This window comes from Tianweitania aestuarii (assembly GCF_018457165.1).
Classification (GTDB): Bacteria; Pseudomonadota; Alphaproteobacteria; order Rhizobiales; family Rhizobiaceae; genus Tianweitania; species Tianweitania aestuarii.
The window spans coordinates 453,799-511,001 of record NZ_JAFMNX010000001.1; the positions used below are offsets into that span (position 1 = coordinate 453,799).

At 61.4% G+C, this 57,203-nt stretch carries 52 protein-coding genes and 1 tRNA gene (1 of these 53 running past the window's edge); 26 read left to right on the top strand and 27 right to left on the bottom strand.

The genetic code is table 11. The features are described from left to right. Positions 1-84: 84 nt before the first annotated feature. The 5 genes from fumC to JYU29_RS02175 all read right to left on the bottom strand — a co-directional run bounded on the left by fumC (position 85) and on the right by JYU29_RS02175 (position 6,082). The gene (fumC, locus tag JYU29_RS02155) at positions 85-1,476 is read right to left on the bottom strand and encodes a class II fumarate hydratase (RefSeq protein ID WP_213983124.1); all 1,392 of its coding nucleotides are present in this window, start codon (positions 1,474-1,476) and stop codon (positions 85-87) included. A 179-nt stretch (positions 1,477-1,655) separates the two neighbouring features. Beyond that, entirely contained in the window at positions 1,656-1,841 is a 186-nt protein-coding gene (locus JYU29_RS02160; protein WP_213983125.1) for a CsbD family protein, read from the bottom strand. Positions 1,842-1,986: 145 nt separating this feature from the next. Then, the gene (groL, locus tag JYU29_RS02165; RefSeq protein ID WP_213983126.1) at positions 1,987-3,630 is read right to left on the bottom strand and encodes a chaperonin GroEL; all 1,644 of its coding nucleotides are present in this window, start codon (positions 3,628-3,630) and stop codon (positions 1,987-1,989) included. A gap of 65 nt (positions 3,631-3,695) precedes the next feature. Beyond that, on the bottom strand, positions 3,696-3,989 hold the full coding sequence (gene groES, locus JYU29_RS02170; RefSeq protein WP_213983127.1) for a co-chaperone GroES: 294 nt from the start codon (positions 3,987-3,989) through the stop codon (positions 3,696-3,698). A 263-nt stretch (positions 3,990-4,252) separates the two neighbouring features. Continuing rightward, entirely contained in the window at positions 4,253-6,082 is a 1,830-nt protein-coding gene (locus tag JYU29_RS02175; protein ID WP_250157147.1) for a pilus assembly protein TadG-related protein, read from the bottom strand. 184 nt (positions 6,083-6,266) lie between these two features. Here JYU29_RS02175 and JYU29_RS02180 point away from each other — a divergent pair, with 184 nt between their 5' ends. From JYU29_RS02180 to JYU29_RS02190, 3 genes are all read left to right on the top strand, one after another. Next, the gene (locus tag JYU29_RS02180) at positions 6,267-7,127 is read left to right on the top strand and encodes a TIGR01459 family HAD-type hydrolase (RefSeq protein ID WP_213983128.1); all 861 of its coding nucleotides are present in this window, start codon (positions 6,267-6,269) and stop codon (positions 7,125-7,127) included. An 18-nt stretch (positions 7,128-7,145) separates the two neighbouring features. Beyond that, complete coding sequence (locus JYU29_RS02185; protein ID WP_213983129.1) at positions 7,146-8,129, top strand: bifunctional riboflavin kinase/FAD synthetase; 984 nt, start codon at positions 7,146-7,148, stop codon at positions 8,127-8,129. 73 nt (positions 8,130-8,202) lie between these two features. After that, entirely contained in the window at positions 8,203-9,030 is an 828-nt protein-coding gene (locus JYU29_RS02190; RefSeq protein WP_250157148.1) for a MipA/OmpV family protein, read from the top strand. Positions 9,031-9,045: 15 nt separating this feature from the next. Here the strand turns inward: JYU29_RS02190 and JYU29_RS02195 are convergent, their stop codons facing one another. Beyond that, the gene (locus JYU29_RS02195; protein WP_213983130.1) at positions 9,046-9,645 is read right to left on the bottom strand and encodes an HdeD family acid-resistance protein; all 600 of its coding nucleotides are present in this window, start codon (positions 9,643-9,645) and stop codon (positions 9,046-9,048) included. 313 nt (positions 9,646-9,958) lie between these two features. Here JYU29_RS02195 and ileS point away from each other — a divergent pair, with 313 nt between their 5' ends. Both ileS and JYU29_RS02205 read left to right on the top strand, forming a co-directional pair. Further along, the gene (ileS, locus tag JYU29_RS02200) at positions 9,959-13,003 is read left to right on the top strand and encodes an isoleucine--tRNA ligase (RefSeq protein ID WP_213983131.1); all 3,045 of its coding nucleotides are present in this window, start codon (positions 9,959-9,961) and stop codon (positions 13,001-13,003) included. A gap of 209 nt (positions 13,004-13,212) precedes the next feature. After that, positions 13,213-13,893, top strand: coding sequence for a hypothetical protein (locus JYU29_RS02205; RefSeq protein WP_213983132.1), 681 nt, complete (start codon positions 13,213-13,215; stop codon positions 13,891-13,893). On the opposite strand, the gene JYU29_RS02210 is transcribed toward JYU29_RS02205, so the two are convergent. Next, positions 13,890-14,342, bottom strand: coding sequence for a nucleoside deaminase (locus tag JYU29_RS02210; protein ID WP_431192833.1), 453 nt, complete (start codon positions 14,340-14,342; stop codon positions 13,890-13,892). The genes JYU29_RS02205 and JYU29_RS02210 overlap by 4 nt on opposite strands. 75 nt (positions 14,343-14,417) lie before the next feature. Between JYU29_RS02210 and JYU29_RS02215 the strand changes: the two genes are divergently transcribed. The 11 genes from JYU29_RS02215 (at position 14,418) to lpxK (ending at position 26,535) form a co-directional block, all read left to right on the top strand. Then, the gene (locus JYU29_RS02215) at positions 14,418-16,412 is read left to right on the top strand and encodes a pseudouridine synthase (protein WP_213983133.1); all 1,995 of its coding nucleotides are present in this window, start codon (positions 14,418-14,420) and stop codon (positions 16,410-16,412) included. Then, positions 16,393-16,947, top strand: a complete 555-nt coding sequence (gene rsmD / locus JYU29_RS02220; protein WP_213983134.1) for a 16S rRNA (guanine(966)-N(2))-methyltransferase RsmD — start codon at positions 16,393-16,395, stop codon at positions 16,945-16,947. The genes JYU29_RS02215 and rsmD overlap by 20 nt, the downstream gene beginning before the upstream one ends. Before the next feature lie 208 nt (positions 16,948-17,155). Continuing rightward, on the top strand, positions 17,156-18,463 hold the full coding sequence (locus JYU29_RS02225) for a M16 family metallopeptidase (RefSeq protein WP_213984215.1): 1,308 nt from the start codon (positions 17,156-17,158) through the stop codon (positions 18,461-18,463). A 14-nt stretch (positions 18,464-18,477) separates the two neighbouring features. Continuing rightward, a complete protein-coding gene (locus JYU29_RS02230) occupies positions 18,478-19,926 on the top strand; it encodes a M16 family metallopeptidase (protein WP_213984216.1) in 1,449 nt (482 codons plus the stop codon). 1 nt (position 19,927) lies between these two features. Then, complete coding sequence (locus JYU29_RS02235; protein ID WP_213983135.1) at positions 19,928-20,815, top strand: patatin-like phospholipase family protein; 888 nt, start codon at positions 19,928-19,930, stop codon at positions 20,813-20,815. A 134-nt stretch (positions 20,816-20,949) separates the two neighbouring features. Then, positions 20,950-22,290, top strand: a complete 1,341-nt coding sequence (locus JYU29_RS02240; RefSeq protein ID WP_213983136.1) for a TldD/PmbA family protein — start codon at positions 20,950-20,952, stop codon at positions 22,288-22,290. After that, a complete protein-coding gene (locus tag JYU29_RS02245) occupies positions 22,277-23,077 on the top strand; it encodes a 3'(2'),5'-bisphosphate nucleotidase CysQ (protein WP_250157149.1) in 801 nt (266 codons plus the stop codon). The genes JYU29_RS02240 and JYU29_RS02245 overlap by 14 nt, the downstream gene beginning before the upstream one ends. A gap of 68 nt (positions 23,078-23,145) precedes the next feature. After that, positions 23,146-23,397, top strand: coding sequence for a DUF4170 domain-containing protein (locus tag JYU29_RS02250; protein WP_213983137.1), 252 nt, complete (start codon positions 23,146-23,148; stop codon positions 23,395-23,397). Positions 23,398-23,408: 11 nt separating this feature from the next. Then, positions 23,409-24,200 (top strand): lysophospholipid acyltransferase family protein, encoded by a 792-nt coding sequence (locus JYU29_RS02255; protein WP_347879835.1) that lies wholly within the window; start codon positions 23,409-23,411, stop codon positions 24,198-24,200. Next, positions 24,197-25,510: a lipid IV(A) 3-deoxy-D-manno-octulosonic acid transferase gene (waaA, locus tag JYU29_RS02260; RefSeq protein WP_213983138.1), complete on the top strand. Its 1,314-nt coding sequence runs from the start codon at positions 24,197-24,199 to the stop codon at positions 25,508-25,510. Before JYU29_RS02255 ends, waaA begins: the two co-directional genes overlap by 4 nt. Beyond that, positions 25,510-26,535, top strand: coding sequence for a tetraacyldisaccharide 4'-kinase (gene lpxK / locus JYU29_RS02265; RefSeq protein WP_213983139.1), 1,026 nt, complete (start codon positions 25,510-25,512; stop codon positions 26,533-26,535). Before waaA ends, lpxK begins: the two co-directional genes overlap by 1 nt. Here the strand turns inward: lpxK and JYU29_RS02270 are convergent. The 4 genes from JYU29_RS02270 to JYU29_RS02285 form a co-directional block, all read right to left on the bottom strand. Next, positions 26,532-26,765 carry a DUF2093 domain-containing protein gene (locus JYU29_RS02270; RefSeq protein ID WP_213984219.1) on the bottom strand — a complete coding sequence of 78 codons (234 nt, stop codon included), beginning with the start codon at positions 26,763-26,765 and terminating at the stop codon, positions 26,532-26,534. The genes lpxK and JYU29_RS02270 overlap by 4 nt on opposite strands. A gap of 9 nt (positions 26,766-26,774) precedes the next feature. Further along, positions 26,775-28,559, bottom strand: coding sequence for a DNA mismatch repair endonuclease MutL (gene mutL / locus JYU29_RS02275; protein ID WP_213983140.1), 1,785 nt, complete (start codon positions 28,557-28,559; stop codon positions 26,775-26,777). A gap of 57 nt (positions 28,560-28,616) precedes the next feature. Beyond that, positions 28,617-30,596: an EAL domain-containing protein gene (locus tag JYU29_RS02280; RefSeq protein WP_250157150.1), complete on the bottom strand. Its 1,980-nt coding sequence runs from the start codon at positions 30,594-30,596 to the stop codon at positions 28,617-28,619. Positions 30,597-30,842: 246 nt separating this feature from the next. Continuing rightward, the gene (locus tag JYU29_RS02285; RefSeq protein WP_213983142.1) at positions 30,843-31,178 is read right to left on the bottom strand and encodes a protein tyrosine phosphatase family protein; all 336 of its coding nucleotides are present in this window, start codon (positions 31,176-31,178) and stop codon (positions 30,843-30,845) included. Positions 31,179-31,353: 175 nt separating this feature from the next. Here JYU29_RS02285 and JYU29_RS02290 point away from each other — a divergent pair, with 175 nt between their 5' ends. Then, positions 31,354-32,388 carry a phosphotransferase family protein gene (locus tag JYU29_RS02290; RefSeq protein WP_213983143.1) on the top strand — a complete coding sequence of 345 codons (1,035 nt, stop codon included), beginning with the start codon at positions 31,354-31,356 and terminating at the stop codon, positions 32,386-32,388. 23 nt (positions 32,389-32,411) lie between these two features. Here the strand turns inward: JYU29_RS02290 and JYU29_RS02295 are convergent, their stop codons facing one another. Next, positions 32,412-32,966, bottom strand: coding sequence for a sugar transferase (locus tag JYU29_RS02295; RefSeq protein WP_213983144.1), 555 nt, complete (start codon positions 32,964-32,966; stop codon positions 32,412-32,414). 42 nt (positions 32,967-33,008) lie between these two features. Then, positions 33,009-33,962, bottom strand: coding sequence for an NAD-dependent epimerase/dehydratase family protein (locus tag JYU29_RS02300; protein ID WP_213983145.1), 954 nt, complete (start codon positions 33,960-33,962; stop codon positions 33,009-33,011). 105 nt (positions 33,963-34,067) lie between these two features. On the opposite strand from JYU29_RS02300, the gene JYU29_RS02305 reads away from it, so the two are divergent. Both JYU29_RS02305 and JYU29_RS02310 read left to right on the top strand, forming a co-directional pair. Beyond that, positions 34,068-36,035 (top strand): polysaccharide biosynthesis protein, encoded by a 1,968-nt coding sequence (locus JYU29_RS02305; RefSeq protein WP_250157151.1) that lies wholly within the window; start codon positions 34,068-34,070, stop codon positions 36,033-36,035. A 660-nt stretch (positions 36,036-36,695) separates the two neighbouring features. Beyond that, positions 36,696-36,769 (top strand) — tRNA-Gln (locus JYU29_RS02310). 884 nt (positions 36,770-37,653) lie between these two features. Here the strand turns inward: JYU29_RS02310 and JYU29_RS02315 are convergent. The 4 genes from JYU29_RS02315 to JYU29_RS02330 form a co-directional block, all read right to left on the bottom strand. Continuing rightward, a complete protein-coding gene (locus tag JYU29_RS02315; protein ID WP_213984221.1) occupies positions 37,654-38,244 on the bottom strand; it encodes an NADPH-dependent FMN reductase in 591 nt (196 codons plus the stop codon). A 33-nt stretch (positions 38,245-38,277) separates the two neighbouring features. Next, positions 38,278-40,038 (bottom strand): monovalent cation:proton antiporter-2 (CPA2) family protein, encoded by a 1,761-nt coding sequence (locus JYU29_RS02320; RefSeq protein WP_213983146.1) that lies wholly within the window; start codon positions 40,036-40,038, stop codon positions 38,278-38,280. Between the two features lie 62 nt (positions 40,039-40,100). Then, a complete protein-coding gene (locus JYU29_RS02325; protein ID WP_213983147.1) occupies positions 40,101-41,351 on the bottom strand; it encodes a DUF5996 family protein in 1,251 nt (416 codons plus the stop codon). Between the two features lie 84 nt (positions 41,352-41,435). Then, a complete protein-coding gene (locus tag JYU29_RS02330) occupies positions 41,436-42,371 on the bottom strand; it encodes a pirin family protein (protein WP_213984222.1) in 936 nt (311 codons plus the stop codon). 451 nt (positions 42,372-42,822) lie between these two features. On the opposite strand from JYU29_RS02330, the gene JYU29_RS02335 reads away from it, so the two are divergent. Both JYU29_RS02335 and JYU29_RS02340 read left to right on the top strand, forming a co-directional pair. Beyond that, the gene (locus JYU29_RS02335; RefSeq protein ID WP_213983148.1) at positions 42,823-43,395 is read left to right on the top strand and encodes a hypothetical protein; all 573 of its coding nucleotides are present in this window, start codon (positions 42,823-42,825) and stop codon (positions 43,393-43,395) included. A gap of 61 nt (positions 43,396-43,456) precedes the next feature. Then, positions 43,457-44,182 (top strand): CPBP family intramembrane glutamic endopeptidase, encoded by a 726-nt coding sequence (locus JYU29_RS02340; protein ID WP_213983149.1) that lies wholly within the window; start codon positions 43,457-43,459, stop codon positions 44,180-44,182. A 22-nt stretch (positions 44,183-44,204) separates the two neighbouring features. On the opposite strand, the gene JYU29_RS02345 is transcribed toward JYU29_RS02340, so the two are convergent. Continuing rightward, positions 44,205-44,873 (bottom strand): permease, encoded by a 669-nt coding sequence (locus JYU29_RS02345; RefSeq protein ID WP_213983150.1) that lies wholly within the window; start codon positions 44,871-44,873, stop codon positions 44,205-44,207. Between the two features lie 513 nt (positions 44,874-45,386). On the opposite strand from JYU29_RS02345, the gene JYU29_RS02350 reads away from it, so the two are divergent. From JYU29_RS02350 to trhA, 3 genes are all read left to right on the top strand, one after another. Beyond that, entirely contained in the window at positions 45,387-46,595 is a 1,209-nt protein-coding gene (locus tag JYU29_RS02350) for a BaiN/RdsA family NAD(P)/FAD-dependent oxidoreductase (protein WP_347879866.1), read from the top strand. 310 nt (positions 46,596-46,905) lie between these two features. Further along, positions 46,906-47,472, top strand: a complete 567-nt coding sequence (locus tag JYU29_RS02355; protein WP_213983151.1) for a 3'-5' exonuclease family protein — start codon at positions 46,906-46,908, stop codon at positions 47,470-47,472. Further along, on the top strand, positions 47,469-48,107 hold the full coding sequence (gene trhA / locus JYU29_RS02360; RefSeq protein WP_213983152.1) for a PAQR family membrane homeostasis protein TrhA: 639 nt from the start codon (positions 47,469-47,471) through the stop codon (positions 48,105-48,107). The genes JYU29_RS02355 and trhA overlap by 4 nt, the downstream gene beginning before the upstream one ends. A gap of 303 nt (positions 48,108-48,410) precedes the next feature. Here the strand turns inward: trhA and JYU29_RS02365 are convergent, their stop codons facing one another. Next, positions 48,411-49,244 (bottom strand): helix-turn-helix transcriptional regulator, encoded by an 834-nt coding sequence (locus JYU29_RS02365; RefSeq protein ID WP_213983153.1) that lies wholly within the window; start codon positions 49,242-49,244, stop codon positions 48,411-48,413. Positions 49,245-49,341: 97 nt separating this feature from the next. Between JYU29_RS02365 and JYU29_RS02370 the strand changes: the two genes are divergently transcribed. Further along, on the top strand, positions 49,342-50,241 hold the full coding sequence (locus JYU29_RS02370; RefSeq protein WP_213983154.1) for an SDR family oxidoreductase: 900 nt from the start codon (positions 49,342-49,344) through the stop codon (positions 50,239-50,241). A gap of 265 nt (positions 50,242-50,506) precedes the next feature. On the opposite strand, the gene JYU29_RS02375 is transcribed toward JYU29_RS02370, so the two are convergent. Next, a complete protein-coding gene (locus JYU29_RS02375) occupies positions 50,507-51,238 on the bottom strand; it encodes an SDR family NAD(P)-dependent oxidoreductase (RefSeq protein ID WP_213983155.1) in 732 nt (243 codons plus the stop codon). A gap of 82 nt (positions 51,239-51,320) precedes the next feature. Here JYU29_RS02375 and JYU29_RS02380 point away from each other — a divergent pair, with 82 nt between their 5' ends. Then, positions 51,321-51,713 carry a winged helix-turn-helix transcriptional regulator gene (locus JYU29_RS02380; protein WP_213983156.1) on the top strand — a complete coding sequence of 131 codons (393 nt, stop codon included), beginning with the start codon at positions 51,321-51,323 and terminating at the stop codon, positions 51,711-51,713. A 40-nt stretch (positions 51,714-51,753) separates the two neighbouring features. On the opposite strand, the gene phnN is transcribed toward JYU29_RS02380, so the two are convergent. The 7 genes from phnN to JYU29_RS02415 form a co-directional block, all read right to left on the bottom strand. Further along, the gene (phnN, locus tag JYU29_RS02385; protein ID WP_213983157.1) at positions 51,754-52,338 is read right to left on the bottom strand and encodes a phosphonate metabolism protein/1,5-bisphosphokinase (PRPP-forming) PhnN; all 585 of its coding nucleotides are present in this window, start codon (positions 52,336-52,338) and stop codon (positions 51,754-51,756) included. Further along, complete coding sequence (locus JYU29_RS02390) at positions 52,328-53,467, bottom strand: alpha-D-ribose 1-methylphosphonate 5-triphosphate diphosphatase (protein WP_213984224.1); 1,140 nt, start codon at positions 53,465-53,467, stop codon at positions 52,328-52,330. The genes phnN and JYU29_RS02390 overlap by 11 nt, the downstream gene beginning before the upstream one ends. A gap of 1 nt (position 53,468) precedes the next feature. Next, entirely contained in the window at positions 53,469-54,158 is a 690-nt protein-coding gene (locus tag JYU29_RS02395) for a DUF1045 domain-containing protein (RefSeq protein ID WP_213983158.1), read from the bottom strand. A 1-nt stretch (position 54,159) separates the two neighbouring features. Then, positions 54,160-55,014 carry a phosphonate ABC transporter, permease protein PhnE gene (phnE, locus tag JYU29_RS02400; protein ID WP_213983159.1) on the bottom strand — a complete coding sequence of 285 codons (855 nt, stop codon included), beginning with the start codon at positions 55,012-55,014 and terminating at the stop codon, positions 54,160-54,162. A 69-nt stretch (positions 55,015-55,083) separates the two neighbouring features. Then, positions 55,084-56,073: a phosphonate ABC transporter substrate-binding protein gene (gene phnD / locus JYU29_RS02405; protein ID WP_213983160.1), complete on the bottom strand. Its 990-nt coding sequence runs from the start codon at positions 56,071-56,073 to the stop codon at positions 55,084-55,086. Between the two features lie 25 nt (positions 56,074-56,098). Then, complete coding sequence (gene phnC / locus JYU29_RS02410) at positions 56,099-56,938, bottom strand: phosphonate ABC transporter ATP-binding protein (RefSeq protein ID WP_213983161.1); 840 nt, start codon at positions 56,936-56,938, stop codon at positions 56,099-56,101. 86 nt (positions 56,939-57,024) lie between these two features. Next, positions 57,025-57,203 carry the final stretch of a DapH/DapD/GlmU-related protein gene (locus JYU29_RS02415; RefSeq protein WP_213983162.1) on the bottom strand. 439 nt of this gene lie beyond the right edge of the window, so 179 of the gene's 618 nt are visible here — the last part of the coding sequence; its start codon lies off the right edge, out of view; the stop codon is at positions 57,025-57,027.

Below are 57,203 nucleotides of genomic sequence, written 5' to 3' on the forward strand. Positions count from 1 at the left end.
CCGGCGCGAGACAGCAATCCCACGACGCATTGTTCGATAAACGAGAACATGCGTCGCGGAACTGTTCACATTGGCGAGACTTGATCAGCCCGGCTGCGTCATCGCTTCCGGCTTCACCAGAGCATCATACTCTTCATCGGTGACTTCGCCGCTGCCAACTGCTTCTTCGCGCAGGGTGGTGCCGTTCTTGTGCGCGGTCTTGGCGATCTTGGCCGCCGCGTCATAGCCGATCTTCGGCGCCAGCGCGGTCACCAGCATCAGCGAGCGCTGCATGAGATCGTCGATGCGACGCTCATCGGCCTCGATGCCATCGACGCAGTTGTCGGCAAACGAGCGCATGGCATCGGCCAGGATGCGGATCGACTGCAGCACGTTGAGCGCGATCACCGGCTTGAAGACGTTGAGCTCGAAGTGACCCTGGCTGGCCGCGAAGGCAACGGCGGTCTGGTTGCCCATCACCTGCGCCGCCACCATCGTGAGCGCCTCGGCCTGGGTCGGGTTGACCTTGCCCGGCATGATCGAGGAGCCCGGCTCGTTTTCCGGCAGCTTCAATTCGCCGAGACCCGAACGCGGACCGGAGCCCAGGAAGCGGATGTCGTTGCCGATCTTGAACAGGTCGGCGGCGAGTGCGGTCAGCGAGCCGTGCAGATCCGTCAGGGCGCCATGAGAGGCCAGCGCCTCGAACTTATTGGCGGCGGTGCGGAAGGGCAGGGAAGTGATTTCCGACACGCGGTCGGCAAAGGCCGTGTCGAACCCGACAGGCGCGTTCAGACCGGTCCCGACGGCCGTTCCACCCTGCGCCAGAGCGTAAACGTCTTCCAGGCTGTCGGCAATGCGCTTTTCGCCGAGTTCCAGCGCAACGAGATAGCCGGAGAATTCCTGGCCGAGCGTCAGCGGTGTGGCGTCCTGCGTATGAGTGCGGCCGATCTTGACGATCTTCTCGAAGGCATCGACCTTCTTCTCGATGGCAGCCTGCAGATGCTCCAAGGCCGGCAGCAGGCGCTCATGCACTTCCAGAACGGCTGCGATATGCATGGCGGTCGGGAACGTGTCGTTCGACGACTGGCTCATATTGACGTGGTCGTTGGGATGAACCGGCTTCTTCGAGCCCATCGTGCCGCCGAGCATCTCGATGGCGCGGTTGGAAATGACCTCGTTGGCATTCATGTTCGACTGCGTGCCCGAACCGGTCTGCCAGACCACCAGCGGAAAATGATCGTCGAGCGCACCCGAAATCACCTCGTCGGCCGCGGCAGCGATCGTGCTGCCGACTTCCTTGTCGAGCTTGCCGAGATCCACATTTACTTCAGCCGCCGCGCGCTTCACCATACCGAGCGCGTGAACGAGCGGCAGCGGCATGCGCTCGCCGCCGATCTTAAAGTTCTCGAGGGAGCGCTGGGTCTGGGCACCCCAGTACTTGTCCGAAGGAACGTCGATGGGCCCGAATGTATCACTTTCGCGGCGAGTGTCGGCCATAGTCAGATCTCCTGTTCGCGCGTGTGGCTACCACAACAAACCGTGCGCTGCCATTGGCTGTGTGACGTCAAATCGATTGAGTAAAGAAGAAGCTGCGCAGGCATCCGATCGGGCCGCCTCAGCAACAAAAAAGCCGGCCACGTGAGTGACCGGCTTTTCTTAACTGGGTGAAGCAGGAATTACTTGTCCAGCTTGTCCGCGACGTCGCTCTTGGCGTCGCCGTAGCCCTTCTGGACCTTGCCTTCGGCCTTGTCCATCTTGCCTTCAGCCTGGAGATCGGCGTTGTTCGTGGCGCCACCAACGGCGTCCTTGACTGCGCCCTTGACCTGCTTGCCGAGACCTGCTGCCTGATCGCTATTAGCCATGATGTTTCTCCTTGTTGCGGATCGATGTCTTAGAAACGCGACCCCTGACAAAACGTTCCGCAAATCATTCAGCGCAAGACAGCCGAGGCAAAAGAAAAGGGCGGCATCGCTGCCGCCCTTTCTGACTGTCTGGAGGAGACTGGACTTAGAAGTCCATGCCACCCATGCCGCCCATGCCGCCGCCCGGCATTGCAGGCATTGCGGAGTCCTTCTTAGGGGTCTCGGCAATCATGGCTTCCGTGGTGATCAGCAGGCCGGCAACCGAAGCTGCGTCCTGGAGAGCGGTACGAACAACCTTGACCGGGTCAACGATGCCGAGCTGGATCAGATCGCCATACTCGTCGGTTGCAGCGTTGTAGCCGAAGGTCGGCGTGTTGTCGTCCATGATGCGGCCGGCAACGATCGATGCTTCTGCACCGGCATTCGACGCGATCTGGCGAACAGGAGCCTGAAGGGCACGACGCACGATGGCGATGCCAGCAGCCTGGTCGGCATTGATGCCGGTGACCGTGATCGACTTCGTTGCGCGCAGCAGAGCCGTGCCGCCGCCAGGAACGATGCCTTCTTCAACCGCAGCGCGGGTTGCGTTCAGGGCGTCGTCAACGCGGTCCTTCTTTTCCTTGACTTCGACTTCCGTCGCGCCGCCGACGCGGATAACCGCAACGCCGCCTGCGAGCTTTGCGAGACGCTCCTGGAGCTTCTCACGATCGTAGTCCGAAGAGGTTTCTTCGATCTGCTGCTTGATCTGGGCAACGCGGCCCTGGATCTCGGCCTTTTCACCGGCGCCATCAACGATGGTGGTGTTTTCCTTGGTGATCGACACCTTCTTGGCGCGGCCCAGCATGTCGAGGGTCACGTTTTCGAGCTTGATGCCGATGTCTTCGGAAATCACCTGGCCGCCCGTGAGGATGGCGATGTCTTCCAGCATGGCCTTGCGGCGATCGCCGAAGCCCGGTGCCTTGACGGCAGCGATCTTCAGGCCGCCACGCAGCTTGTTGACGACGAGCGTGGCCAGAGCCTCGCCTTCCACGTCTTCCGAGATGATGACCAGCGGCTTCGAGGACTGAACAACAGCCTCGAGAACCGGCAGCATTGCCTGGAGGTTGGAGAGCTTCTTCTCGTGAAGGAGAATGTAAGCGTCTTCCAGCTCGGCAACCATCTTGTCCGGGTTGGTGACGAAGTATGGGCTGAGATAGCCGCGGTCGAACTGCATGCCTTCAACGACTTCGAGTTCGGTCTCGGCGGTCTTGGCTTCTTCGACGGTGATGACACCCTCGTTGCCGACCTTCTGCATCGCTTCCGCGATCATCTGGCCGATTTCCTTCTCGCCGTTAGCCGAGATGGTGCCGACCTGAGCCACTTCTTCCGAAGTGTTGATCTTCTTGGCGACGCGGCCGAGTTCGGAAACGACTTCGGCAACAGCCATGTCGATGCCGCGCTTCAGGTCCATCGGGTTCATGCCGGCGGCAACGGCCTTGTGGCCTTCCTGAACGATCGACTGAGCGAGAACGGTTGCCGTGGTCGTGCCGTCACCGGCCTTGTCGTTGGTCTTCGAGGCCACTTCGCGCAGCATCTGTGCGCCCATGTTCTCGAACTTGTCTTCCAGCTCGATCTCCTTGGCGACGGAAACGCCGTCCTTGGTGATGCGCGGGGCGCCGAACGACTTGTCGATCACGACGTTGCGGCCCTTGGGGCCGAGCGTGACCTTCACTGCGTCTGCGAGAATGTTGACGCCGCGCAGCATACGCTCGCGGGCATCACGGGAGAATTTTACGTCTTTTGCAGCCATGTGCGTGCTCCTGGGCCTAGGGCCCGAATGTCAGGTTGCGAATAGGGAAGAGGTCGACGGCGTGATTAGCCGATGATGCCCATGATGTCGGATTCCTTCATGATCAGAAGGTCTTCGCCATTGAGCTTGACTTCGGTGCCGGACCACTTGCCGAACAGAACGCGGTCGCCTGCCTTTACGTCGAGGGCAACGACCTTGCCGCTCTCGTCACGGGCGCCGGAACCAACGGCGACGATCTCGCCTTCCTGCGGCTTTTCCTTGGCAGTGTCGGGGATGATGATGCCGCCGGCGGTCTTTGCCTCGGACTCGACCCGACGAACGACCACACGGTCATGAAGCGGGCGGAAATTGCTGGCCATATCCAATACTTCCTCGGTTGGATGATGTCTGATGGTTCTGATGAACCGGTTAGCACTCACATTGGGAGAGTGCTAACGAGACGCCGAGATAGTCGAAGACGTTTCTGGTGTCAAGGTCAGCTGCGGTTATCGAGCTTGGGAAAACACCCGCTTCGGACTGTCGAGCGGCAGGCCCGTAGCTGGGTTTTCTCACACGAATGCGCAAGGCCTGTGACGCGCCACACCCACATTCGTCCAATTTTAGTTAATGGCGGAAAGGGCGTTCAGCTAACGATGCGCAGGTTCGAAAGCTCGTCGGCGATGCGCTTGAAATCGTCGGCAAGCGTCGCGCCGGTGGAGTTCCAGAACAGCTTTTCCGGATTGCCCTGTGCATCCTTGCGGAAACGGGACTCCGACGAGCAGGCCTTCAAGGCGTCGACCTGGGCCTTTTCAGCACCACTCCTGGCATCGAGATCGAGCGCAACGGTCATGACGATGATGTTGGCGCGCTTGGCGTTGGCGCAAAGCGTGTCGAACTGCTGGTTCAGCGCCTTCGTGTAGTTGCTGTTCGAGAAGCTCGTTGAAACAGTCGTGTTCAAGAAGATGCGTGGCTTGCCGGTGTTGCTGTAGTTCTTGCCTGCATAACCGTAGCTGCCATAGGTGGATCGATTTCTCGCCAGATCGTCGCCGCTCGGCGTGAAATAGGTGTTGGCGCCATCCGTCAGAACGATCAACACCTTATCGTTGCCGCGTTCGGCCTCCGAGCGCCCTCCCGTGAAAGGCGCTTGAGACGACAACACACGCCAGCCCCAGGCCATGCCTTCCGGAGTATTCGTGTTGCCGTTCGCACGCATTGCGTCGATCGCGCTCTTCACTTCATCGATGCCGGCTGTCGTGCCGACATCCTTCAAAGGAAGAATTGGGGTTGTGGTGCAGCCATAGTTTGGGCCTGAACCGGCGGAAAATCCGTTGCCGTGGCTGACATTGATGAATTTGGTCAGGTCACGCTGCCTGTCGGGGGCGCTTCTGTCGTCTGGCGCATAATCGGGCCACCAACTGTTCGCCGCGCGGCCGATATCGGCTTCATCGGGCGCGAACATCGGCACGAACAAGGTCGCCGGGTTGTTCTGTGAAGCAGCCGCATCGGTGACATTATAGGGGTAAGGCCGCGTTTCCACGCATCCGCCCCAAGTTGCAACGGGCGCGGTCGTGTTGCCTTGACCGGTATAGCGCCTGACATAATCAAACAGCGTGAAGCGCGTAAGATACGCATTCTCGAGACCGACCTCGGCCCAGTACCTCCCGCGGGCGCGCTTGGCGCCATTGACGTCCTCGACATACATGTTCGGGCTGCTGGCTCTTGTGCCGAAACTCGACCAGTCGAAGTTTTCGTGGTGAATGGGCGAAAGCCCGTTTCGGTCCATCCAGCTTTCATAACGATTGTCTGGTCCCACATTCACGGATGCGGAAAAGGGCACCAGACCGATCTGAACCGGCTTGTCGACCTGTTTCATCTTGCCGCTTTCGGCGGCCATCGTGTCGACGAGTTCTTTGGCGGCGTCCTTGAGAATATCCAGGCGCTGTCGGCCCGAGCCTCGCCCTCTGTCACCCATCGACCCGGAATTGTCGAGCACGAGCGCCACTTCGATCGTGTTCTTCAGCTTCACCTCGGTTGCTGCCGCGAAAGAAAGCGGGGTTCTCTGCTTTCCCATCAGCGACTGGAAGGTTCCGAAGAACACCGGATCATAGCTGAGATCGGCCGACATCTTGAGCGTACCGCCGCCGCCCTGGCCTGGAAGATCGACCTTCAGGGTTGCGCGGTTTGGGTTGATGTTGCCGAGATTGGCGTCGAAGAACTGCCGTGCATATTTCCGCACTTCAAGTTCCGATGCGCCCTCGAGAAGACGCCGCGCCGTTGCAATCCCTGATGCATCCAGCGCATTCAGCGTCATCTGCCGCTCGCGGCTCATTTCGCTGTAGTCCACGGCAAGCGCCACCGCGCCGAACAGCGGCACGGCCGCGATCACCGTCATCAGCGCGTAATTGCCGCTGGTGTCCTTGAGGAAGGCGCGGATCAGGGAGAAAAGGGATTGTCTCGTCATGGCGCGCGGCATGGCACGACAGCTCCTAAGATGCTGTTCGAGCGATCGTTCGCTTTTTAAGTGTTTTGCTCGAAGTGCGCCTGAGCTGCGCCTGAAGTGAAGGGCGAGCAACCGTTCCCGCGCGAACAGGGTGACAGCCGTCGGAGCTTGCGTTAAGCGAACCGCGCGCCATTCACCCATGTTTTTAGGACGGTTCATGTTATCAGCGCCGAAGATGATCGCCTCGCTCGATCAGGTCTCGGGACCCTATGCCGCAATCCTGTGCGATGTGTGGGGCGTGCTTCACAACGGCGTCGACAGCTTCAAGCCGGCCGTGGAAGCGCTGACGGCGGCGCGCGCCCGTGGGCTGGCGGTGGTGCTCATCACCAATGCCCCGCGCCCCTTCGGCGATGTGGAAGCCCAGATCCGCGGGCTTGGCGTCACGGCCGAAGCCTATGATCGCATCGTCACATCGGGCGACGTTACGCGCGAGCTGATCCGCAACGGTCCACGCCGCATCTATCATATCGGCACCGAGCGCGAGATGACGCTCTATGAAGGGCTCGACGTCGAGCTCGTCGAGGAATGGGAAGCGTCGGGCATCTGCTGCACCGGTCTGTTCGACGATCATACCGAAGCGCCCGACGACTACGCCGAACAGCTTCGCCGCTTACGCTCGCGCGATCTGCCGATGATCTGCGCCAATCCCGATATCGTGGTGGAACGGGGCCATGAGCTGGCTTGGTGCGCCGGCGCTTTGGCGCGCGATTACGGCTTGCTCGGCGGCCGCACGATGATTGCCGGCAAGCCGCATCGTCCGATCTATCAGGCGGCCTTCGCCGCTGCATCGCAGGTTCTCGGCCGTGAGATCGGTGCTGACGATTGTCTGGCGATCGGCGATGGCATGCTGACGGACGTGAAAGGCGCGGTCGATAACGGTGTCGATGTGCTCTATGTCTCGGCCGGTATCCACGCCCGCGAATACGGACCATCGCATGCGCCGGACATCGAACTGCTCGGCAGCTTCCTGGCCAAGCACAGTGCCGATCCGGTCGGCGTGATCCCGATGCTGCGATAACCCCGATGCTGCGCTAAGATGACCATTCTCCGCATTGCTTCACCGTCCGATCTGCCGGCGCATCTGCGCGGCGGCGTGGTTGCCATCGGCAACTTCGACGGTGTGCATCGCGGTCATTGCAGCGTGCTTGAACGGGCCCTCGAAATCGCTAGGGAAGCCGGCGTTCCGGCCTTGGTTCTCACCTTCGAACCGCATCCACGCTCCGTTTTTCGCCCGGAAAACCCGGTGTTCCGGTTGACCTCGGCGCCGATCCGCGCCCGGCTTCTGGATGCGCTCGGCTTCGATGGCGTGATCGAACAGCCGTTTAACCGCGACTTCGCCTCGACCTCGGCGGAAGACTTCGTGCAGGCGATCCTGCGCGACGCCCTCGACATCCGCCACGTCGTCACCGGCGTCGACTTCCATTTCGGTAAGGAGCGCCGGGGCGGTCCGGCCTTTCTCATGGCGGAAGGCGAGCGGCTCGGCTTCGGCGTCACCCTTGTGGATGCTTATCGCGACGAAAATGCCGAGGTGATTTCGTCGAGCCGTATCCGCTCGCTTCTCCAGGCCGGCGATGTCGCGCAAGCCGCCGGTCTCTTGGGCTACCGTTATACGGTTGAAGCGGAAGTGAGCCACGGGAAGAAGCTTGGTCGCACGCTCGGCTATCCCACGGCAAACATGCGCCTGCCGGCCGAAACCGATCTCGCACTCGGCATCTACGCCGTGCGCTATCGTCGCCCCGATGGAAGCCTGCATGATGGCGTTGCTTCCTTCGGCCGTCGTCCGACCGTGGACGCGGATGGGGCGCCGCTGCTCGAAACCTTTCTGTTCGACTTCAACGGCAATCTTTATGGCGAAGTCTCCTCCGTCTCATTCTTTGGCTTCCTGCGCGGCGAAGAGAAGTTCGACGATCTCGACGCTCTCGTGGTGCAGATGAAGCAGGACGAGGCGCAGGCGCGAGCGTTGCTTTCGCGCATCACTCCGCTGAGTGATTTGGATCGCGCCTTGTCATTCAGCGTGTAATTAGGCAGATCGAAACCAACGCTGCAGCAGATCCTCGAACGTGGACAAGGTTGCAGGCTGCAAGGAGTAGGTCATGCGTTACGGTTTGATGGGTTCGACGGCTGCGATTCTGTTGGCGGTCACCGCCTATGCTCAGGCTGCCGACCAGCTGGAAGCTCCGGTTGAAACCTCTACCAGCTTCTTTGGCGGCGAGTGGAGCCTGACGATCGGCGCGGCCGCTCTCGTCATGCCTGAATTCGAAGGCTCGAAGGACTACCGCTTCTTTGCGCAGCCGCTGATCTCCTTCGGCCGCAAGGGCACCGAACAGCGCTTCAGCTCGCGCAACGACAACATTTCCATCGCTTTCATCGACACCGGCAATTTCCGCGCCGGCCCGACCGGCAAGCTGGTGTTCGGTCGTGACAGCAACGATTACGACGACATCGAAGGTCTGAGCGATGTCGACTTCGGCGTGGAAGTGGGTGGCTTTGCCGAGTTCTACCCGACCGAATGGATCCGTTTCCGCGGCGAAGTGCGCCAGGCCATCGGCGCGCATGAAGGTCTGGTTGCCGACGGTGCAGTCGATGCCTTCGCTTACCTGACGCCGGCCCTACGCATTTCCGGTGGCCCGCGCATCACCTATGGCAACGACAAGTATTTCGATGCCTATTACGGCGTCGACTTCTCCGAAGCGGCTGTGACCGGCCTGTCGCCTTATTCGCCGGACGAGGGCATCGCGTCCTATGGCGTCGGCGGTGCGTTGACCTGGAAGGCCACCGACCGGATCGACACCAGCCTGTTCGGCGAATATCGCCGTTTGGCTGGTCCGGCCGAAGATTCCTCCATCGTTCAGGAGCGCGGCGACAAGAACCAGTTCACGGTTGGCGTGTCGGCAACCTACCGCTTCGACTTCGCTCTCTAAGCCGCTCGTTCCCCGTTAAATCCGGGGAACACCACGTTTCAGGGCAAGGCCAAGCGCAATCGCGGCCCAGCCCTGGAACACGAGATCGATTGCCAGGAACATGCCGAGCACCCAAAGGCTGTTCACCGGCCAGCCGAGCGCGATCACCACGCCGGCGAGAAGCGTCAGCAGGCCCGAAAGCACCATCCAGCCCCAGTTGTGGGATGGCCGCGATTGAAAGCCGACGCCGATCCGCGCCACGCCACTTGCAACAAGGGCGGCTGCGAGGAACAAGGTGAGAAAGGCCGAGGCCATGACGGGGTTGATCAGCGCCGCCAGACCGGCCAGCGCGTAGATCACGCCACCTAAGACCCACCAGAAGAAGCTCGACCAGCTTTTCACCGAAAACGCCTGCGCGATCTGAATGGCCGCGGCAATCAGCATGAGCAGGCCGACCGTGTAAACGGACGCCACCGTTGCCACCAGCGTGTTCAGGAACGCCATGGTGCCGAGCAGGATCAGCGCGATGCCGAGTGCAACGAACCAACCCCAGCGATGCCGCAGCTCGGCAACCGACAAGCGCGCGCGCTGATCAAGGTTGTTGCTTGTTGTGTTCGGCGTAAAGTTGGTCGGCATAAACGATATCCCCGCTAAAGCGGCTCAATCCGCTGCCCGGAAATTGGTTCCGCGCGGCAAGGGACGAGGCAAGTCCCTGCAGGCGCGTGAAACTTCGCGCTTTATTCCGGCTGCAGCCTTGGCTAAGAACGCCCTCATGCCAGCGCATCTGCCCCTGATCGCTCCTGCGATACGAATTATTGGCCCGGCCTTCCGGGCGGCCTGAGGCCACCGGAAGCTCCGGGATATCTGCGCGGCTTGGCTGCGCCCTTTCTGTTAGCCTGATCCTTCGACGCCGGCCTTTCCGTGCCGCCCTTCAGATGGCCTTGTTCTTATGTCCGACACGCCCCAGACGCTCGATTACTCCAAGACCCTTTATCTGCCGCAGACCGATTTCCCCATGCGCGCCGGCCTGCCGGACAAGGAGCCGCAGATCGTCCAGCGCTGGCAGGACATGGACCTCTACGCCAAGCTGCGCGAAAGCGGTGCCGGACGTCCGAAATACGTGCTGCATGATGGTCCGCCCTATGCCAACGGCAACATCCATATCGGTCATGCGCTGAACAAGATCCTGAAGGACGTCATCACGCGCTCCTTCCAGATGCGCGGCTACGATTCCAATTATGTTCCGGGCTGGGACTGCCACGGCCTGCCGATCGAATGGAAGATCGAGGAGCAGTATCGCGCCAAGGGTCTCGACAAGGATCAGGTCGAAATCAACGAGTTCCGCAAGGAGTGCCGCGACTTCGCCGCCAGCTGGATCGGCGTTCAGGGTGCGGAGTTCCAGCGCCTGGGCGTCGTTGGCGACTTCAAAAACCCCTACACCACGATGAACTTCCACGCCGAAGCGCGCATCGCCGGCGAGCTTCTGAAGTTCGCGATGTCCGACCAGCTGTATCGCGGCTCCAAGCCGGTGATGTGGTCGGTCGTGGAACGCACCGCACTCGCGGAAGCCGAGGTCGAATACCACGACTACGAGAGCGACACGATCTGGGTGAAGTTCCCGATCGCAACCGAGTCCAGGGCTCACGATCAGGCCATCGCAGAGATCAAGCAGGATCTTGCGCGGCGTGACGGCGAGGATTTCGGCGTCGAACAGCTGGAAGGCTTCGTTGCCGAACAGAGCCTTGCCGATGCCGCAGTGGTTATCTGGACAACGACGCCATGGACCATCCCCGGCAACCGCGCGGTCGCCTATTCCGACCGGGTCGAGTACGGCCTTTACGAAGTTGCTGCGGTCGAGAACGATTTCGGGCCGCGCGTTGGCGAAAAGCTGGTCTTCGCCAAGAAGCTCGCTGAGGATTCGGCTACCAAGGCCAAGCTGACGCTGAATCTCGTGCGCGACATCGCAGCCTCAGAATTGGCGGGCATGCAGCTTTCGCATCCCCTGAAGGGGTTCGGCGGCGGTTATGCGTTCACCGTCCCAATGGTGGCCGGCGACCACGTTACCGATGATGCCGGCACCGGCTTCGTTCACACCGCGCCGAGCCACGGCCGCGAAGACTTTGACGCCTGGATGGACGCAGCCCCGTCGCTGCGCCAGCGCGGCATCGACACAACCATCCCTTTTACCGTGGATGATGCCGGCTATTTCACCAAGGACGCGCCGGGCTTCGGACCGGATCGCGAAGGCGGTCCTGCGCGCGTCATCGACGACAACGGCAAGAAGGGCGACGCCAACAAGGCGGTCATCGAAGCGCTGATCGCGGCCGATGCGCTGTTTGCGCGCGGCCGTCTCAAGCATTCTTATCCGCATTCCTGGCGCTCCAAGAAGCCGGTGATCTTCCGCAACACGCCGCAATGGTTCGCCCATATGGACAAGGAACTGAACGGCTACGGTTTGTCCGACGGTGTGCAGCCGCAGGGAACCGATACGCTGCGGTCCCGCGCGCTCGCTGCCATCGATGCGACCCGCTTCGTGCCGGAGCAGGGGCAAACGCGCCTGCGCGCCATGATCGCCGATCGCCCGGACTGGGTTCTGTCGCGCCAGCGCGCCTGGGGCGTGCCGATCTGCGTGTTCGTGGATGAAGACGGCAACGTTCTCAAGGACGAGGGCGTCAATGCCCGCATCCTCGAAGCCTTCGAAGCCGAAGGTGCTGATGCCTGGTTTGCGCAAGGTGCGCGCGAGCGCTTCCTCGGAGCGCGCGCCGGCGAGCCGTGGAAAATGGTCCGCGACATTCTGGATGTCTGGTTCGACTCGGGCTCTACCCACACCTTCACGCTGGAAGATCGTCCCGACCTGAAATGGCCGGCCGACGTTTATCTCGAAGGCTCGGACCAGCATCGTGGGTGGTTCCATTCCTCGCTTCTGGAAAGCTGCGGCACGCGCGGCCGTGCGCCCTACAACGCCGTCGTCACCCATGGCTTCACCATGGACGAAGACGGTCGCAAGATGTCGAAGTCGCTCGGCAACACGGTTGTGCCGCAGGATGTCATGAAGCAGTCCGGCGCCGATATTCTGCGCCTGTGGGTCATGACCACCGATTACTGGGAAGACCAGCGCCTCGGCAAGAACGTGCTGCAAACCAACATCGACGCCTATCGCAAGATGCGCAACACCATCCGCTGGATGCTGGGCACGCTCGCGCATGACAATGGCGAAGATGTTGCTCTGGCCGACATGCCCGAACTTGAGCGGCTCATGCTGCACCGGCTGTCGGAACTCGATGAACTCGTGCGCAAGGGCTATGACGACTTCGAGTTCAAGCGCATCACGCGTGCGCTGATCGACTTCATGGTGGTGGAGCTTTCGGCTTTCTACTTCGACATCCGCAAGGACGCGCTGTACTGCGACGCGCCATCGAGCATGCGCCGCAAGGCCTCGCTCGTTGTTGTACGCCACCTCTTCAACTGCGTCGTGAAGTGGCTTGCGCCCATGCTGCCCTTCACCACAGAAGAAGCCTGGCGCGACCGCAACCCGGATGCCGTATCGGTTCATCTCGAGCAGTTCCCGGAGGTGCCGGCTGAGTGGCGCGACGATGCCCTTGCTGCCAAGTGGCGCAAGGTTCGTCAGGTCCGCAAGGTCGTGACGGCCGCCCTCGAAATCGAGCGCGCCAAGAAGGCGATCGGCTCGTCGCTCGAAGCGGCACCCTTCGTCCACATCACGGATGCGGAACTGGCAAAGGCCGTGGCCGATGTTGATCTCTCTGAGATCGCCATCACGTCAGGCCTCACCGTCTCGACGCAAGCAGCACCCGAGGGTGCCTATACGCTCGATGAAGTGGCCGGTGTTGCCGTGGTTCCGGCACTTGCGGACGGCACCAAATGCGCGCGCTCCTGGCGCTACACGGATGATGTCGGCAGCGATCCGGCCTATCCGGACGTGTCGGCGCGCGATGCGGCTGCCTTGCACGAGTTGAAGGCGCTCGGCCGTATCTGACCTATCTCACGGATACGTGGCGGTGAAGCAACGCGCATTGCGTTGCTCTCCGTCGCGCTTTCCTTTATGGCAACCATGCCTTGTTGTCGCCGGATTCCGCCGCGATGCAGGGCGATCCGCGGCTTGGGGAGCCGTGTCCGGTCCATGCCGGAAGAACTGCGTCTTCGATGCGGTTCGGTTTGATTGGTGATGAAGGGCGAAGCGACGATATGACAGGCTTCTCGGCAAGGCGTGCTGCAATTGTTGCGCCGGTTCTTTTCGCCAGCGCTTTGGCCGCCGGCTGCATGTCCTCGCCAACCTATGGCACGGACAAGACGGCCAACGAGCAGTTGGTCGACGACGTGTCGGGCATGTTTGCGCTCGGTCTCGGCGAAAAGCGCGAAAAGATCGACTACAAGCCGCGTCCCGATCTCGTACGGCCGACCAGCAATACCCTTCCTGCTCCGCAGCAAAGCGTTGCTTCCGCCGAAAACGGCGCTTGGCCGGAATCGCCCGAACAGCGCCGCGCGCGCATTCGCGCCGATGCTACGGCCAATCAGAACAACCCGAACTACCGTCCCGAAGTGGTGCCGGATGTCGATCCGAGCGCACGCGCACGCCAGCCGGTGCAGGTGAATGCCCGCTTGGCCGAGCGTCCGATGAACGGTCTGGAGCCCGGCGCGCGCAGCCAGCGAGATGAAGTCCGTCGCCGCGTGGCCGAACAGCGTCAGGGTAGCCCCACGAGCCGCAAATATCTCAGCGAGCCGCCGATCACCTATCGCCAGCCGGCCGCAAGCGCTGAAACCAACGATATCGGTGAAGACGAGGCCGTGAAGGAGCGTCGCGCCAAGGCTGCTGCACGGTCGGCGCCGGGTAGCGGTGGCGCGAAAAGCTGGATCCCCTGGCTTTAAACGTCGCGCTTCCCGCCAAAGAAGCGCCGCAGGAGATCTGCCGAGCGCGTTTCGCCTAGTCCCGAATAGGTATCCGGCACATGATGGCAGGTCGGCTGCGTGAAAAAGCGGCCGCCATGCTCCACTCCGCCGCCTTTGGGATCTGACGCCCCGTAATAAAGGCGCCGCAGCCGGGCAAAGGAAATGGCGCCCGCGCACATGGCGCAAGGCTCGAGCGTGACGTAAAGGTCGAGGCCTGTCAGTCGCTCCTGGCCAAGTTTTTCGCAGGCACCGCGGATCGCCACGATCTCGGCATGGGCGGTCGGATCGTTGCGCAAGCGCGTTTCGTTGCCGCCAACAGACACAACTGCGCCGTTTCGCACAAGAACGGCGCCAACGGGCACTTCGCCTCGGGCTGCCGCCAGTTCGGCCTGTTCAAAGGCGATGGACATGAAATCCGGCTGCGTCATCATCGTATCCGCGCTATAGAACTCGCCACGCATAGGCGAAGCGGGTATTTATCCGCCGAACACGACGAAGGCCACATGGACGACGACCGCAAAAAACCTTTCAAGCCCGGCAACAGCCGTCCGGGTGCCCGCGCTGACCGTGATGGTCCGCGCAACGACAAGCCCCGCTTCGACAAACCGCATGGCGACCGGCCGCGCGGTGATCGCCCAAGCGGCGACCGCCCGTTCGGCGAACGCAAATCCTTCGGCGAGCGCAAGTCGTTTGGCGACAAGCCGTCCTTCGGCGACAAGAAGTCGTTCGGTGATCGCAAGCCGCGCGAGGGGGACGCGCCGCCGCGTCGGCGTGTTGTTGAAGCGGAAGATCCGACCAATGGCGAGCGTATCGCCAAGCGTTTGGCGCGCGCCGGCATTTCGTCGCGTCGTGATGCCGAAGCGCTGATCGCCGACGGCCGCATTAAGGTCAACGGCGTGGTGCTGGACAGCCCGGCGCGCAATGTCACCGCCAATGATCGCATCGAACTCGACAACCGGCCGATCCCGGAAATCGAGCGCACGCGGCTGTTCCTGTTCCACAAGCCCGGCGGCGTCGTCACCACGAACAAGGATCCGGAAGGCCGTCGCACCGTGTTCGACGTTCTGCCTGCCGATCTGCCCCGCCTGATGACGGTCGGCCGCCTCGACATCAACACCGAAGGCCTCTTGCTCCTCACCAACGATGGCGGCCTGGCGCGCGTGCTCGAACTGCCGGCCACCGGCTGGCTGCGCCGCTACCGTGTGCGCGTTCACGGCACGGTGGACGAAGCCAGGCTTGCCGAGCTGAAGAACGGCATCGCGGTTGATGGCGTGTTTTATGGCTCGATCGAAGCAACGCTTGATCGCCAGCAGGGCACCAATGCCTGGCTGACGCTCGCCTTGCGCGAAGGCAAGAACCGCGAAGTCAAGAATGTGCTCGGCGCACTCGGCCTCGATGTGACCCGCCTGATCCGCATTTCTTATGGTCCGTTTCAGCTCGGCGAACTGCCGGAAGGCCAGGTGCAGGAACTGAAGGGCCGGTATCTCAGAGACCAGCTGGGCGAACGCCTGATGGCCGAATCCGGCGCAGTGTTCGATCTGCCTGATCGCGATGCGCCGGCACCGGCGCGTACGGAAGAACCGCAGCGCGAACGTCGCAGCGAAGTGACGCCCAACCGCAAGCGCGAGCGGGAAGACCACCGCACCGACATGCTCGACCGGCTGCAAACCAAGCCCGCCGGGCGCTTTGGCGACAAGCCCGCCGGTCGCTTTGGCGACAAACCAGCTGGTCGCTTCGGCGACAAGCCGGCGGGACGGTTCGGCGATAAGCCGGGCGGCTTCAAGCCGGGTGGTGCAGGGCCCCGCGGCAAGCGCGAAGAAGAACGCGCTCCACCGCCGCCGCGCCGCAATGCCAATGTCTGGATGGCGCCGGGCGCGCGTCCAAGAAGCGACAAGAAGGTTGAAGCGGAAGCGGCAGAACGTGCAGCCCGTGAGGAAGCGCGCGCACCGCGCTCGCGCCCATCATCGGACCGGCCTTTCCGCGACAATGCCGGTGGCGGCGACAACCGCGGCTTCCGTCCGCGCGGCGAGAGGCAAGAGGGTGGTGAGCGCACGTTCCGCGCCCGTCCGGCGGAAGGTCGTCCTTTCGTGAAGCGTGACCGGCCGGAAGGTGGTGACCGCCGTGAAACCAAGGGCGGCGAAGAGCGCAGCTTCAAGCCGCGCGGCGATCGTCCGGACAATGGCGGCAAGTCATACCGGCCGCGCTCCGCCGAAGGAGCGCTTTACGCCAAGCGCGAACGGCCGGAAGGTCGCAGCGACGACCGGGCTCAGCGTCCTGCAGGCGACAAGCCTTTCGCAAAGAAGCCGTTCGGCGACAAGCGTCCGTTCAACAAGGATCGTCCATCGGGCGGTGACAGGCCGGAAGGTCGCTCGTTCAAGCCACGAAGCGAGAACGGTCCTCGCACCGGTGGCGAGAACCGCGGCAATGACGGTCCGAAACGTGGTGGACCCGGCGGCGGCCCGAGGAGCGGCGGAAGAAATGCGGATCGTCGGCGGTGAGCTGCGCGGGCGCGCGCTTGCCACGCCCCGCACGCACTCCATTCGCCCCACGACGGACCGCACCCGCGAAGCGGTCTTCAACGTGCTTGCGCATCGCTTTCCCGATGCGCTCGAGAACCGGCGCGTGCTCGACCTGTTTGCAGGAACGGGCGCGCTCGGGCTTGAAGCGGTGTCGCGCGGCGCTGCAAGCGCGGTCTTCATCGAGGAAGGCGCGGAAGGGCGCGGTCTGATCCGCGAGAATGTGGAAGCCTTTGGTTTGCAGGGGCGCACAAGGATCTTTCGCCGCGACGCAACCTCGCTTGGTCCCATCGGCACCTTGCAGCCGTTCGGCCTTGTTTTCGCCGATCCGCCTTACAACAAGCAGCTCGGCGAAGCAGCACTCCTTTCGGCTTTGAAGGGCGGCTGGCTTGAGCCCGATGTTTTGTGCGTGGTGGAAGAAAGTGCGGCAGCACCGTTCGATCTGCCTCAAGGCTTCGTGACCGAAGACGAGCGAAGCTACGGCGAAACGATCATCCGTTTCATTCGCCGCGCCTGACTTTGGCCGCTTTCGCCTGACGTGTAGCGTGCTTGGAATTCTTCAGCGAACCCTTTACCGGGATTCGCGCAGTCTGCATTCGGAAGCGAGGGGCGGCATGGCGTTGCGCAAACTGGCATCGAACTGGGGCGGGGCGCTTGTGCTCGGCCTGTGTGTGGCGGGACCTGTTCCTGCGGCTTTGGCGCAGGAAAAGCCGGCTGCAACAGCCATGGAAAACGCAGCCACTGCGGCGGCTGAAAACAAGGTTGAGACCTTCACGCTGGCGAACGGCCTTCAGGTTGTGGTGATCCCCGATCGTCGCGCGCCGGTTGTCTCTCACATGCTGTGGTACAAGATCGGCAGCGCCGATGAAGCGCCCGGCAAGTCCGGCATCGCCCACTTCTTCGAGCATCTGATGTTCAAGGGTACGTCGAACCATCCGGCCGGCGAGTTCTCAGCGGCGGTGGCCGCGATCGGCGGCTCGGAAAACGCCTTCACCTCTTATGACTACACCGCATATTTCCAGCAGGTGTCGCCGGACGCTCTCGAAACGATGATGAGCTTCGAGGCCGATCGCATGCGCAACCTCGTTCTGACGGATGACGTGATCGGGCCGGAGCGCAATGTCGTTCTGGAAGAGCGTCGTTTGCGCATCGAAGGCGATCCAAGCGCGCTGCTTCAGGAAGAAATGTCGGCAACGCTCTACCAGAACCATCCCTACCGCATCCCCGTGATCGGCTGGATGCAGGAAATGGAAGAGCTCAACCGCGCCGACGCGATCGACTTCTACAACCGCTATTATGCGCCCAACAACGCCGTGCTGGTCGTAGCCGGCGATGTGGATGTCGAAGGCGTGAAGGCTCTGGCCGAAAAGACCTATGGCAAGGTCGAGCGCGGTCCGGATTTGCCGCCGCGTATCCGTCCGCAGGAACCGGAACAGAACACGGCGCGCACCGTCACGATGTCCGATCCGCGCGTGACGATCCCGAGCTATCAGAAATCCTGGGTCGTGCCATCTTATGGCAGCGCCAGGAAGGAGCCAGGACAGGCCGAAGCGCTTGATCTTCTCGCCGAGGTGCTCGGCGGCGGCGCGCGCAGCCGGCTTTATCAGGCGCTTGTCGTGAAGGAGAAGCTAGCGGCTTCCGTCGGCTCCTATTACCAGGGCACGGCGCTCGATGCGTCGAGCTTCACCGTTTACGGCTCGCCGATCGGCGACACCAAGCTCGAGACACTGGAAAAGGCCGTCGACGATGAGATCGCCCGTCTCGTGAAGGACGGCATCGGCGATCAGGAACTGGAGCGGGCCAAGAACCGCCTCGTGCGCGGCCTGATCTTTGCGCGTGACAACCAGTCCGGAATGGCGCGGATCTATGGTTCGGCGCTGACCACCGGCAGCGAGATCAAGGACATTCAGGAATGGCCTGATCGCATCAAGGCGCTGACCGCGGCTGATGTTCAGCGCGCTGCAGAGGAGTTCCTCAACCAGAAGCGTGCTGTCAGCAGCTACCTGCTGCCTGCCGGGGAGGAGAAGTCGTGAACCGCTTTCGTGAAATGATGGTTTTTCCCACCATGGCCCGTTTGAAGCTCGCTTTCGTCACCACCGTACTGGCTTTCCTGCTCTTGGCGATGCAGCCGCTGATGGCGCATGCCGCGGTGAAGATCCAGAAGGTGACAAGCCAATCCGGTGTGACCGCCTGGCTGGTGGAAGACTATTCTGTGCCGATCGTGTCCATGCGCTTTGCCTTCAAGGGCGGTTCCGTGCAGGACCCCGTCGGCAAGGAAGGCCTGGCAACTCTGATGTCCGGCCTGTTCGACGAAGGCGCGGGCGATCTCGATCGCGACGCCTATCAGGACCGCCTGGACGATTCCGGCGCCGAGATCAGCTTCTCCTCGACCAGCGATGAGATCTACGGCTCGTTCCGCGCGATCCAGGAAGATCTGGACGAAGGCGTGGATCTGCTCGCGCTCGCCGTGCAGAAGCCGCGCTTCGATCCCGAGCCGGTTGAACGCATCCGCTCGCAGCTGCTGGCCGGCATCACCGCGCGTTCTCGTGATCCGCAAGAACAGGCCAAGATCGCCTGGAGCCGCGCCGTGTATGGTTCGCACCCCTATGCTCGCCAGGAAGATGGCGGTACGCAGAGCCTGACGGGTCTGACGCGCGACGACCTCGTCGCCATGCACAAGGCGCAGTTTGCGCGCGACAATCTCGTTGTCAGCGTTGTCGGCGCCATTGATGCGGAAAAGGTCAAGCAGGTTCTCGACGAAGTCTTCGGCCCGCTGCCCGAACATGCCAAGCTCCGCGACATTCCGCAGGCCGACATGAAGCTCGGGCAGGACATCAAGATCGACTACGACCTGCCGCAAACCAGCATCCAGCTGGCTTATCCCGGCGTCGACCGCAAGGATCCCGGCTTCTTCGCAGCCTATCTCATGAACGAAGTTCTGGGCGGCGGCACCTTTTCGTCGCGCTTGTTCGAGGAAGTGCGCGAAAAGCGCGGTCTGGCCTATGGCGTCGGTTCGTCCTTGTCGACGCGCCGTTATTCGTCGGCACTCGCCATCGGCACCGCGACCCGTTCGGATCGTGCCGATGAGACGCTCGACCTCATCCGCCAGGAAGTGAAGCGGATGGCGGACGAAGGTCCGACGCAGGAAGAACTGGACAAGGCCAAGCGCTACACGATCGGCGCTTATGCCATCAACAATCTCGACAGCTCTGGCTCGATCGCAGCGACGCTGACTCAGATCCAGCTGGAAGATCTCGGCATCGATTACATCGAGCGCCGCGAAGGGCTGATCGAGGCTGTGACGCTGGACGATGTGAAGGCGCAGGCAAAGCGCTTGCTTGAAGCCCAGCCTGCGATCATGATCGTTGGACCGGCCAAGGCAGATAAAGCCGCAACGCCGCTAGCTACGCCCTCAACGGCACCTGCGCCGGCTCCCGCTGGCGAGCTGCCGGAGACGCCGGCCGGCAATGAAGGAAAGACCCAGACCGGAGGGTGAAATGGCCTTCGATGATGTGGTGGACGTCAGCCAAAGCCAGATAAGGCCGCTGCCGTCGCGAACCGAACCCAGCTTCGCCGTCGCCTTCGGCGGAGGCGGCGCGCGCGGCCTTGCCCACATCCACGTCATCGAAGCCCTGGACGAACTCGGCATCCGCCCTGTCGCGATTGCCGGCTCGTCCATCGGCGCCATCATGGGCGCCGCCATGTCGTCCGGATTGAGCGGCCACGACATCCATGACTTCGCCCGCGCAGTTCTGTGCAAGCGCGCAGAACTGACGCGGCGCATGTGGAGCGCGCGTCCAGGCACCATCGGCGATCTGATGTCGTCGGGTCTGCGGGTCAGCCAGTTCAACATCCAACGCCTTTTGAGCGCTTTTCTGCCCGAAGGACTGCCCGTCACATTCGAGGATCTGCAGATCCCCTTGAAGGTGACCGCAACCGATTTCTTCAAGCAGGAGCAAGTGGTTATCGAAGAAGGCGACCTGCATTCGGCCTTATGCGCGTCGGCCGCGATCCCCGCGATCTTCAGTCCCGTTCAACGCGACGGCCGAACCTTGATCGATGGCGGGATCTATAATCCCGTGCCCTTCGATTTGGTGGAAGGCCTCGCTGATGTGGTGATCGCCATCGACGTGATCGGTGACCCGATGGAGGACAGGGGGCGGACCTTGAAGTCGATGGACATGCTGCTTGGCGCCAACCAGATCATGATGCAGGCCATCAACCAGTTGAAGATGAAGCAAAACCCGCCGGCGATCTATTTGCGGCCCGGCACGCGCTATCGGGCGCTCGACTTCCTCAAGATCGATCGAGTCCTGGCCGAAACGGTGTCGGTCAAGGATGAACTCAAGCGTGCCGTCGAGACTGCAGTCAAAGCCGCCGCTTGACCTGCATTTAAAACACTCGCGCCATTGCGAAGGCCCGGGGCGGGCAATAGATGGTTGAGTGAGCCGGTTTCGCTCTGCCATATCGCGTTTTTACCCCGCTTTCGCGCCGCTATTTGCCCGTTTAGGAACACAGAATGCCCGAAACATCCGCCGAAAAGCTCGTCGATCAGGTCGCGGCGTTGGTGGAAGCAGCCAAGCGCGCGGGTGCCGATGCTGCCGATGCGGTTGCCGTTCGCGGACGCTCCGTCGGTGTTTCCGTTCGCTTAGGCAAGGTCGAGAACACGGAAGCTTCTGAGAGCGACGACATCTCGCTGCGGGTCTTTGTCGGGCAGCGTGTCGCGAATATTTCCGCCAATGCCGGCGCCGACATTGCAGCTTTGGCAGAGCGCGCCGTGGCGATGGCCAAGGTTTCGCCGGAAGATCCCTTCCAGTCACTGGCCGATCCATCGCTTCTGGCGGATGGTGTCGATGATCTCGATCTTTTCGACCCGACCGAGCTGTCCGGCGACCAGCTGCGCCAGGCAGCGCTTGAGGCTGAGGAAGCAGCACTCGGCGTTGCAGGCGTCACGAACTCGGCCGGCAGCGGTGCTGGCTTCGGGTATGGTGGGCTGGTTCTGGCGACCTCGCATGGCTTTACCGGCCATTATGTCGGCTCGCGCTTTTCCCGTTCGGTCAGCGTGATTGCGGGCGAGGGCACCGGCATGGAGCGCGATTATGATTTCTCGTCGCGCATTCATTTCAACGAGCTGGACGATGCCGCCACCATCGGCCGTCGCGCCGGCGAGCGCGCGGTTCGGCGCTTGAAGCCGCGCAAGGCGAAGACCGGGCCGGTGACGGTGGTGTTCGATCCGCGTGTTTCGCGCGGCATCGCGGGTCATCTGGCAGGCGCGATCAACGGTGCTTCGGTGGCGCGAAAGACGAGCTTCCTGCGCGATTCCATGGGCAAGCAGGTGGCATCCGCGGCAATCACCGTCACGGACGATCCGACGCGCAAGCGCGGTTCGGCATCGCGGCCGTTTGACGGAGAAGGTGTGCGCGGCCAGCCGCTGTTGATGGTGGACAAGGGCGTGCTGCAGCAATGGTTCCTGTCCACCTCCGCCGCAAGGGAGCTCGGCCTCGTTACCAACGGACGCGGTGCGCGTCACGGCACATCGGTCTCACCGAGCTCCACTAACCTCGCAATCGAGCCCGGAACGATTGCGCCGGAAGAGATGATCGCCGACCTGCCGAGCGGGTTCTACGTGACGGAAGTGTTCGGCCAGGGCGTCAACATGGTAACCGGCGAATACAGCCGTGGCGCGTCGGGCTTCTGGATCGAGAATGGTGAACTGGCCTATCCGGTTGCCGAAGTGACGATCGCTTCCAACTTGAAGGATATGTTCCTGCGCATGGTGCCGGCTTCCGATGTGGACCGCAACTTCGGCACCGCGGCGCCAACCTTGCTGATCGAGGGGATGACGCTTGCTGGAAGCTGACACGACCGCCACGGCCTTCGACGCCGATCTCAAGCTGATCCGCGATGCCGCGCGTGAAGCGGGCGAGATTGCGATGCGCTATTTCCAGAAGTCGCCGGAAGTCTGGTGGAAGGAAGGCCAGTCGCCGGTCAGCGAAGGCGATTACGCCGTCGACAAGTTTCTGCGCGAAACGCTCACGGCGGCGCGTCCTGATTACGGCTGGCTGTCGGAAGAAACGGCCGACAATCTCGAGCGGCTTTCGGCCAAGCGCACCTTCGTGGTGGACCCGATCGACGGCACGCGTGCGTATATCGAGGGCAAGCCGACCTGGTGCGTGTCGATCGGCGTGGTGGAAGATGGACGCTCGATCGCCGGCGTGCTCGATTGTCCGGTGAAGAACGAGGTCTTCGAGGCTGCACGCGGCGGCGGAGCGCGGCTGAACGGCCATGCCATCGCCGTCGCACCAACGCGCGCAGAGCCTGCAATCGGCGGGCCGAAGCCGATGATCCAGTCTCTCGATGAAGCCGATCGACGTGATTTTCGCCCGGTGAGCTATGTGCCTTCGCTGGCCTACCGTGTCGCGATGGTGGCGCGTGGCGAGATCGACGCGACGTTCGTGAAGCCCGATTCGCATGATTGGGATCTGGCTGGCGCCGACTGCATTCTGCATGAAGCGGGCGGAGCGATCGTGGATGCCACCGGTGAACCGCTGGTTTACGCAACGGCCAATTCCAAGCATGGCGCCCTTGCGGCCGGCAGTGGCCCTTTGCTTGCGAAGATGACGACCATCCTCACAAAATTCCGGTGACTTCACAGCCACCCCCCATGTAGAACCGCCTTCATTTCCACTACCCTGATTTTCTTTAGGAGAGCCGCATGACGGAACAAACGGAACCCAAGCAGCTCCTGCACCTCGTTTTCGGGGGCGAGCTGAGCTCCCTCAAGGGCGTCGATTTCCGCAACCTGGACGACCTCGACATTGTCGGCGTCTTTCCCGACTACAAGTCGGCCGAACGCGCCTGGCGCGCCAAGGCGCAAGAAACGGTCGACAACGCCCATATGCGCTATTTCATCGTGCATCTTCACCGCCTTCTCGAACCGGCAGCGCCTGCGGCACCGCAAGCGTGACGACAACGAACGTGAGCGCAAAGCGGAAGGTGCCACCGCGCCGCCGCCACTCGCCGCGCGCGATCAAGGAGCTGTGGCGGACGATCCGCCGCCCCCTCGCGAATTCGGCGGTGGTGAAGCATGCGCTCGCTTTTCTGGTTGAAGGCGGCCTGCGGTTCGTTGGCGGCACCAATCGTCTCGTGCCGGGATCGAGTGATCTTGCGACCTCGATGGCGCAGGACGGACCGGCCATCTATGCGGTGTGGCACGGCCAGCACCTGATGTATCCGACGCTGTACCCCAAGGAATATCCCATCGACGTCATGGTCTCACGCAGCAGCGATGCCGAGCTCAACGCGCTGGTGATGAAGCGCTTCGGCGTCGGGATCGTGCGCGGATCGGGCGGTCGCAGCGCCAAGAAGTCGGTTGAAAAAGGCGGTGCACGGGCGCTGCTCGCCCTCAAAAAGTCGCTGGATGAGGGGAGATCGGTGGCCATGGTCGCAGATATCCCCAATGGAACGCCGCGCGATGCCGGAATGGGCATCGTCATGCTCGCCCGCATTTCCGGCCGCCCGATCTTTCCCGCAGCTTACGCCAGCAGCCGCCGCAAGGTGGTGGAGCGCTCCTGGGACAAGATGACGATCAGCCTGCCTTTCGGCCGCAGCGCGATGGTGATCGGCGAGCCGATTTATGTTTCGCCGGACGCGACCGAAGCCGAGATGGACGTGCTGCGTCACGCGGTCACCAACGGTCTGGATGAAGTCACGGTGCGCGCCCATGCGCTGGCGGATGCCAAGCCTGGCCAAACCGGAGCCGCTCGATGAGCGAGCGCTGGGCACGCCGGCTTTTGTCGCTTTATGGGATCGCTGGCTCGGCGGCGTTTCCGTTTATCGGGCCTTATGTCGCTTATCGCGCCAGCCGCGGCAAGGAAGACCGCCAGCGCCGGCGCGAGCGCTATGGCGTTGCGGGCGAGGCACGGCCGAACGGTCCGGTGATCTGGGTTCATGCTGCGAGTGTGGGCGAAACGGGCGCAGTGATCCCGCTGATCGAACGCATTCTGGATGTCGGGATCCGGGTGGTGCTGACGACCGGAACCGTGACCTCGGCCAAGATCGTGGCCGAACGGCTCGGCAATCAGGTCATCCACCAATATGTGCCGCTCGATCTGAAGCCGGCGGTGGAACGTTTTCTCGATCACTGGCAGCCGGACCTCGCCATTATCGCCGAATCCGAGATCTGGCCGACAACAATCCTGGCGCTCGGCAAGCGGCGTGTGCCGCAGGTTCTGGTGAACGGACGCTTGTCGGACCGCTCCTTCAAGTCGTGGCAGAAGCGCCCGCATCTGGCCGAGGCGCTGTTTGAGAACCTTGCTTTCGTTGTGGCGCAGTCCGAACTCGACGGCGAGCGGTTCCGCGCGGTGGGGGCGCGGCCCGTCACCGTTTCGGGCAATCTCAAGCTCGATACCGATCCGCCGCCCTTTGATCCGCGCATGCACAAGCGTCTGGCCAGCCAGATCAACGACCGCGCCACCTGGGCGGCCGTCTCGACCCATCCAGGCGAAGAAGACATCATCGGCGAGGTTCATACCCAGCTGAAAAGCCGCCATGACGACGTTCTGACCATCATCGTGCCCCGCCATCCCGAGCGCGGCGATGCAGTGGCGGCCGATCTCGCCAAGCGGGGTCTTTCCGTTGCACGCCAGAGCCTCAACGAGCCGGTGCGCCCCGATGTCGACGTGCTGCTTGGCGACACGATCGGCGATATGGGGCTTTATCTGCGCCTTACCGAAATTGCCTTCATGGGGCGCTCGATGGTTGCGCAGGGCGGGCAGAACCCGATCGAGCCAGCCATGCTGGAAACGGCCGTTTTGTCTGGCGAAAACATCCAGAATTTCCGCGACACCTATACGCGGCTGATCGACAGCGGCGGTGCGCGGCTCGTGAAAGACAGCGATGCGCTGGCAACAGCCGTCGACTACCTGCTCGACAATGACGGTGCCCGCCACAAGATGGGCGCGGCGGCGTTTGCAACGGTCGAAGATATGCGCGGTGCGCTCGACCGCACCTTGCGCGCGCTCGATCCGTTTATTCATCCGCTGGTGGTGAAAGCGCGGCTCGAAGGCGGCTTTACCTGATGGGCAGCGAAGCCCCGCCATTCTGGTGGGAACAAGCGGACTGGCGGGCATGGAGCCTTTGGCCGGCTTCCGCGCTTTATGGCGCCGTGGCCAAACGGCAGATGCGTCGCGCGCCGCGCGTGAAGATCGCCGCACCGGTTCTGTGCATCGGCAATTACACGGTGGGCGGCGCGGGCAAGACGCCGGTGGCGATCGCGATGGCAAAGAGCTTCATGGCGCGCGGCTTTACGCCCGGCATTCTGTCGCGCGGCCATGGTGGCAGCTTCGGCAAGCCGCATCTGGTGGATCCGCATCACGACATTGCCCGCCATGTCGGCGACGAACCGCTGCTTTTGGCAGGAGCTGCACCGGTTGCCGTGTCAGCCGATCGGCAGGCAGGCGCGCGGCTGCTGCTTGATCAGGGCTGCGATGCGTTGATCATGGATGACGGCTTTCAAAGCGCGCGCATCCATATCGATTTCGCGCTTCTCGTGGTGGATGCCATCAGAGGCGTCGGCAACGGCCATGTCATTCCCGGCGGCCCTTTGCGTGCCGGTCTGGTGGAGCAGCTGCGCTTCACCGATGCCGTTTTGAAGATGGGTAAGGGCACGGCCGGTGACGCGGTGATCCGCAAGGCGGCACGCGCGGGGCGGCCGATGTTCGAAGCCCATACGCAGTTGGTTTCGGGCCAGGATTTCGCCGGCCGCCGCTTTCTGGCTTTTGCCGGCATCGGCAACAACGCCAAGTTCTTCGACACGGTGCGCGAAGCGGGTGGCGAGCTGGCGGGAACGCGCAGCTTCCCCGATCATCATGCTTACGCCGAAGACGAGCTTGCCGATCTCGAGCGCTCGGCCGCGGATCTCGATGCCACGTTGATCACGACGGCCAAGGATGCGGCGCGGCTGCGGGGCTGGTCACCGGCCACAACGCGCTTTCTGGAAGGCGTTGACGTGTTGGCCGTGGAAGCAGCTTTCGACAATCCAACAGCACCGCAGCGGATCGTCGATGCGACGATCAACGCCTATAAGCAGCGCCGCACGGCTTAGCCGCGCTTGCGCAGGTCCGGATTGTTTTCGATCTCGCGCTGAAGCGAAATCTCGCAATTGGCATAAGGCTCCTGACGATCGACGCTCCAATAGCGTAGCTCATCGAGCGGAATGGCTTCGTGGGTCACGGCGCAGCGCACGAAAGCGCCGGGGCTGGTCACCTGAAAGTCGCCATCGAGGTAGCGCACCTTGGCCTCACGGGCACCGGGCCCTTCAAAACGGTTCATCATCATCATGTCTCAGCGGCGTCCGAACAGCCGCTCTATATCGTGCAATTTCAGTTCAATATAGGTGGGGCGGCCATGATTGCAGGTGCCGGAGCCCGGCGTCGCTTCCATCTGGCGCAGCAGAGCGTTCATTTCTTCAGCCCTGAGACGCCGACCCGAACGCACCGAGCCATGACACGCCATGCGCGAGGCGATCGCGTGAAGGCGGCGGGTCAGCGCATCCGTGGTGTCGTTGTCGGCGATCTCGTCGGCAAGATCCCGGATGAGCGCCGGCACGTCCACTTCACCGAGCATGGACGGCGTTTCGCGCACCGCAACTGCGCCGGGGCCGAAGCGCTCGAGAACGAGTCCGAGACGGGCAAGCGTGTCGGCATGGGTTTGAAGGCGCGCCGCATCGTCTTCCGGCAAATCGACGATCTCGGGCAACAGCAGCATCTGGGTTGGGAGCGGACGATCATGCAGCGCGGTTTTCAGCGCTTCATAAACGAGACGCTCATGGGCGGCGTGCTGGTCCACGATGATGAGGGAATCGGCGGTCTGGGCGACGATATAGTTCTCATGCACCTGCGCGCGGGCAGCACCGAGCGTCTGCTGATCGGTCGCGACATCCAATGGTTCAGGAGTGGATGCCGGTTCGGCTGTCACGTAATCGCTGCGCGCGCTTTCGCGGAAGCCGAAATCGAGCGGACGCGACGGCGACGCGGCATAGGAGAAGGGGGCGGCTGGCTGGCTGGCTGGCTGCGGTGCCGACGGATTGCCGGGGCGAAACGCCTGCAGCATCGCATCCGCACCAGAGGTCGCCGCACGCACGCCGCTTAGCGCCAGGGTCTGGCGGATCGCGCCCACAAGGAGGCCGCGCACGAGGCCGGGATCGCGGAAACGGACATCGGCCTTGGCTGGATGAACATTAACGTCGACCTGGGTGGGATCGAGCATCAGAAACAGCGCGGTCACGGGATAGCGATCGCGCGACAGGACATCGGCATAGGCGCCGCGGATCGCACCGCCGAGCATCTTGTCGCGCACCGGGCGACCATTGACGTAGACATGCGCCTGAAGCGCGTTGGCGCGGCTGTAAGCGGGAATGGAGATGTGGCCGGCAAGCTGCACGCCTTCGCGGCCGGCCTCGATCGGCAGCGCGTTATCAGCAAATTCAGCGCCGAGCACATCGGCGATGCGCGCGAGCCGGGCATCGGGGCCAACATGGGCGGGCAGGTCGAGCGTAGTGCGATCACTGCCTGACAAGGTGAAGCGCACATGCGGGAAAGCAATTGCGATACGCTTCACGAGGTCGGTGATGGCAGCGGTTTCGGCCCGCTCGCTTTTCATGAATTTCAGCCGGGCAGGGGTGGCGAAAAACAGGTCGCGCACTTCGACCACTGTGCCTTGATTGCCGGCAGCCGGGCGAACGGGATGCAGCGCGCCGCCTTCGATGCGGATCTCGGCCGCTTCGCCATCGCGGGTACGCGAGCGGATCGACAAGCGCGACACCGAGCCGATGGATGGCAGGGCTTCTCCGCGGAAACCGAGCGAGCGAATGTCGAAGATGTCGTCGGAAAGCTTGGAGGTGCAATGACGGCCGATCGCCAGCGGCAGCTCGTCCGGGCTCATGCCGCAACCGTCGTCGGACACGCGCAGCATGGTGAGGCCACCGCCTGCGGTCGCTACCTCGATACGCGAAGCGCCGGCATCCAGCGCGTTCTCCACCAGCTCCTTGACCACGGAAGCGGGGCGCTCGATGACCTCGCCGGCGGCGATCTGGTTGATGACGCTGTCTGAAAGCTGGCGAATGGGCATCAAACAGCTATAGCCGGATTCGTGATCCCGGTCAGCCTGTGCGTGGCAATTGCTGTTTTAAGCCACAGCGCTCGATGGCGGCTGGCTGGCCGTCATGCGCGCTTGCTGTGTCAGCCACAAGGCTGTTTCCTGTCCAGGCATCGGGAAGGCGATGCCGTAGCCTTGGACGGCCGGGCAGCCGAGCTGTTTCAACGCTTCCAGTTGGATCTGCGTTTCCGCGCCTTCGGCCACGACCCCGATCCCCAGCGCCTGCGCCAGATCGATCACCGCGCGAACGATCTTGGCGTTGGATCGATGCTGATCGATGCCGGCCACGAAACGGCGGTCGATCTTCACGCGGTCGATCTGCTCCGGATCGATATGGCTGAGCGACGCATAGCCCGTGCCGAAATCATCGAGTTCGAGCTGGATGCCGGCAAGGCGCAGCCGGCGCAGTTTATGGGCGATGCCGGTTCTTTCGTCGTCGAGGATCACCGATTCCACGATTTCGAGCGAAAGACGGTTGATGGGCAGGCCGGCTTCTTCCAGGGCGCCGAACAGGAAGCGCTCGAAGTCCGGCTCACGCAGCTCTGCGCTCGACACGTTGACCGCCAGCCGCCCGAACGTGATGCCGGCTCGATGCCAGGTGCCCGCTTGTGCAATGGCCTTGCGGATCACGATCCGGCCGACATCGGCCATGGCTCCGCTTTTTTCGGCAACGGGCAGGAAAATGGCCGGCGAAATCGTGCCGCGGACGGGATGGCGCCACCGGGCAAGGGCTTCGACCCCGATCACCGTTCCGGTCAGAAGATCGACCTGCGGCTGAAAGAAAACCGAATAGGCTTCATCGGCAACCGCAATGCGGATGTCGCGCGCGAAAGCCTTGTGATGGTCGAGTTCTGCGCGAAGATCGCCGGAAAAGAAGGCCGAAGATCCGCCGCCGAGCCGTTTGGCCGAATAAAGGGCGAGATCGGCATGCACGATCAGGTCTTCCGACTGATTGGCATCATCAGGAAAGATGGCAATGCCCGCACTGGCACCGGGAAGAATGCTGGATCCGTTGAACATCAAGGGACGGTTGATGGCTTGAAGCAGCCTTGAGGCTGTCTCCTGCACTTCGCTGAAGCCGCTCGGTGAGCGGATAAGGACGATGAACTCGTCACCGCCCATGCGAACGCAGATCTCGTTGCGGTGACAGGCTCGACGCATCCGCTGCGCGGTGCGTCTCAGAACCATGTCGCCCGCAGCATGGCCGAGTGTGTCGTTGATCTGCTTGAAACGGTCCAGGTCGATCTGCAACACGGCAAGCCGCTCGCCGCGCGTGCGCAGTTCCGTCAGATAGTGATCGAAATTGGCCAGCAGGTAAGCTCGATTGTGAAGGCCGGTGAGCGCGTCGTGCTCGGCGGCAAAGGCCATCTCGTTGCGCGCTTCCACCAGCTGGCGCGTTCGCCGCACGATCATCTGCGTCATGGGACGGAAGACCAGCAGGCCGATCATTGCGATCGTCGCCATGCTGAGAAGGAACAGCTTGCGATGCATGGCCATCAGCTGTGTTCGACGCTGCTCGGCCTGCTCCCGCAGACGCGTGCTCAGTGCGTCATAGGCACGAAGCGTGGCGTCGGCCACCGTTTGATCGACATTCGCCCGTTCCCGCGAAGCAAGATAGCCTGAGCCGTTTCCTTTCTGGGCGAGTTCCCGTTCGATGGCAGACGCCAGCCGCCAACCATTGGCTGCAAGGCTCGTGGAGAAATGATCTAGATGGTACGGCTGGCCATAGAAAACGGCTTCCAACGAGTTGGAGTCCTGCACAGCTGCTGAGTGGGAATTGACGCCAGTCAAAGACAGAAGGCTGTCGTAGTTTCGCTCGAAGGCTTCGGTTGACGAGCGGAGTGAAGCAACAAGATTGACATTGTTGCCGTTGCCTTTGGTAGCAGCAAGCACCAGGAACACAACGCGCTGGGACAGTGCCTTCTGCTCGCCCGATAGTTGCAGGATGCCGGCATCGCGCTGTTGCTCGCTCATCATCTGTTGCAACAGCACGAAGGAAGAGATGGTCATGGCGGACATGACCGTCAAGGCAAACCAGAAGGCGCACCGAATAACGGTGTTCAACCTGTCCGCGCTTACGCCGGACTTCGTTCCCCTCATTGTTCTTCCCCGATCATCCCGCCCGAAGAAGTTATCTACCGGATCAGGTTAACTGAGTCAGAACATCTTTTAAGATCAGCCTCTGCAATGGTTAGCCATTGTTTAATTTCAGGCTTTTTCCACAGCGCAGAAGATGCCGTATCTAAAGCCTCAGCTTCACTTCATGCCCTGCATGTAGTTGTAAAGGTTTGCAGATCGCGTTCCAGAGCGGCAATATGCGAAAACCGGCTTCGGCAACGCTTCAAATGCTTGCGCCTGTTCTTGAACATTTTCGGCTGTCATCTGCCCGCTGATTACCGGCACATGGCGGAATTCCAGTCCTGCCGCTTCCGCTGCGCTGCGGATTTCCTCAACGCTCGGTTGACCTGGATCTTCATTGTCGGGCCGATTACAAATCACGCTCTTGAAGCCGGCAGCCTTGAGTTCGGCAATGTCGCTGGCTTGGATCTGGGCTGAAACGGAATAATCCGAAGCGATGTCTTTGATGTTCATGGCGTCCTCTCGTGGTCACATGAAGTCTACAGAGCCGATGCGGCGACTGCCGTCAATCGAGCTGACAAAATCCGGCGCTGTCAGCCATAATCTGGGGGCGGAGTGCTCGCCGTCACACGCCATCAATGCAAAAAATGCTGACAAAATCAGGAGCAAGGTTGAGCCAACGCCGATCGTGACCGACATTGGCGCGATGACCAACGCCCATCTTCAAGCCGCTCGCTCGATCCTGTCCAAATCCCTGAATGTTCCGCCATCCGCCATTTCGCTTTCGTCCACCAGGCTCAAGGGCGGCACGGAAGCGACGGGTGTTCATCGCGTTTCGTCCAGTTACACGGATGGCCAGGGAAGGCAGAGGCGCAAACGCCTCGTGGTCAAGCATCTGAGCGGTCGTGCCAGACGGGAAGCCGGGATCCTGCAACGGCTGGCCGCGCGTGGTGATTGCGCGTTGTTGCCCCAGCTGATCGGATCCGTAGAAGACGGGCGCGACGACACGTTTCTGGGTCTGGCGGAGGTCAGGCCGTCCAGCGTGTGGCCCTGGAGAAGCAACCAGGCGACCGCAGGTCTTTTGCAGGCGCTTGGACAGTTTCACCGCATCAATCCCAGGGATGTGCTGGCTCCCAAATGCTGGGACTACGAAGCGGATCTGATCGCTTCGGCGCAGGCCACCCGACGCGATCTGCATCGATGCCGCCGCAATCCTGATTTCGCCGGTCTCTCACGTGGGATCGCTGCGGTCGATAAAGTGGTCGAAGACCTGCCTCGGCTGCGCCGCGCCTTGTCGCAGGAGCAGCCTTTCGGAGCGCGGATGATCCATGGCGATGTGCATTCCGGAAACGCCTTCGTGCGACGCGGTGCGGCGCAGAAACCGGTGCTTATCGATTGGGGCCGAGCACGACAGGGATCGCCGCTGGAGGATGTCAGTTCCATGCTGCAGTCGCTCCGCCTCTACGAGCCTGCAGCCTTGCAGCGCCACGATAGTCTTTTGAAGGCCTATCTGGCGGCTCACTATGGCGAGGATCGGATCACCGACACGACGCGAAGCGCCTATTGGGTCGCTGGCGCCAGCAATGCCCTGGCCGGAGCCTTGTCCTGGCACCTGATGATCGCCAGCGATGAAAACCGGTCCAGCCAACACCGGGCGGCGGCGTTTGGAGCGGCAAAAGACTGCTTGCGGGTGATCCGGCGCGCTTGTGCATGGGCACTTTGAGCGCGCAGCGTTCTAAGGTGAGCCTAGCTTTTGACGCGGTCGCCGCGCCCTGAACCGAGCACCGTCTGGATGATCAGTTGCAGATCGCGCGCAGTGGTCATCTGGTCGAGATAGGTCGCATCCAGCCTGGCAAGGCGTTCGGGATCCGACATATCAACCCCTGCCACCTGCGAGACGCCGGTGATGCCTGGTCGAAGATGGGATACGCCGTGACGGCGGCGCGCTTCGATCAGCGCGATCTGGCTCGGCAAACAAGGGCGGGGGCCGACAAAACTCATCTCGCTGCGCAGGATGTTGATGAGCTGCGGCAGTTCATCGAGCTTCGTTCGCCGCAAAAAGGCGCCGATCGGGGTAATGGCGACGCGGCCGACTTCGTGGCTCGGGCGATCAGGCGTATCCACATACATCGTCCGCAGCTTGAAGCAGGTGAAGACCTGCTCGTCGCGTCCCACGCGGGCCTGTCGCAGAAGGCCGGGACCAGGCGAGCCGCGCCGGATCAGGATCACTACGAGGCAGATCACGGCCAAAGCAGGCAGGATGCCGATCGCGGCCAGGAGAATGTCGAGCAAGCGCTTCATGCACGCCTCATAGAAGGGAAACGATCGGCATGACCAGCCTTCTCATCTCGAAGCCGCCACATAGTGCGCGCCAGACAACTCCATCGCATCCACGAGTGGCATGTTTGGTTCAAAGCCGAAGCTTCGGAAGAAGCGGCCTGCATTGACAGGCAACGAGCCGAAGAGGCTGTTGGCCACACCGCTCAAGCCCGGCAGCGTGCGTGTCAGCGCGAGGCCGGGCAAGACAAACAAGCGGCCGTCGCGCTTCATGCCCATCTGCAAAGCGGCGATGACTTCAGGCAAAGCGAGCGGAAGAGGATCGGCGAGGCAGTAGCTTCCCGACAGGTTTGCTGGCCATTCACGACCGCCAAGATGCGCCAGCGCCTCGCTCAGGGTCTGCACGGACAGGTAGGAGCGGCGATTGTTGATGCCGCCGAAGGGCAGGGGCAGGCCACTCGCTGCCAGCTGCTGAAGCCGTTTCCAGTTGCCGCCCGCATCGGCTCCGATCACCAAAGGCGGGCGCAACGAAACGGCCAGGCGATCCGGTGCGGCGAAGCCCGCGACGACGCGCTCGCTTTCGAGCTTGGAGCGACCATAGGCTTCCACCGGTGCGGGCGGGGTGTCGTCGGTGATGACGGAGGATGATGTCGAGCCAACCACGGCGCGGATGGAACTGAGATGAAGAAAGCGCCGCACACCAGCGCTTTCCGCGGCCCCCACCAGCGCTGCCGTGAGATCCACATTCGCCGCCTGCAGCGCTTGATCCGCATCAGGGGTCTTCGGAACAGCGGAAAGCCCGGCCAGATGGATCACCGCATCAACGCCTTCGAGCAGGGGCTCGAATTGTCCAGGCTGGCCGTCCAAGCAAACAACACGGATCCGGGCATCGTCCTTCCATGCCCCGGGAACGATGGCGGTGGCGCGCAGGCCGGCCACGATCTGGTGACCTTCATGCGCCAGATAAGGAACGGCATGACGGCCGATAAACCCGTTGGCGCCGGTAACAGCGACTTTCATTCCGCAGAAACCTTTGCAAACTGAGAGATGCCGTGATGCGGATGCAATTGCCTGCTCATGGCTGTTGTCCTAAGTGGAAAGACGTGAATTGGGTTGGATGATGCAATGAGTCTTTACGGCTTTGCCAAGGATCACGGCATCTTGCGCTATGTCAGCCTTGCGCATGACCTGATCGTCGCCTGTGTTGCGGTTTATCTCGCTTATCTCACCTTCTACGGTGAGATCGGCCTGATGTATGTGCCAAATTTGGGGCTGCGCGTTGCAATCTTCGGCGGCGTCTGCGCGGCGTCCTTTATCCTGTTTTCAGCCCATTCCGGATCCTGGCGCTACGTGTCCCTGCCGGACCTCGCCGCCATTATCAAGGCGTCCGTGACGGCGGTGATCACCTGCACGCTGGCTGCCTTTCTCGTATCGCGTGGCGAATGGTTGCCGCGCTCTGTGCCGATCCTGACGCTGATCTATCTGGTTGGCGGCATGATGGCTTCGCGTCTCGCTTACCGTCTGATCGTGGAACGGAGCTTCCTCGGCACGCCGATGATCGGCCGTTTGTCGGAAAATCGGCGCTATATCCTTCTTCTCGGCATGAGCGATGCCGCAGACAGTTTCATCCGCTCGGCGCGCCGCAATCCGGCAGGCGGCGTGTCCGTTATCGGCATTCTCGACAAGGCGCGCAGCAATCTCGGCCGCAAGGTTCAGGGCGTGAAAGTCTTGGGCTCGCTGGACGATCTGCCAGCGATCGACAAGGCCCTGAAACGGCGCGGCGTGTCTATCACCGAACTGCTGATCACGGAACTCGGCGTCGATCGTGCGCGTCTCGGCGAAATCGTCGAAGCCGCAACGGCACAGGGGATGATCGTGTCTCGGTTGCCGGGTGAATCCGAGCGTGCGGAAGTGCGCAGCGGCGACGCCATGGAACGCAAGCCGATCGAATTGGGCGATCTTCTCGGTCGCGCCGAAGTGCAGACCGACATGGTTGGGGTCTCGCGGCTTTTGAACGATAAGGTCGTGTTCGTGACCGGGGCGGGCGGGTCGATCGGTTCTGAAATCTGCCGTCAGATCGCCGGCTTCGCACCGCGCGTGCTGGTTGCAACCGACAATTCGGAGTTTCACCTGTTCGAGCTGGATCTCGAACTGCACGACACGCATCCGAAGCTGCCGGTGATCTCGCGCATCATGGATATCCGCGATACCGGTCGTGTCCGGAGCCTGTTTGCCGAATATCGACCGGACGTCGTGTTCCACGCCGCAGCCCTCAAGCATGTGCCCTTCGTTGAAGACAATCCGCTTGAAGGCGTGAAAACCAATCTGCTCGGCACGCGCAATGTCGCCAATGCCGCATTGGAAGCCGGCGCTTCGACCTTTGTGATGATTTCCACCGACAAGGCCGTCAATCCAACCAACGTCATGGGCGCAACCAAGCGCGGCGCCGAGGCTTATTGCCAGTCGCTCGATCTGTCTTCGGGCGGAACGCGCTTCAAGACGGTGCGCTTCGGCAATGTGCTGGGATCCAACGGATCGGTGGTGCCGCGTTTTCAGGAGCAGATCGCGCGCGGCGGGCCCGTAACGGTCACGCATCCCGACATCATCCGCTATTTCATGACCATCCCCGAAGCCGTGCGCCTCGTGCTGCACGCTTCGTCCCATGCTCTGCGCGAAACCAGGGAGCGCGGCAGGATTATGGTACTGGACATGGGCAAGCCTGTGCGCATCGTGGATCTCGCCGAGCGTTTGATCCAGCTGGCAGGCCTCAAGCCACGCGTGGATATCGAAATCACCTATACCGGCCTTCGCCCCGGCGAAAAGCTTTATGAGGAGCTGTTCGATCCCTCCGAAGTCAAGAACGAACGCACGGAGGATGGCTATGTCATGGCTTCGCCGCGGGTGATCGACAAGGCACTGCTGAAGCGTGTGATCGACGAGATCGAGGCGGCTGCCGCGAGCGAAGACGCAGAACGCGCGCTGCAGATGTTGTTTCACATCGTACCCGAATATCGCGCCGACTCAGGCGACCGTGCGCTGCTCGCGACGTCGGATTTCACGCCGTCGGCTGGATACAATCAGGATGCAAGCTGACGCCGGCTTTTAGTCGGGCAGCCTCATCACCAGCAAAGTCATGCACTTAGCGCGCATTCGGGCAGGGATCTGCCTTAATCTACTAGCTTTGTAGAGATTGTTGACATCCTGTTTCAGTGCGTCATACTCCTTGAGCCGATCGTAAAGAGATGGGCTGTGGGAGCGGGACGCTCCGTCATGGAATGGGGTTCTTTTTGAGGAAGATGTTTTTCTTCCTGGCGACGAGAATAGGAACAACCTTTCCGATCGATCCGCGTTTAGCTTTCCTCGAACCAGTGATCTGACGCTTTGAACTGAATTGGCGTTTTTGTTGAACGCCTGCGAGCCTAAGGAGAATACCGATGGCCTTGATTACTGATGTTGCACCTCATGCACGCCCATTGAAGGCACGTGTGTTCAGCCTCTCACACGCAGCTGCCTACACGGTCTTCGCCGCTGCCGCCGTTTTCACCCTGGCAGTCGTGTTCGGCATCTTGCCTTGAGGCAGTCTCCGGCGTGCGAACTGCGCGCGCCGGCTCCACCAGCGGCAGCAGAATGACGGGTCACCAAACTTTCCAACCGACCTGCAAAAGCTGCCTCCTTTCCACTTGACACAACCCTCCATCACCGACATAACGCGCCTCGCAAAGACAGATCGGCCTCGCCATCCTCTTTGCCTGTTGGGGAATAGGTTAACGGTAGACCCACGGACTCTGACTCCGTTAGTCCTGGTTCGAATCCAGGTTCCCCAGCCAAACAGCTTCCCAGATCGTTGAAACCCGCAGAGATCCAGTCTTTCGAGACGGCGCTTCATCGCGTCGAATGGCCGTCCACGACTGGTGCCCACAACTGATGTCCAGAGCTGGTGTCCATCCGCCCTGGGCCGACGGAGCACGGGCGGATGGGATTGCGAAGGCATCAAGTCGAAAATCTCGTTCTCAGAGGGCCGATCTTCTATTGGCGGGCGCGCATCCCCGTCGGCTTCAAGGGCGTAGGCATACGGTGAAGGCGAAGCCGCCTGACACTGTAGGTGGAACCGAAGATGTCGCGCGCACCATTGATGGCGAAATCCCCGTTGCGCAGAACAAGTCGGCCGGCCTGCGTGCCGGAACAACAACCACCGTCTGGCTGACGGAAGGTGCGCGAGGTGGCCCGTATGCCAATGTCACGTTGGTGAGTGTATCCGATCCATCGCTAGGCACAGCACGGATCCCGGCGATAATCTGCCCTATTCGCGGGATGCCGATGTGTTCAGCAAGAACAACATCATGCTCGAACTTGGCATCAATGCCCATTTTGCCATTGGGCGGGCTTGGGCCTCAACTACAACACCGAGTATGGCACGAACGGCAACGCCCGGGATCACCGGATCGAAGCAAAGGTGTCGAAGCAGTTCTGGGTCTCAAGACCAACGAACCGCTCGCAGCGGCGACGTTTGGCGCCCTTTGAGTTCGTAACACTCACAACGTCCGCTTTGGGGATCCATCAAGGAGCTGTCTACGGCCAAGAAGGGTCGATAGCTGAACGGCAGCTTCACAGCCTCGATGCCTAACAGCGGACGGTCGGCTTCCGGCCAAGTCTCCCATATGGTTATCGATCCTAATACTGAACCGAGAATATGATGTGGCCTCCACCTTATTCAGAAGGGTGGTGGCGTTGTTTCTCTGTGGGTCTTGGCGGCTTGTGCCCACCATTCGAGATCGGTGGCGAAGTGGTTGAAGTTTCTGTCCAGTGCTTCGCCGGGCTTGCCGGTTGGTGTCGCGTCTTCCGCAAGCGTTGCACTGATTGGCCCGACCGCCAGCGTCGAGGAGATCACGACCATGCCCATCTCCGACAAGATCCCATGCCAGGCAAGTCCTGCCCGAGCACCGGACAATCGTCCCGCGGAATAGCTGGCGATGGCGGCAGGGCGCCAGAACCATTCTTCAAGGAAGTGGTCCGTCAGGTTCTTGAGGCCGGGCTGAACACCCCAGTTGTACTCGCCGGCTACGAAAACAAATGCGTCGGCGGCCTTGATTTTGGCAGCCAGCATTTCCATCGCCTCCGGTGCCTCGCCTGCAGGATATTCCTTGTACATGCGGTCCAGCATCGGCAGCCCGACAGCTTTTGCGTCGATCAGTTCAGCATCATGGCCCCGCTTGGCGAAGGCCTCGACAAGGAAAGTGGCGAGCCTGATCCCCAGACGGTCCCGGCGATAAGATCCGTAGAAAACGAGAATGCGGTGAGACATGGCATCGGCATTCATTGCAGATTTCCTTTGAAGTCAGCGGGCCGGTTCTGTGAGCGGCTCGGGCACCGGTGACACGTGCAGGCGCTCGGTTCCCGACATGATCGTGCCTTGAACCTGCTGGCTGAGGCGCTGGCTGTCACGTTCACGGATGTCGGCCAGTGCGTCCAACACGCTCGCTTCGTCGAAATGGAGCTTGCGCAGGGCTTCGGCGCCCATCTGGAACGCGGATTCGACAGTTTCACGAATTTCATAATCAATGCCGGCCCTGATCAACTCGATGGAATGGCCGCGATCATAGCTGCGTGCCAGGACTTTGGTATTGGGGAACTCTGCCAAAGTCAGCGCAGCGATCGTGTTCACCACATCGCGTCCGGCTGCGCAGATCAGGATGGCCTGCACGCTTTCTGCTCCCGACGTGCGCAGAATATCAAGCCGCGTTCCGTCGCCGTAGTAAACCTTGAAGCCGAAGCGCGCAGCCTCTTGGATGCGGTCGGGATTGTTCTCGATGACCGACACGTTGACGCCACGCGACAGCAGGATCTGCACGGCAATCTGCCCGAACCGTCCGAAGCCGATAACCAGAACCTCGCCACGCAATCCGTCTGCCTTTTCGACACCATCGAGCGAAACCTTTTCACGCCTGAGCAGGCGATCGGCCACGATCAGGATGATGGGCGACAAAGCCATCGAGAGAATGACGACGGTAGAGAACACCGCATTGTCGCGCGCATCGATGACGCCGTTCGCCGCCGCTGCCGTGTAGAGAACGAAGGCGAACTCACCGCCTTGCGCGAACATCGCCGCTCGACGGGTCGCACTTCTGCTGGAACTGCCCCAAAGGCGCGCAACGCCGTAGATCGCGAACGACTTCACGAGCACATAGATCACGAGCATGCCGAGCAGCAGCGGCCATGAATTCGCTACTGTCGACAGGTCGAGCGACATGCCGACGGCCAGGAAGAACAAGCCCATGAGGAGCCCCTTGAAAGGCTCGATGTCACTCTCGATCTGGTGCCGGTAGCTTGAGCCCGACAGCATGACGCCTGCAAGAAACGCGCCCATGGCCATGGACAAGCCGACAGCCTCCATCAGAAGCGACGCCCCGAGCACCACGAGGAGCGCGCCCGCCGTCAGGACCTCTCTAGTACGCGCCTTGGCCAGCAGCGCAAAGAAGGGGCCAAGAAACCAGCGCCCCACGACGAGCAGAATGGCTATTCCGGCCAGCGCCAGCAGAACGGCGGTCAAACCGCTTTCACCTCTTCCTATCGGAGATAAAAACGCGACGATGGCTAGAAGCGGCACGATCAACAAGTCTTCGAACAGGAGTATCGAAACCGACTTGTGTCCATCCGGCGTGGCGATCTCGCCGCGCTCCTGCAAGGCGGACATGATCACTGCCGTCGACGACAGCACGAAGCCGGATCCGGCTACGAAAGCGATGGTCAGCGGCAAGGAGAACACCACCAGTCCCGCGATCGTGAGAAGACCAATCGCAACAAGAACCTGTGTTAAACCAAGGCCGAATATCTGCCCGCGCATGGCCCAAAGCTTTTGCGGCCGCAGTTCCAGTCCGATCACGAACAGGAACATCACCACGCCAAGTTCGGCCACATGCAGGATCGTGACGGGATCGGTAAACAGGCCAAGGATCGACGGACCGACCAAAGCGCCTGCCGCGAAATAGCCGAGCACCGATCCCAGACCTAGGCGCCGGAAAAGCGGAACGGCAATCACGGCCGCCCCCATCAGCGTCACCATGGGCCCAATAAGCGTGCCGACGCCTTCTGCTGCCATTTTCTACACCCCAGTAGCGGCACGAGACCGCCGGTCCTCTTGCACCATGATCTTCCGGCACTTCAGGAACGACGTAGCACGTCCTGCCACTCAGGATGTCGCTCAATCTGCGCCTTGGCAAACGGACAAAGCGGCATGATCGAAATGCCGTCCCTGCGAGCATCCTCCACGGCTTGCCGCACCAGCCTCTCGCCCACCTTGCGACCGCGCAGAACAGACGGCACTTCCGTGTGGTCAATGATGATAAGCCGTTCGCCAGCCCTGCTATAGGTCATCTCGGCTTCCGCACCTTCGATCACGAGCCGATACCGGCCCTTGGCTGGACCATCCTCTCGCTCAACGGCTTCGATCGTCGGCTGGATGGTGCGCTTGGGCTCAGGGTGCGGCGGTCGAACTTGGCGCGGACGCCCCGGAGCGCATTCCAGCAGTTCGCGATCCCAACCTCCAAGATCAGCGGCGGCTTCATAGGTCGAAACCAGAAACGCCATCAGCGCTGCATCGGGATCTACTGCGGACTGGACGGCCTCATAGGGCAGCATGAATTCTGAGAGCTCGCTGTGCCAGAAGGCGGCGTCCGGCTGGACAGAGGCGCCATTGAACCCGCCTGGTGCCGGATAGGCATATGAATAGAAGGCGGGGTAATCGATGCCCCCGCCGCCCGGCCAAAACCCTGCCGAAGAGACTTCGCGGTCATGGGCTTCCTGCGCAACATCATCCGGCAAAGCGGGAATGCCTGCAGGATGAAGAGGAGCACGCCGGCCGGAGAACCGGGTTACGGCCAGGTCGAGCGCGCCCCAAAACAGATGAACCGGGCTCGACTTGCCGAGAAACGAGGTGCGGAACGCCTTGAACACGCGATCAACAGCCATCAATGCCTGGTGGTAGCGCTGAACAGCCTCCCGGTCATACGGCCGTTCGCGGTGATCGTCTTCAAAGGGCACGGGGTTGGCCACTTCGTTGGGCGCGCCGTGGAACTCCGGCGTGCCTCCGAGTTCGTTGATGAGGTGAACAAAGTCGGCGTGGAAGGCGGCAACCGTTGTCGGCCCGAGAGCGAAGGAGGCCGTGCGACCATCGCCGCTGGTGCCCAAGACGACGTGGTTCTGGAGGTCGAGGATGATCTCGATGCCTGCTCCGTCGGGTATGGGCGAAGTGGTCAGCCCCATGGGCGTGACATAAAATGCGGCGTTCCAGGAGTGGTTGAGCCACGGCGCATGCGCCAAGCGGTACTTGCCAACCACCTGCAGGTAAAGATGAAGGGCCGAACAAGTGTCACGCCAGCTGAGGTAATCCAGAACAGGCCAGGTATTGCTCATTGTTCTCTTCTCCATCAAACGATCGTTTGCCTGCGGGCTTGGTTTTTGATACCCGGCAAGGCTCTGGGCGCAATCCCCGGCGGATCAACCGGGAAGGGGAATGTACTCGTCGCGATCATCCGCCGGCAGATCGAAGCGGCCATGGCCCCAACTGCCTGCGCGCCAGTCTGCCTTGGCCTGTTCAATGCGCTCACGAGATGAAGCGACGAAGTTCCACCAGATGTAGCGAGGTCCGTCCAGCGTCGCGCCACCGAGGATCATCAATCGCGCACCCTGCTCGCCTGCGGCAACGGTGATCTTGTCACCGGGCCTGAACACCATCATCTGCGGCGCTACGAAGTTCTGCCCGGCAATCGTGATCGAACCTTCGACGATGTAGATGGCGCGGTCTTCGTGCTCGTCCGGCGTCGGCAAACGGCTTCCTGCCTCAAGCTTCACATCGGCATAAAATGTTTCCGAGAACATCGTTGCGGGAGCGATCTTGCCATAAGCGCTGCCGAGGATCAGCCGAACGGAGATGCCACGGTCTTCGATCACCGGAAGCGCGTGCTTGCCATGATGCTCGAAGGAAGGTGCGACGTCTTCGTGGCTTTCGGGTAGAGCCAGCCAGGTCTGAATACCGAAAAGGCTGTTCGGGCTGGTGCGCGCCGCCGCCGATGTGCGCTCCGAATGCGTGACGCCGCGCCCTGCAACCATCCAGTTCAAGGCTCCAGGCTGGATGATCTGGTCGGCGCCCGTACTGTCACGATGATGAAAATCGCCGCGGTAAAGGTAGGTCACGGTGCCAAGGCCAATATGCGGATGCGGCCTGACGTCGATACCCTGACCCGTCAGCAGTTCCGCTGGTCCTGCCTGGTCGAAAAAGATGAACGGGCCAACCATCTGCCGCCTCGGTGCGGGCAAGGCGCGCCGCACCTCGAAACCGCCGATGTCGCGTGCTCGCGGAACAATCAGCGTCTCGATGGCATCCGCCTGCACATCGTCGGGGCATCCAGGTTCGATCGCAGGGTTCCAGCTCATCATGTCGTCCTTTCACGCGCTGCGGAACAGAGACTTCACGAACTAGCCATCAGCTTCAAGTGGAACTAGCCTCAGCTTAGATCACACTGTGTCGCGCGCAGCGTGTCTTTGGCTGGATCGATCCTCCTGCCGTTCGGGAGCAGGAGCGCCTAGTATATAGCGTTTCCAGAAAGTCACCCCTGCATGTTGCGATCTAGTCGTGAAGAAGTAAGAAGCAGCTATAGCGTAAACATTGGTAAGACCAGAACGTCTGCTTTCGGCCAGAGACTGCCTAAGGAAATCATTTCCTGCTTTGTGAAGCCAATCGCCTTGGCATGTCCTTCAATGATGGAGAGGCGTTAGTCCGCTCTGAATGGAGAATGGATGTAAAGCGAACATCACTTGCAGATCGTAAACCGGCAAAATAGCGTGGCGAGCGTCGCCTGTGCAACGTCAGCTTGGAGTTAAATCCGTGCGTGTCCTCATCTCGAGCTTGAGCCTTGCAGTCGCCGCTTTGTCGATATCAACGACAATGGCTCGCGCCGAGGTGCCTTTCTTCAACGCCACGTGCCCCGGACGGATCGAGGTTCATGCCGATGAGGGAGGACCGATCTACGTCGACGGGCGCGAGGCAACGCTGAAGCGCTTCAATGAAAACTACTACGAGGCCCGCTCGGGCGGCGTGACCATCTCACTGACTATTCGCCCAGACGGCACGCCCGACGTCTCTTACACAGGCAAGGGGCGCAAGAACGGCGTCTGCCAGATCAAGGGGGCGCGGGGCGACGGGATGAAACAGAGCAGGGATGCTCGATCAAAACCAAAGCGCCATCGCTCCGCCGACGTGTCGATGGGAGCGCTGCCCGACCAGTGCCGTCGCGAGGCGACCGAGGAGTTCGACGTCCGGCCGAGTGATGTGACGACCAACATGGCCTTCCGAAGCGGCGAGCGCATCGTGGTCCAGGGGAACTTTCCCGAGCGCGGACGCACAACTTTCTTCAACTGCTGGTTCGATGGCGACGGCAATTTTCTGTCGGTGAACTGATAACACTGTGAGCGGCTGGCACGAACAGTCGGTGGTTCGCGCGTAAACGGACGGGGTCGAGTTGCCGTACCAGTCCGCCGACCCTGCCGCAGCCGGCGCCATCACCGCACGAGGCTGGACGCTTGTTCTTCTCTCCGTCGCCTGCGCCTTCGCGGTCCTTTCGCTGTCGCCGCCAAGGGTATTCGGCGGTGTCCTTTTGGTCATCCCTGCCGCTCTGTTCACCGCGATCCCGCTGGTTACACTCCATGCCATGTCCAGCAGCGGGGCGAGAAATCTGTTCCGCGGATACAGCCTTGGAGCTTTCGGTCAATCCATTATGTTCGGTATCGCGACCTTGACGGCCTCTCTGTCGGTGGCTTTGATCTTGCTCCCGTTCGCGCCTCTGGAGGCGAACCGCGCCGGAGATGTCCTGACAAACGCCGATGCGCTCGCCGTCGTGATCTTCCTCGTGCGGACCTTCATCCAACTGGTTGGAGAGGAGGTCGTGACGATCCTGCCGCTCTTGGCTGTTGTACGGTTCTCAATGGCGACGACGGGCATCGGGCGACGCGGCGGGCTCGCAGCAGGGGTCGTTGTCTCGACGCTCCTCTTCTCGGCCATGCATCTTCCGACCTACAACTGGAACGTGGTCCAGTGCTTCGTCGTCATCGGCACTGCAAGGCTGGTACTGACCGCGAGCTACCTTCGCACCGGGAACCTGTGGGTCTCGTCCGGGGCACACATCATGAACGACTGGTCAATCTTCGCCGTCGGCTATGCCGGAAGCCATTTGCCAATCGGCGCCTGATCCGTTGAGCGACGGTCGCGTTTCAGGCTTGCGCGACGAAGGACGCCATGGCGAGCGCGATCAGGATGAAGAGCACGGCGCCGACGAGAAGCGTCGCGAACACGCGTGCCAAGGCCGCTCCGTAGCCGACGCCAGCGTGCAGCGTGAACCAGCGCGCTTCAACTGCGGCGTACCAGACAAGCGCCATGCCGAGAACGATGCCGGTGATGCTCCAGGCGGTCGGGTTGGCATATCGCACGCTTGTCATCGCAAGATCGAATGCGAGCGCGAAAGGCGCAGCCGCGTAGCACTGGCTGTAGAAGGCGGGGCGTAGAGTTTCGCGGTTAAGGTTCTGCCCGAGCCTTCGGATCCGCTGAACTGCCATCATCAGCGGAAACAGGCTGAAGAGCACGGCCCGAAACAGGAGGAGGTTGCGCTGGTCGGCCATGGCGCCCGTCAGCTCGTGCGTGGGCAGGCCGAAACGCAGGTCGACGAGGTGGGCTAGGAGCAGCGTCAGGAACAGGAAGATCGGCGGGCTGATGGCGGCGGAGTAGCGGACCTGAGTGTCGGTGCTGAGTTCGGCTTCAGCATAGGTCATCATGCGGATCGGGTGGCGGACGCACTTCCAAAGCGTCAGCGGGTAGAAGAGCAGCCAGGAAACAAGCTCGTAGAGCAGTTCCTCAACGGACTTCAGGAGGTTCATAAGGTCCATGCAAGAGACTCCATCGGCCGGGAGCAATCACTTGCCATAACCATAAGATCCGAAACCTCGCCTGGCTATTCCGTCATTCGGCTGAGTCGACCTCAGCAAGAAGGGCAACGAAGGGGTGAAAGCGGAATTGCTGCTTTCGTGCTTCCGGTCAGAACCCGCTTTGAAATATCATTTCCCGACACGAACGGTTGGGCTGATGCCGACGGCTGAATGGAAGTGGAGAGCGGTATCTTAGGCTTTCGGCGGCTCCATTGCATAAGCAGCCTTCCACAGGCGAATGGGAGGTGTTGGGTGCGGGTTTGGAACTGTATGGGCCCAATGGTGGAAAAGGACTGGCTCCACGCTCATCCAGGAGCTTGTTATGGCTGGCGAATGCGTATCAAAGCTCTTTTTCTGTTCCCGGTTCTCTGCGATCCGAATGCCAGCGAGATGAAGCTACGATGTTCCAAATGACTGCGACGGTGGCCGGATGTGTTGGTCGCCGCTTATGGGCGCGGGCGAGCGCTGCAAGCCGTGCGGCTTGAATCCTTTGATACTGTCATCCTCGGCGCGGGTGCGGCGGGTATGATGTGCGCGATCCATGCCGCTGCGCGCGGCGGGCGTGTGCTGGTGGTGGATCATGCAAAGGCGCCTGGCGAGAAGATCCGCATCTCCGGCGGCGGGCGTTGTAATTTCACCAATATCGGGACAAGTGCGAAGAACTTCATCTCCGCAAACCCGCATTTCTCCAAGTCGGCGCTTGGTCGCTATAAGCCGCACGATTTCATCGCTCTGGTTGAAAAACACGGCATCGCCTGGCACGAAAAGACGCTCGGCCAACTCTTCTGCGATACTTCGGCGAAGCAGATCGTCTCGATGTTTCTGGACGAGATGAAGCGGGTCGGTTGCGAACTGCGCTTGCGAACCACGCTCGAATCGGTCGAGCGGGAGGTGAGCGGCTTTACCGTTACACTTGGAGGCGACGGGGCGGCGAAAATCCGCTGCCGACATTTCGTCGTGGCCTGCGGCGGCAAGTCTATTCCGAAGATGGGCGCAAGCGGTCTCGGCTATCAGATCGCGGAGAAATTCGCCCTCGCCGTCACCGAGACGCGCCCGGCGCTCGTTCCGCTTACATTCGGTGAGGACTTGCTTGTCGAATTCAGCGAGATGGCGGGTGTCGCTGCCAATGCCATTGTGTCCTGCGGCAAAACGGCGTTCGAGGAAGCATTGCTCTTCACACATCGCGGTCTCTCCGGGCCGGCGATCCTGCAGATCTCGTCTTACTGGCGCGAAAAGCAGCCGATCCGCATCGCTTTCTTGCCCGGCGACGACGTCCTTGCCTTGCTTGCTTCAGCCAAGCGAGAGAATGGCCGCCGCGCGATCGGGACTGTGCTCAGCGACATCCTGCCCAAACGCCTTGCCGCCTATTTCTCCAAGATACACGGCTGGACTGGACCGATTGGCGAGGCGAGCGACAGAAAGCTCGCCGCGATCGCTGCGGCTCTTCAGACATGGGAGGTTTTTCCGATCGGCTCGGAAGGCTATCGCACGGCGGAGGTGACGCTTGGTGGTGTCTATACGGATGGGCTGAGTTCGCGGACGATGGAGGCCAACGCCGTCGACGGGCTTTATTTCATCGGTGAAGTGGTCGATGTGACCGGCTGGCTGGGTGGCTACAATTTCCAGTGGGCTTGGTCGTCCGGCTGGGCGGCGGGCACGGCTATTTCGCAACGGCCGGCATGAACGACGCGCCAACCGACATTTCGTTATCGCAGTCGGCGGCGCCTCATCAAGATTGTCGTGCCTAAGCGCTCGAACGGGGACGTGCCATCATGGAAGTCAGCTTGACCTTTCAGGAAGGGCGGCATCCGGGACGCGATCAGCTATCTCGGAACGACCGCCTTGTGGGGCGGTAGCTGAACAGACGCTTACCATCTGGTGATCCCCAGAACCGAATGCTCCGCTCTCGGTCAGAACCTGCCTCGGGAATTCATTTCGCAGTGCGACAAGGAACCCGATAGAGGTTTCGACGGTGGGCGCTAGATGCTGCGGAATGATCGTCTTTCTTGATTTTGAAGCGTCCTCCTTGTCGAAGAAGAGCTATCCGATTGAAGTCGCCTGGGTGACCGAGAGTGGCGAGGCGTTCACGTCGCTGCTCCGACCGATCCGTGACTGGACCGATTGGTCAGCGGATGCGGAACAGATTCACGGGCTGTCACGGGAGCGTCTTCGCGACGAAGGTCAGCCCGCCAACGAAGTGGCTCACCTGATGGTCAAAGCCCTCAAAGGACATGATCTCTATGCCAGCGCGCCATCCTGGGATGGCAAGTGGCTCAGCGTGTTGCTGCGGGCAGCGGGTTTGCCGCGGCATGCCTTGCGCTTGCGGCGTTCCGACGATGCTTTCAGCGAGGGCATTCGACGGATCCTCGGCTCGCAAGCAGCGCCAGGGCAAGTTGCGCAACTGGTGGAAGAGGTGATCAGGGACACGGAGCCTGCGCAACCGGCTCACCGCGCGCTTGATGATGCGCGGCTTGAACTGCATCGATGGCACAAGGCACGCGAGCGCGCCCGCATGCTTGCCGGGTCCCACACTGATGACACTGTGCGAGATGTTCGGTGACCGGCCGAGCCTGGAACTACACCCGCAAAGAGCTTTCGGCAGACGCTGTCATCCATGTTGCAGGATTGGTGCTTGCGTCAGGAGGCGCCCTTGCGCTCGTTGTGACAGCGTTCATGGTCGCCGGGTTTTCAGATGTTGCCGCAGTCGCCGTTTATGCGCTTACTCTGGTGGCGGGGCTCGTGGCGTCCGCCCTCTACAGCATGTGGCCGATCGGCCCCACCAAGTGGCGTTTGCGCAAATACGATTATGCCGCCATCTACCTGTTGATTGCGGGTACCTACACCCCATTCGCCGTTTCCCTTGGAGATCGTGGCCTTTGGCTGCTCGGGAGCATCTGGAGCATGGCAACGGCGGGCATTCTACTGAAACTGGTTTTTCCAAACAGGTTTAAACGTTTCTCAGTGCTGCTTTATCTGGGGCTCGCCTGGAGCGGCGCGATGATCTTCAACACGCTGTTTGAGAGTTTCCCAGCCCATGTTTTCGGCCTCCTCCTCGCAGGCGGTCTGGTTTATTCGGCTGGCGTTCCGTTTCACCTCTGGCAATCGCTACCCTTCCACAAAGCCATCTGGCACGCCTTCGTGTTGACGGCAGCCACCATCCACTATGCTGCGGTCTTCAGTCTGCTGCTTGCGTGAAGTCGCGCAAGCGCCCTCCGGTACGGCTTGATGGGTTCGGTAGCGGAATGGCTGTTTCGCGTCTGGCCATTGATCTCCACCGCAAATGCGGCTGCGCCTTCTTCTGCCCGGGCAGGAATCGCAAAAGGAACGGCAGCTATCCGCCTATGTCTCCCGGGAAGCCTACCGTCCGCTTCCGGTTTAACCTCCCACTTGGGAGGCATTGCTCGTCTCGAACACTATGATGTGTTGGAAATACGGTCAGTTCATTCACGGGAGAACATGCCCATATGTCAAATTCAGTTCAGGGGCCTTTCGACCCGATCACGCCTCGGCTTCCACGAGCCTTCTCACGCATTCGGCATCTTTGGATGAGGCCGGACTATAGACGATCATGCCGAGTTCGGGCCGACCTTCGACCGCGAAGGAGGAGAACTCAAAGTCGAGCGAGCCTGCGTCGGGGTGGCGGATGCACTTCAAGCCCTCGCCGTGGGCGACCACATCATTGTCCTGCCATAGGGTCTTGAATTCTGGGCTTGCGCGGCAGAGCTCGTCGATGAGCGCGCTCGCATCTGCGCTTCCGCTTGCGCCCGCGCGCGCCACATCCGCACGGAAGGCGCCCACGACAAAGCGGGCGACGCTCTCCCAGTCGTGCTGCTTGGCGCGCACACGAGCGCTGCTGAACATAAGACGAAGGATGTTGCGTTGCTCCCGCGGCAGCTTGGAATAGTCGGTCAGTAGGGCGGCCGCCGCCTTGTTCCATGCCACGACGTCCCACATCGCCGTCTTGATGATGGCAGGGCTGAACGGCATGCCATCGAGCACGCGTTGCAGCCGAGGGGTAACCCCTTCAATCGCTTGATAGCGCACCTCCGGTGGATGGCCGCGACTGAGCATGTAGAGATGCTCACGCTCAGGTTCCGTCAGCATCAATCCCTTGGCTATGCGGTCGAGCACATCCGCCGAAGGCGCGCCGCCACGGCCCTGCTCGAGCCAGGTGTACCAGGTCGGGCTGATGTTCGCGCGGGCCGCGACCTCCTCACGACGCAGGCCAGGAGTGCGCCGACGGCCGCCCGCCAAGCCGAATGAGGCGGGGTCAAGCCGGGTTCGGCGATCGCGAAGATAAAGGCCGAACTGGTTGAGCGCGGTTCCAGCCATGATTGATCCTGTTGCTGCCTATACCATGATAACGTCACTACTTTAACAGGTTCCGATCATTTGCAAAGTGCGACCTTCTTCAAGACAAGGATCTGCTATGCGTGTATTTCTGACCGGCGCGACCGGCTTCATCGGCTCCAGAATTCTGCCTGAACTGCTCGCCGCGGGGCATCAGGTAATCGGCAACACCCGCTCCGAAAGCGGTGCCCGCCGGCTCGAGCAGGCCGGCGCCGAAGTCCACTACGGCGATCTCGGGGACCCGGCAGGATTGGTGAAGGGCGCAGAAAAGGCCGATGCCGTAATTCATACGGCCTTCGATCACGATTTCGCCCGCTATGCGGCCAATTGCGAGAAGGATGCGCGCGTGATCGCGGCGTTCGGCGAGGTGCTTGCCGGGTCAGATCGCCCGCTTATCATCACCTCGGCGGTTGGTATGGGCAGCCCCGGTCCGGGCCAGTTCGCGCGCGAGGACATCCTTGACCGCGCCCATCCCATGCCCCGCATCGAAACCGAACTGGCTGGTCTGGCGGTGGGCGAGAGGGGAGGGTCCGTCGGCGTGGTCCGATTGTCGCAGATCCATGATCCGGTGAAGCAGGGGCTCGTGTCGCCGTTGATCGATCTCGCCCGCCAGATGGGTGTGTCTGCCTTCGTGGGCGAGGGGCGTAACCGTTGGAGCGCTGCGGCGGTCGAGGACGTCGCCCGTCTTTATGTCCGCGCGCTGGAGCAGCACGAGGCCGGTGCCTGCTGGCACGCCGTGGCCGAGGAAGCCATTCCGATGCGCTCGATCGCCGAGGCGTTGGGGGCCGGCCTGAACGTGCCGGTCCGCTCCGTGACGGACAAGGAGGCCGGAGAGCATTTCGGATGGCTAGCCGGCTTTGCCGCGCTCGACATGCCGGCCTCGAGCGTGCTTACCCGCGACCGGCTCGGCTGGGTGCCCACGGGTCCGACGCTTCTGGAAAACCTCGCCCGGATGAATTATGCGGCGAGCGCGCACTGACCGAGAGGCCAACAAGCGGCCATCGTTCCCGCCGCCAGCATGACGTTTTACGCTTTCATCGAAGGAGCGACATCCGGAGATGCTTGTGAAGCAGGTACCGGGACAACAGAGCGGCCTTGCGTTTCTGAAGTCAGCCCATTTGGACTTAACCCTTCTGCTCAGGAGCCGGGTCAGAATGTCCGGGCAATCATTGATCGAAGCCTGTCCGTCCGCTTCCAAGTTTGAGATGTTGGAAGCGGACATGATCGGCGCTGCGCTGTTGTATTCAGACCTGTCGCATACCACCGTCAACGCAAAGTTCGGCGCCTGTAATGAAGCTGGCGTCGTCGCTGAGAAGAAACAGCGTTGCGGATGCGACCTCGTCGGGCCGCGCCATACGGCCCATCGGGATCGGGGCAATCAACGTCGCACGCACATCCTCTGATACAGACGCCATCATGTCCGTATCCGTGGGACCTGGTGCCACGACGTTGACGCGAATGCCACGAGGCGCGAGTTCGGCGGCCCAGGTGCGAGCATAGGATCGAACGGCCGCCTTCGTCGCCGCATAGGTGCCGTATGCCGGAATACCAGCCGCGTCCGCGATCGACCCCATCAGAACGACCGAGGCACCATGATCCATTGCCGGCAGCGCCGCCTGAAGGCCGAACACCATTCCACGCACGTTCACACCGAAGTGCCGATCAAAGTGTTCGACGCTTTGATCGGCGAGGACGGCAGGTTCGGATAGGCCAGCGTTCAAGACGAGAAGATCCAAGCGTCCATGCGCTTCTGTCACGGTCGCGACGACCCGCGTCAGTTCCTCGGGCACGCTGGCATCGGCCACGAGCCCGCGAGCGCCTCCGCCCATCTGAAGGGCTGCACTTTCTACTTCCTCGGCTCGCCGGCCCGTCAGGAAGACGGTTGCCCCTTCGCGTGACAAGCGTTCGGCGATCGCAAGGCCGATCCCCTTGGCACCCCCGACTACGAGTGCAATCTTGTTCTCAACTGTTGCCACCGCATGTGTTCCTTGTTTGACGACGGCATCTAGATATACGATGGCTATCTAGTCGCAAGAACGCACTTTGGTGAGCCTAGATATGATCGATGATACCGAGCTTGAATGTCTTTCAGAGCAGGCACGCGGCAATATGGTCCATATCCGGCCGGTTCTGGATCGAATTGCAGACAAGTGGACGATCCTGATCCTGACGGTGCTGTGCCCTAAACCAGCACGGTTCAATGAGATCAAACGACGGCTGGACGGCATCACGCACAAGGCGCTTTCGGACGCTTTGAAGCGATTGGAACGCAATGGGCTCGTAACCCGCACCGTTCTGCCGACCGCTCCGATCGGTGTCGAGTACGCAATAACGCCCCTCGGCCATTCGCTGCGCCAGCCGTTCGAGGCCCTCTGTGCCTGGGCGCTTGCGCACGGGCCTGACATCGAGCGAGCTGGTGCTTGCTTTGATCAGGCAAAAGCCAATCAATAGCTGCAACGGAGGCAAGCACGGGCCAGCTGGCGTGTGCTTCTCAAGCGCTGCTTGATGACACCAGCGACACGGCAGCGCGTAAAGCTTTAATCATCGCGTTTACTCCCGTATCAAGGGAACCAGAATTTTCTATGATGACATGCTTGCTAACGCATGCGGGAACATCGAAATTTCTCGCTCGCTTTATTCTTTCCTCTATAGCTTCAGCCGTTTCACGGCCACGCGCCAACAGTCGGGCGGCGAGGATGTGTTGAGCGGCGGAAACTTCGATCAACAGGATGGGGCGGAAGTCGTGGCAGATCTCGCTCAAGATCGCTCTTGAAAGATTGGCAACGACGGTTCTCCCGGCTTTTTGGGCATCGAGCGTGGAACGGGGCAGGGCATAGTGGAGACCGTTCGCATGCCAGGACAAGCAGAAGTCCCCTGCCTGTTTGGCCGCTTGGAAGGCCTCTACGCTCATGGTGTCGTGATCTTCCGTAGCGCCATCGGGCGCACGCGTGATGATCCGGCGCACGAAGAGGATGTCGGGACGATCGGCCAATGCTTTGGCGGCACCGTTCAGAAGCGTGTCCTTGCCGGCGCCGCTTGGCCCTACGACGGCGACGAAGACACCGTTACGCGACACGCTGTCCCTCCCGCCACACAGCGGCCACGCGCGGCGGCTTTCCAAGCTGGTTGTTGATACGCACCAGATCGGCGCGAAAGCCAAGCTCGATACGACCGCGATCGTTCAGGCCAGCGGCATCTGCAGGGTTGGTGGAAGTCAGCCGTATCGCGTGTGGGAGGTCTGCATCGCCGCGGTCCACGAGAAGGAAGGCCGCTTGCACAAGGCTGAAAGGCACGTAATCGGACGACAAGATGTCCAACGCATTGGCGTGAAGCAGGTCCGTTGCCGACACGTTGCCGGAATGCGATTTGCCGCGAACGACGTTTGGTGCGCCCATCAGCACGTGCAGCCCGCTTTGGCGCGAGAGGGTCGCGGCCTCCATCGTGGTAGGAAACTCTGCCAGGCGGATGCCGAGCTCGACGCTTTCTTCGACATGTGCCTGCGTGGCGTCGTCATGTGAGGCCATGGCGATGCCGAGCGTGCGGCAGCGTTCGGCGATCAGGCGACGATTGGGATCGGAATTGGCTTGCGATTCCGCGATCCGGCGCTCGCTGTAAGCGGCGAACTCGGCGTCCGACAGCTTCTTTTTGCCTTGGTAGTAGATGCGGTAGGCTTCGGGATCAACGAATTGCCGCTGTCCTGGTGCGTGATCCATCACCGATGCCAGTCGGACGCGGGGATTTTGCTGGAGTGTGTCGAAATGCTCGACAACGTCGGGCACGGAAACTTCGCAGCGCAGATGGATGAAGTGTTCGGCTCGCAAACGACCTTCCTTTGTAGCGGAGGCGATCGTGTCGGCCATCGCGGCCATCTCGGACGCTCCGAACTGGGTGTCGCCTTCCAAACCGACGCGCAAGGCGTCAAAGACGGTGGTGATGCCGGATGTTGCGATCTGGCCGTCATGGGCTTGCAGCGCTGCGTCGAGGTTCCACAGAACCTTGGGACGCGGCTGGAGGTGGGTTTCCAGATGATCGGTGTGAAGCTCGACACAGCCGGGGATCAGGATATCACCATCGAGATCATCGCCGGTCCGGGACGTTCCGGTGCTGATATCAGCGATCAAACCGCCTTTTACGACGATCGTTCCCCGGAGGACTTCATGGGGAAGGACGATGGTGGCGTTCGTAAGTACTTGTTCTGACATAATTTTATTCTGCGGACTGAAAGGCGTTGCCGAGGGGGTAGCGGGTGTGGACTTCGAAAGGAGCGCCGGGTTCAGGTTCGACGAACAGGGTCAAAGCGTCGATCGCAACCGGTTGGTCCAGGACTGATGCGAAATGGTGCAACAGCTTGTTTTCTATTGCGTTTGCGGTGGCTTCTTCGCTTATTCCGCCTGTCAGCGTCATGTGAAAACGGAAGTCTTCCGCAACGTGCGGGTAACCCCAGCGCTCGAGATTTTCGCGCTGGCGGGCAGACAGGCTGGCGGGTTGGCGACGTTCGATTTCAGCTTCGCTGAGCGGTGCTCGGAAGGGTTCGAAGGTGGTGCGGATGGCTTCTTCCAGTGTGGCCAAGGACTTGGGTGGGCTCAAAGGGGTGAGCGCGAAGAAGCTGCCGACGCGGTTGATGGTCAGATAACCGAGATCAAATGGGGTGTTCTGCAGCGCAAAACGGGCAAGTTGCAACGCAAGATCGTCGATTGACGTGTCCCTTTTCAGCCGAAATGGCGCTTTTAACGTCGCGTGGAAGCCGTAGCGCGCGGGTTCAGCGACAAGCGGATCGATCTCCGGATCTTGATCGCGCGTAGCACCCTTTTCGAACGCGTCGCGGCCGAGCCAGGTCGCTGCTTTTTCGGTGAGGGGATGATCGGCGGGAGGCGTGAAGTAGATTGCGGCGCGCATGTCAGATCACCAGTTTTCGCAGCTGCTGCGAGATCAGATCCATGACCGTGACAGTAAGGATCACGATGATCAGAATCGCGGAAGACTGTGGATAGTAGAAGGCCCGGATCGACTCGAACAACACCTGCCCGATGCCACCCGCACCGATGATGCCAAGGACGGTTGCGGAGCGGACGTTGGATTCGAGGCGGTAAAGCGAATAGGAAATCCAGAGCGGTAGAACCTGCGGGATCACACCGTAGATCACCTGCTGCATCCGCGATGCACCCGTGGTGCGAATGGCTTCAACAGGACGCGGGTCGATGGCTTCCACGGCTTCGGAAAAGAGCTTCGCGAGAATGCCGGTGGTATGGATGAACAGAGCCATGACGCCGGCGAAAGGTCCAAGGCCGACGGCCACCACGAACAGTACCGCGAAGACGACTTCGTGGATGGCGCGGAAAAGGTCCATCAAACGCCGGACCGGCTGGTTGATCCACCAAGGCGCCATGTTGTGGGCCGACAGGATTCCGAAGGGCACGGACAGGATCACGGCCAGGAACGTGCCCCAAAGCGCGATCTGGATCGTGACGATCATCTCTTCGAGATAGGAGCGCCATTGACCGAAGTCCGGTTGCAGGAAGCCGGACGCATATTCGGCCATGTTGCCGGAATCGGTGAAGAGATAGGTCCAGTTGCCCATCTCGGCTGGACCCCAGCTGATCCCGAGAGCTGTGATCAACACGGCAAGCAGGATCAGATTGCGAAAGCCGCCTGGTGTTCGCGCGCTTTCAGGTGCCGGAGCCGTCGCTTTGGCCGGCGTGGTCGCGGGCGTCAAAGCAGAGGCCGCACCATTAGGAGTTGCTGTTCGATCCATGCTGATTACTCGCGACGCGAAGAAGAGAAGGGGTGTGGGGAGCAGCCAAGCCGCTCCCCACGTCAGGCATCAGCCAGCGGTGGCGAGTTCAGCCTCGTATTTGGCTTTCTGCTCGTTCAGGTCTTTCAGCTTGGCAGCCTTGGCATCGGCAGCCATCGCCGTATCGGCTTCGGTCTGGCTGATCGACTTGGTGAGTTCCATGACGCGGATCGGCAGCAACTGCTTGTCGCTCGATGCACGGAACGGCGCCCACTTCAGGCCCTTGAGGATTTCCTTCTCGGCGGCGACATCACCCTTGGACTGGTCGGTGCCGTAGGTCAGGAAGAACTCCTTGATCTTGGTCTTTTCGGCTTCCGGCAGGTCCTTGCGCCAGACGATCGGATCCGACGGGATCAGCGGCGAGCGCCAGATCTCGCGGATCTTCTCGAAAGCCTGCGGCTGGTTCTGCTTGATCAGCGCCATGTTCTCGGTGTTGTTGGCGGCAGCGTCGACCTGGCCGTTGGCCACAGCCATCGCGTTGGTCTCGTGGTTGGCGTTGGTGACGTTCTTGAAGCAGGCCTTGGGATCGATGCCCTTGGCCGAGAACACGAAGGTCATCGGTACGAGGTAGCCGGAGGTCGAGTTCGGATCGCCGAGGCCGAAGTTCAGCGACTGGTCGCACTTCAGGACGTCGTCGATCGTCTGGATCGGAGAGTCCTTAGGCACGATGACGACGGACCAATAGCCGGGTTCGCCGGCAACCGGCACGCTCTGCACGAAGACTTCGCCATCGGCGCGATCAACGGCTTCCATGGCGGACTTGTTGCCGTACCAGGCCATCTGCACCTTGCCGAAGCGCATGCCTTCGATGATGCCGGCATAATCGGATGCGAAGAACGGCTTCACTTGAAGGCCGGTCTTTTCTTCCATGTCTTCCAGCAGCGGCTCCCAGGTGCTCTTGAGGTTCTGCTGGCTTTCTGTGGAGATGATGCCGAAGTTGATGACGTCCTGCGCAAAGGCAGCCGACGACATCAGGCAGGCGAGCGAAGCCGCCGCAACACTTTTCAGGATCGCGTTCATAACAGGTTCCGGTTGTTGGATGGGTTCAGGCGTGCATGAGAGCCGGCTGTCGGGCGGGTTGCCCGAGAGGTACGGCAGGCATTGGTTCTGCGGGCGCTTCCGGCAAAACCAGTTCTTCCGAAGCGTCGCCGTAAAGCTCGGCCAGGAAGGCATTGGACAGGGCCGTGGATGGCCCGTCGTAAACGATGCGTCCGTCCCGCATGGCGATCGTGCGCTTGCAATAACGGCGCGCATATTCGACCTGATGCAGAGATACGAGGACGGTGATGTTGTCCTGGTTGTTGATATCGGCCAGGACATCCATGACGCGCCGCGCCGAGGACGGATCAAGCGCGGAGATAGGCTCGTCTGCAATCAGGATTTCGGCCTGCTGCACGAGCGTGCGGGCAATGGCGGCACGCTGCTGCTGACCACCCGACAGTGTGGAGGAGCGTTGAGCTGCGACCTGCGGAATGCCGACGCGGGCGAGTGCTGCCTGCGCTTTTTCCTTTTCCGCCTTGTTGAAGACACCGATCGTGCCACGCCAGCGCGGAACACGGCCCAGATTGCCGATCAGCACGTTGGTCAACACGGACAAGCGCGTTACCAGGTTGAACTGCTGGAAGATGACGGACACGGCTCCACGCTTGTTGCTGCGGTTCGGCCGACCACCATCCTGCGAAATGTTGCCGAGCACGGTGACCTTTCCAGCCGTTCCATCACCCATCTCAAGCCCGGCAATGTGGCGGATCAGCGTGCTTTTGCCCGAGCCGGATGCGCCGATCAGCGCGACCATCTCGCCCCGTTGAAGCTCGAGGCTGACTTGATCCAGTGCGGTGGTCTTGCCGTATCGTTTCGAGAGATTGGAAACGCTGATCGCAGTCATGGTTTTCATTCCCTGTTTTGCTTGGTTTATCGCCATCGGTTGACCCCGCGACGACAGGTGGGTGAATGTTTGATGACGCTTTCGCGTCAGGCTTCGTAGCGGTCGAGAAAGTCGGCTGCCGGCAGGCTGCGGAAGTCGTTCAAGGCTTCGAACAAGCGGTGATGCGGCCAATCCCACCAGGCCAGTCGGTCCATGCGTGCGCCGACGCCATGTTCGAAACGGTCGCGGATCAGCTTGGCGGGAACGCCGCCGACGATGGTGTAAG

Coding starts and splice junctions, on each gene's coding strand:
- fumC (WP_213983124.1), bottom strand. CDS start 1,476: ATGGCCGACACTCGCCGCGAAAGTGATACATTCGGGCCCATCGACGTT.
- JYU29_RS02160 (WP_213983125.1), bottom strand. CDS start 1,841: ATGGCTAATAGCGATCAGGCAGCAGGTCTCGGCAAGCAGGTCAAGGGC.
- groL (WP_213983126.1), bottom strand. CDS start 3,630: ATGGCTGCAAAAGACGTAAAATTCTCCCGTGATGCCCGCGAGCGTATG.
- groES (WP_213983127.1), bottom strand. CDS start 3,989: ATGGCCAGCAATTTCCGCCCGCTTCATGACCGTGTGGTCGTTCGTCGG.
- JYU29_RS02175 (WP_250157147.1), bottom strand. CDS start 6,082: ATGCCGCGCGCCATGACGAGACAATCCCTTTTCTCCCTGATCCGCGCC.
- JYU29_RS02180 (WP_213983128.1), top strand. CDS start 6,267: ATGTTATCAGCGCCGAAGATGATCGCCTCGCTCGATCAGGTCTCGGGA.
- JYU29_RS02185 (WP_213983129.1), top strand. CDS start 7,146: ATGACCATTCTCCGCATTGCTTCACCGTCCGATCTGCCGGCGCATCTG.
- JYU29_RS02190 (WP_250157148.1), top strand. CDS start 8,203: ATGCGTTACGGTTTGATGGGTTCGACGGCTGCGATTCTGTTGGCGGTC.
- JYU29_RS02195 (WP_213983130.1), bottom strand. CDS start 9,645: ATGCCGACCAACTTTACGCCGAACACAACAAGCAACAACCTTGATCAG.
- ileS (WP_213983131.1), top strand. CDS start 9,959: ATGTCCGACACGCCCCAGACGCTCGATTACTCCAAGACCCTTTATCTG.
- JYU29_RS02205 (WP_213983132.1), top strand. CDS start 13,213: ATGACAGGCTTCTCGGCAAGGCGTGCTGCAATTGTTGCGCCGGTTCTT.
- JYU29_RS02210 (WP_431192833.1), bottom strand. CDS start 14,342: ATGACGCAGCCGGATTTCATGTCCATCGCCTTTGAACAGGCCGAACTG.
- JYU29_RS02215 (WP_213983133.1), top strand. CDS start 14,418: ATGGACGACGACCGCAAAAAACCTTTCAAGCCCGGCAACAGCCGTCCG.
- rsmD (WP_213983134.1), top strand. CDS start 16,393: ATGCGGATCGTCGGCGGTGAGCTGCGCGGGCGCGCGCTTGCCACGCCC.
- JYU29_RS02225 (WP_213984215.1), top strand. CDS start 17,156: ATGGAAAACGCAGCCACTGCGGCGGCTGAAAACAAGGTTGAGACCTTC.
- JYU29_RS02230 (WP_213984216.1), top strand. CDS start 18,478: ATGATGGTTTTTCCCACCATGGCCCGTTTGAAGCTCGCTTTCGTCACC.
- JYU29_RS02235 (WP_213983135.1), top strand. CDS start 19,928: ATGGCCTTCGATGATGTGGTGGACGTCAGCCAAAGCCAGATAAGGCCG.
- JYU29_RS02240 (WP_213983136.1), top strand. CDS start 20,950: ATGCCCGAAACATCCGCCGAAAAGCTCGTCGATCAGGTCGCGGCGTTG.
- JYU29_RS02250 (WP_213983137.1), top strand. CDS start 23,146: ATGACGGAACAAACGGAACCCAAGCAGCTCCTGCACCTCGTTTTCGGG.
- waaA (WP_213983138.1), top strand. CDS start 24,197: ATGAGCGAGCGCTGGGCACGCCGGCTTTTGTCGCTTTATGGGATCGCT.
- lpxK (WP_213983139.1), top strand. CDS start 25,510: ATGGGCAGCGAAGCCCCGCCATTCTGGTGGGAACAAGCGGACTGGCGG.
- JYU29_RS02270 (WP_213984219.1), bottom strand. CDS start 26,765: ATGATGAACCGTTTTGAAGGGCCCGGTGCCCGTGAGGCCAAGGTGCGC.
- mutL (WP_213983140.1), bottom strand. CDS start 28,559: ATGCCCATTCGCCAGCTTTCAGACAGCGTCATCAACCAGATCGCCGCC.
- JYU29_RS02280 (WP_250157150.1), bottom strand. CDS start 30,596: ATGACCATCTCTTCCTTCGTGCTGTTGCAACAGATGATGAGCGAGCAA.
- JYU29_RS02285 (WP_213983142.1), bottom strand. CDS start 31,178: ATGAACATCAAAGACATCGCTTCGGATTATTCCGTTTCAGCCCAGATC.
- JYU29_RS02295 (WP_213983144.1), bottom strand. CDS start 32,966: ATGAAGCGCTTGCTCGACATTCTCCTGGCCGCGATCGGCATCCTGCCT.
- JYU29_RS02300 (WP_213983145.1), bottom strand. CDS start 33,962: ATGAAAGTCGCTGTTACCGGCGCCAACGGGTTTATCGGCCGTCATGCC.
- JYU29_RS02305 (WP_250157151.1), top strand. CDS start 34,068: ATGAGTCTTTACGGCTTTGCCAAGGATCACGGCATCTTGCGCTATGTC.
- JYU29_RS02315 (WP_213984221.1), bottom strand. CDS start 38,244: ATGTCTCACCGCATTCTCGTTTTCTACGGATCTTATCGCCGGGACCGT.
- JYU29_RS02320 (WP_213983146.1), bottom strand. CDS start 40,038: ATGGCAGCAGAAGGCGTCGGCACGCTTATTGGGCCCATGGTGACGCTG.
- JYU29_RS02325 (WP_213983147.1), bottom strand. CDS start 41,351: ATGAGCAATACCTGGCCTGTTCTGGATTACCTCAGCTGGCGTGACACT.
- JYU29_RS02330 (WP_213984222.1), bottom strand. CDS start 42,371: ATGAGCTGGAACCCTGCGATCGAACCTGGATGCCCCGACGATGTGCAG.
- JYU29_RS02345 (WP_213983150.1), bottom strand. CDS start 44,873: ATGGACCTTATGAACCTCCTGAAGTCCGTTGAGGAACTGCTCTACGAG.
- JYU29_RS02355 (WP_213983151.1), top strand. CDS start 46,906: ATGATCGTCTTTCTTGATTTTGAAGCGTCCTCCTTGTCGAAGAAGAGC.
- JYU29_RS02365 (WP_213983153.1), bottom strand. CDS start 49,244: ATGGCTGGAACCGCGCTCAACCAGTTCGGCCTTTATCTTCGCGATCGC.
- JYU29_RS02370 (WP_213983154.1), top strand. CDS start 49,342: ATGCGTGTATTTCTGACCGGCGCGACCGGCTTCATCGGCTCCAGAATT.
- JYU29_RS02380 (WP_213983156.1), top strand. CDS start 51,321: ATGATCGATGATACCGAGCTTGAATGTCTTTCAGAGCAGGCACGCGGC.
- JYU29_RS02395 (WP_213983158.1), bottom strand. CDS start 54,158: ATGCGCGCCGCAATCTACTTCACGCCTCCCGCCGATCATCCCCTCACC.
- phnE (WP_213983159.1), bottom strand. CDS start 55,014: ATGGATCGAACAGCAACTCCTAATGGTGCGGCCTCTGCTTTGACGCCC.
- phnD (WP_213983160.1), bottom strand. CDS start 56,073: ATGAACGCGATCCTGAAAAGTGTTGCGGCGGCTTCGCTCGCCTGCCTG.
- phnC (WP_213983161.1), bottom strand. CDS start 56,938: ATGACTGCGATCAGCGTTTCCAATCTCTCGAAACGATACGGCAAGACC.